This is a genomic window from Methylobacterium sp. C33D (genome assembly GCF_053345825.1).
Genome location: NZ_JBKFAV010000044.1, coordinates 1 through 52510 on the forward strand (window position 1 = coordinate 1; position 52510 = coordinate 52510).

General features: G+C 69.5%; 50 protein-coding genes and 2 pseudogenes. 27 read left to right on the plus strand and 25 right to left on the minus strand.

The window, feature by feature from the left end; translation table 11 throughout:
* Positions 1-110, plus strand: a pseudogene (locus ACLBXO_RS26510) (IS5/IS1182 family transposase); the annotation flags it as partial.
* 63 nt (positions 111-173) lie between these two features.
* Complete coding sequence (locus tag ACLBXO_RS26515; protein WP_447687264.1) at positions 174-1841, plus strand: methyl-accepting chemotaxis protein; 1668 nt, start codon at positions 174-176, stop codon at positions 1839-1841.
* Positions 1842-1851: 10 nt separating this feature from the next.
* Here ACLBXO_RS26515 and asd read toward each other — a convergent pair whose 3' ends face one another.
* Positions 1852-2763 carry an archaetidylserine decarboxylase gene (asd, locus tag ACLBXO_RS26520; protein WP_447687265.1) on the minus strand — a complete coding sequence of 304 codons (912 nt, stop codon included), beginning with the start codon at positions 2761-2763 and terminating at the stop codon, positions 1852-1854.
* A gap of 32 nt (positions 2764-2795) precedes the next feature.
* On the opposite strand from asd, the gene ACLBXO_RS26525 reads away from it, so the two are divergent.
* Complete coding sequence (locus ACLBXO_RS26525) at positions 2796-4487, plus strand: aminotransferase class III-fold pyridoxal phosphate-dependent enzyme (protein ID WP_447687266.1); 1692 nt, start codon at positions 2796-2798, stop codon at positions 4485-4487.
* A 43-nt stretch (positions 4488-4530) separates the two neighbouring features.
* Here the strand turns inward: ACLBXO_RS26525 and ACLBXO_RS26530 are convergent, their stop codons facing one another.
* Together ACLBXO_RS26530 and ACLBXO_RS26535 are read right to left on the minus strand one after the other, a co-directional pair.
* Entirely contained in the window at positions 4531-5142 is a 612-nt protein-coding gene (locus tag ACLBXO_RS26530; protein WP_447687267.1) for a hypothetical protein, read from the minus strand.
* A gap of 50 nt (positions 5143-5192) precedes the next feature.
* Positions 5193-5879 carry a class I SAM-dependent methyltransferase gene (locus ACLBXO_RS26535; RefSeq protein WP_331312325.1) on the minus strand — a complete coding sequence of 229 codons (687 nt, stop codon included), beginning with the start codon at positions 5877-5879 and terminating at the stop codon, positions 5193-5195.
* Between the two features lie 694 nt (positions 5880-6573).
* Here ACLBXO_RS26535 and ACLBXO_RS26540 point away from each other — a divergent pair.
* The 4 genes from ACLBXO_RS26540 (at position 6574) to mqo (ending at position 11717) form a co-directional block, all read left to right on the plus strand.
* A complete protein-coding gene (locus ACLBXO_RS26540; protein ID WP_331312324.1) occupies positions 6574-7368 on the plus strand; it encodes a lytic murein transglycosylase in 795 nt (264 codons plus the stop codon).
* 228 nt (positions 7369-7596) lie between these two features.
* Complete coding sequence (locus ACLBXO_RS26545; protein WP_447687268.1) at positions 7597-8739, plus strand: tlde1 domain-containing protein; 1143 nt, start codon at positions 7597-7599, stop codon at positions 8737-8739.
* 145 nt (positions 8740-8884) lie between these two features.
* Entirely contained in the window at positions 8885-9433 is a 549-nt protein-coding gene (locus ACLBXO_RS26550) for a lipocalin-like domain-containing protein (protein WP_447687269.1), read from the plus strand.
* Between the two features lie 553 nt (positions 9434-9986).
* Positions 9987-11717, plus strand: a complete 1731-nt coding sequence (mqo, locus tag ACLBXO_RS26555; protein WP_447687270.1) for a malate dehydrogenase (quinone) — start codon at positions 9987-9989, stop codon at positions 11715-11717.
* Positions 11718-11808: 91 nt separating this feature from the next.
* On the opposite strand, the gene ACLBXO_RS26560 is transcribed toward mqo, so the two are convergent.
* The 3 genes from ACLBXO_RS26560 to ACLBXO_RS26570 form a co-directional block, all read right to left on the minus strand.
* Positions 11809-12543 (minus strand): DUF3750 domain-containing protein, encoded by a 735-nt coding sequence (locus ACLBXO_RS26560; RefSeq protein WP_447687271.1) that lies wholly within the window; start codon positions 12541-12543, stop codon positions 11809-11811.
* A 95-nt stretch (positions 12544-12638) separates the two neighbouring features.
* Positions 12639-13523, minus strand: coding sequence for a triphosphoribosyl-dephospho-CoA synthase MdcB (gene mdcB, locus ACLBXO_RS26565; RefSeq protein ID WP_447687303.1), 885 nt, complete (start codon positions 13521-13523; stop codon positions 12639-12641).
* A gap of 120 nt (positions 13524-13643) precedes the next feature.
* Positions 13644-14513 (minus strand): glycosyltransferase family 2 protein, encoded by an 870-nt coding sequence (locus ACLBXO_RS26570; protein WP_447687272.1) that lies wholly within the window; start codon positions 14511-14513, stop codon positions 13644-13646.
* A gap of 53 nt (positions 14514-14566) precedes the next feature.
* On the opposite strand from ACLBXO_RS26570, the gene ACLBXO_RS26575 reads away from it, so the two are divergent.
* Positions 14567-15979, plus strand: coding sequence for a class I SAM-dependent methyltransferase (locus ACLBXO_RS26575; RefSeq protein ID WP_447687273.1), 1413 nt, complete (start codon positions 14567-14569; stop codon positions 15977-15979).
* A 64-nt stretch (positions 15980-16043) separates the two neighbouring features.
* Here the strand turns inward: ACLBXO_RS26575 and ACLBXO_RS26580 are convergent, their stop codons facing one another.
* Complete coding sequence (locus ACLBXO_RS26580; RefSeq protein WP_447687274.1) at positions 16044-18026, minus strand: acyl CoA:acetate/3-ketoacid CoA transferase; 1983 nt, start codon at positions 18024-18026, stop codon at positions 16044-16046.
* A 734-nt stretch (positions 18027-18760) separates the two neighbouring features.
* Here ACLBXO_RS26580 and ACLBXO_RS26585 point away from each other — a divergent pair.
* A complete protein-coding gene (locus tag ACLBXO_RS26585) occupies positions 18761-19078 on the plus strand; it encodes a hypothetical protein (RefSeq protein WP_331302552.1) in 318 nt (105 codons plus the stop codon).
* A 49-nt stretch (positions 19079-19127) separates the two neighbouring features.
* Here ACLBXO_RS26585 and arsH read toward each other — a convergent pair whose 3' ends face one another.
* The gene (gene arsH / locus ACLBXO_RS26590) at positions 19128-19895 is read right to left on the minus strand and encodes an arsenical resistance protein ArsH (protein ID WP_331312317.1); all 768 of its coding nucleotides are present in this window, start codon (positions 19893-19895) and stop codon (positions 19128-19130) included.
* A 50-nt stretch (positions 19896-19945) separates the two neighbouring features.
* Here arsH and ACLBXO_RS26595 point away from each other — a divergent pair, with 50 nt between their 5' ends.
* From ACLBXO_RS26595 to ACLBXO_RS26610, 4 genes are read left to right on the plus strand one after another with little or no spacing between them, the layout of a single operon-like run.
* Entirely contained in the window at positions 19946-20305 is a 360-nt protein-coding gene (locus ACLBXO_RS26595; protein WP_331312316.1) for an ArsR/SmtB family transcription factor, read from the plus strand.
* Complete coding sequence (gene arsC / locus ACLBXO_RS26600; protein WP_331312315.1) at positions 20298-20735, plus strand: arsenate reductase (glutaredoxin); 438 nt, start codon at positions 20298-20300, stop codon at positions 20733-20735. Before ACLBXO_RS26595 ends, arsC begins: the two co-directional genes overlap by 8 nt.
* Before the next feature lie 34 nt (positions 20736-20769).
* Positions 20770-22065 (plus strand): arsenic transporter, encoded by a 1296-nt coding sequence (locus ACLBXO_RS26605; RefSeq protein ID WP_447687275.1) that lies wholly within the window; start codon positions 20770-20772, stop codon positions 22063-22065.
* Positions 22066-22099: 34 nt separating this feature from the next.
* Positions 22100-23269, plus strand: a complete 1170-nt coding sequence (locus tag ACLBXO_RS26610) for an MFS transporter (protein WP_447687276.1) — start codon at positions 22100-22102, stop codon at positions 23267-23269.
* 16 nt (positions 23270-23285) lie between these two features.
* Here ACLBXO_RS26610 and ACLBXO_RS26615 read toward each other — a convergent pair whose 3' ends face one another.
* From ACLBXO_RS26615 to ACLBXO_RS26630, 4 genes are read right to left on the minus strand one after another with little or no spacing between them, the layout of a single operon-like run.
* Positions 23286-24575 (minus strand): NAD(P)/FAD-dependent oxidoreductase, encoded by a 1290-nt coding sequence (locus ACLBXO_RS26615; protein ID WP_447687277.1) that lies wholly within the window; start codon positions 24573-24575, stop codon positions 23286-23288.
* Between the two features lie 8 nt (positions 24576-24583).
* Entirely contained in the window at positions 24584-25315 is a 732-nt protein-coding gene (locus ACLBXO_RS26620) for an amino acid ABC transporter ATP-binding protein (RefSeq protein WP_447687278.1), read from the minus strand.
* On the minus strand, positions 25312-25965 hold the full coding sequence (locus ACLBXO_RS26625) for an amino acid ABC transporter permease (protein WP_447687279.1): 654 nt from the start codon (positions 25963-25965) through the stop codon (positions 25312-25314). The genes ACLBXO_RS26620 and ACLBXO_RS26625 overlap by 4 nt, the downstream gene beginning before the upstream one ends.
* 5 nt (positions 25966-25970) lie before the next feature.
* Positions 25971-26744, minus strand: coding sequence for an ABC transporter substrate-binding protein (locus ACLBXO_RS26630; RefSeq protein ID WP_447687280.1), 774 nt, complete (start codon positions 26742-26744; stop codon positions 25971-25973).
* Between the two features lie 140 nt (positions 26745-26884).
* Between ACLBXO_RS26630 and ACLBXO_RS26635 the strand changes: the two genes are divergently transcribed.
* Positions 26885-27505 (plus strand): helix-turn-helix domain-containing protein, encoded by a 621-nt coding sequence (locus ACLBXO_RS26635; RefSeq protein WP_447687281.1) that lies wholly within the window; start codon positions 26885-26887, stop codon positions 27503-27505.
* A gap of 15 nt (positions 27506-27520) precedes the next feature.
* Here ACLBXO_RS26635 and ACLBXO_RS26640 read toward each other — a convergent pair whose 3' ends face one another.
* The 3 genes from ACLBXO_RS26640 to ACLBXO_RS26650 are packed head-to-tail and all read right to left on the minus strand — an operon-like array spanning position 27521 to position 30089.
* On the minus strand, positions 27521-28852 hold the full coding sequence (locus ACLBXO_RS26640) for a TadE/TadG family type IV pilus assembly protein (RefSeq protein WP_447687282.1): 1332 nt from the start codon (positions 28850-28852) through the stop codon (positions 27521-27523).
* On the minus strand, positions 28852-29466 hold the full coding sequence (locus ACLBXO_RS26645; RefSeq protein ID WP_447687283.1) for a TadE/TadG family type IV pilus assembly protein: 615 nt from the start codon (positions 29464-29466) through the stop codon (positions 28852-28854). The genes ACLBXO_RS26640 and ACLBXO_RS26645 overlap by 1 nt, the downstream gene beginning before the upstream one ends.
* Positions 29466-30089, minus strand: coding sequence for a TadE/TadG family type IV pilus assembly protein (locus ACLBXO_RS26650; protein WP_447687284.1), 624 nt, complete (start codon positions 30087-30089; stop codon positions 29466-29468). The genes ACLBXO_RS26645 and ACLBXO_RS26650 overlap by 1 nt, the downstream gene beginning before the upstream one ends.
* A 422-nt stretch (positions 30090-30511) precedes the next feature.
* Between ACLBXO_RS26650 and ACLBXO_RS26655 the strand changes: the two genes are divergently transcribed.
* Both ACLBXO_RS26655 and ACLBXO_RS26660 read left to right on the plus strand, forming a co-directional pair.
* Positions 30512-31063, plus strand: a complete 552-nt coding sequence (locus tag ACLBXO_RS26655; RefSeq protein WP_331312304.1) for a protein phosphatase CheZ — start codon at positions 30512-30514, stop codon at positions 31061-31063.
* A 23-nt stretch (positions 31064-31086) separates the two neighbouring features.
* Complete coding sequence (locus ACLBXO_RS26660; protein WP_331312303.1) at positions 31087-32160, plus strand: HD-GYP domain-containing protein; 1074 nt, start codon at positions 31087-31089, stop codon at positions 32158-32160.
* A 143-nt stretch (positions 32161-32303) separates the two neighbouring features.
* On the opposite strand, the gene ACLBXO_RS26665 is transcribed toward ACLBXO_RS26660, so the two are convergent.
* Positions 32304-33647: a dicarboxylate/amino acid:cation symporter gene (locus ACLBXO_RS26665; RefSeq protein ID WP_447687285.1), complete on the minus strand. Its 1344-nt coding sequence runs from the start codon at positions 33645-33647 to the stop codon at positions 32304-32306.
* 295 nt (positions 33648-33942) lie between these two features.
* Between ACLBXO_RS26665 and ACLBXO_RS26670 the strand changes: the two genes are divergently transcribed.
* From ACLBXO_RS26670 to ACLBXO_RS26680, 3 genes are all read left to right on the plus strand, one after another.
* A complete protein-coding gene (locus ACLBXO_RS26670; protein WP_447687286.1) occupies positions 33943-35805 on the plus strand; it encodes a sensor histidine kinase in 1863 nt (620 codons plus the stop codon).
* The gene (locus tag ACLBXO_RS26675; RefSeq protein ID WP_447687287.1) at positions 35802-37157 is read left to right on the plus strand and encodes a sigma-54-dependent transcriptional regulator; all 1356 of its coding nucleotides are present in this window, start codon (positions 35802-35804) and stop codon (positions 37155-37157) included. Before ACLBXO_RS26670 ends, ACLBXO_RS26675 begins: the two co-directional genes overlap by 4 nt.
* Positions 37158-37299: 142 nt before the next feature.
* Complete coding sequence (locus tag ACLBXO_RS26680; protein WP_331312300.1) at positions 37300-37536, plus strand: DUF6894 family protein; 237 nt, start codon at positions 37300-37302, stop codon at positions 37534-37536.
* 250 nt (positions 37537-37786) lie between these two features.
* Here the strand turns inward: ACLBXO_RS26680 and ACLBXO_RS26685 are convergent, their stop codons facing one another.
* The 6 genes from ACLBXO_RS26685 to ACLBXO_RS26710 all read right to left on the minus strand — a co-directional run bounded on the left by ACLBXO_RS26685 (position 37787) and on the right by ACLBXO_RS26710 (position 39914).
* Positions 37787-38053 carry a hypothetical protein gene (locus tag ACLBXO_RS26685; RefSeq protein ID WP_331312299.1) on the minus strand — a complete coding sequence of 89 codons (267 nt, stop codon included), beginning with the start codon at positions 38051-38053 and terminating at the stop codon, positions 37787-37789.
* A 241-nt stretch (positions 38054-38294) separates the two neighbouring features.
* Positions 38295-38564 carry a hypothetical protein gene (locus tag ACLBXO_RS26690; protein WP_447687288.1) on the minus strand — a complete coding sequence of 90 codons (270 nt, stop codon included), beginning with the start codon at positions 38562-38564 and terminating at the stop codon, positions 38295-38297.
* A gap of 12 nt (positions 38565-38576) precedes the next feature.
* Positions 38577-38852 carry a hypothetical protein gene (locus ACLBXO_RS26695; RefSeq protein WP_447687289.1) on the minus strand — a complete coding sequence of 92 codons (276 nt, stop codon included), beginning with the start codon at positions 38850-38852 and terminating at the stop codon, positions 38577-38579.
* Positions 38853-39102: 250 nt separating this feature from the next.
* Positions 39103-39315: a hypothetical protein gene (locus tag ACLBXO_RS26700; protein ID WP_447687290.1), complete on the minus strand. Its 213-nt coding sequence runs from the start codon at positions 39313-39315 to the stop codon at positions 39103-39105.
* A 71-nt stretch (positions 39316-39386) separates the two neighbouring features.
* Positions 39387-39542 carry a hypothetical protein gene (locus ACLBXO_RS26705; RefSeq protein ID WP_447687291.1) on the minus strand — a complete coding sequence of 52 codons (156 nt, stop codon included), beginning with the start codon at positions 39540-39542 and terminating at the stop codon, positions 39387-39389.
* Between the two features lie 150 nt (positions 39543-39692).
* A complete protein-coding gene (locus ACLBXO_RS26710; protein WP_447687292.1) occupies positions 39693-39914 on the minus strand; it encodes a hypothetical protein in 222 nt (73 codons plus the stop codon).
* Between the two features lie 789 nt (positions 39915-40703).
* Between ACLBXO_RS26710 and ACLBXO_RS26715 the strand changes: the two genes are divergently transcribed.
* The 5 genes from ACLBXO_RS26715 to ACLBXO_RS26735 all read left to right on the plus strand — a co-directional run bounded on the left by ACLBXO_RS26715 (position 40704) and on the right by ACLBXO_RS26735 (position 47018).
* A complete protein-coding gene (locus tag ACLBXO_RS26715; RefSeq protein ID WP_447687293.1) occupies positions 40704-41009 on the plus strand; it encodes a hypothetical protein in 306 nt (101 codons plus the stop codon).
* A gap of 687 nt (positions 41010-41696) precedes the next feature.
* Positions 41697-42344 carry a TetR/AcrR family transcriptional regulator gene (locus ACLBXO_RS26720; protein WP_447687294.1) on the plus strand — a complete coding sequence of 216 codons (648 nt, stop codon included), beginning with the start codon at positions 41697-41699 and terminating at the stop codon, positions 42342-42344.
* Positions 42345-42412: 68 nt separating this feature from the next.
* On the plus strand, positions 42413-43468 hold the full coding sequence (locus ACLBXO_RS26725; RefSeq protein ID WP_447687295.1) for an amidohydrolase family protein: 1056 nt from the start codon (positions 42413-42415) through the stop codon (positions 43466-43468).
* Positions 43469-43503: 35 nt separating this feature from the next.
* A complete protein-coding gene (locus ACLBXO_RS26730; RefSeq protein ID WP_447687296.1) occupies positions 43504-43779 on the plus strand; it encodes a hypothetical protein in 276 nt (91 codons plus the stop codon).
* 62 nt (positions 43780-43841) lie between these two features.
* Positions 43842-47018 (plus strand): bifunctional cytochrome P450/NADPH--P450 reductase, encoded by a 3177-nt coding sequence (locus ACLBXO_RS26735; RefSeq protein ID WP_447687297.1) that lies wholly within the window; start codon positions 43842-43844, stop codon positions 47016-47018.
* 391 nt (positions 47019-47409) lie between these two features.
* Here the strand turns inward: ACLBXO_RS26735 and ACLBXO_RS26740 are convergent.
* Positions 47410-47750 (minus strand): annotated as a pseudogene (locus ACLBXO_RS26740) (IS5/IS1182 family transposase); the annotation flags it as partial.
* A gap of 969 nt (positions 47751-48719) precedes the next feature.
* On the opposite strand from ACLBXO_RS26740, the gene ACLBXO_RS26745 reads away from it, so the two are divergent.
* The 3 genes from ACLBXO_RS26745 to ACLBXO_RS26755 all read left to right on the plus strand — a co-directional run bounded on the left by ACLBXO_RS26745 (position 48720) and on the right by ACLBXO_RS26755 (position 51877).
* Positions 48720-50411, plus strand: coding sequence for a methyl-accepting chemotaxis protein (locus ACLBXO_RS26745; protein ID WP_447687298.1), 1692 nt, complete (start codon positions 48720-48722; stop codon positions 50409-50411).
* Between the two features lie 7 nt (positions 50412-50418).
* Positions 50419-50724 (plus strand): hypothetical protein, encoded by a 306-nt coding sequence (locus ACLBXO_RS26750; protein ID WP_447687299.1) that lies wholly within the window; start codon positions 50419-50421, stop codon positions 50722-50724.
* A 100-nt stretch (positions 50725-50824) separates the two neighbouring features.
* Complete coding sequence (locus ACLBXO_RS26755) at positions 50825-51877, plus strand: HD-GYP domain-containing protein (RefSeq protein WP_447687300.1); 1053 nt, start codon at positions 50825-50827, stop codon at positions 51875-51877.
* An 84-nt stretch (positions 51878-51961) separates the two neighbouring features.
* Here ACLBXO_RS26755 and ACLBXO_RS26760 read toward each other — a convergent pair whose 3' ends face one another.
* Positions 51962-52159, minus strand: coding sequence for a hypothetical protein (locus ACLBXO_RS26760; RefSeq protein WP_447687301.1), 198 nt, complete (start codon positions 52157-52159; stop codon positions 51962-51964).
* Positions 52160-52259: 100 nt separating this feature from the next.
* A partial coding sequence (locus ACLBXO_RS26765) for a flagellin (RefSeq protein WP_447687302.1) occupies positions 52260-52510 on the minus strand: 251 nt, incomplete at its 5' end.

A 52510-nucleotide genomic window follows, 5' to 3' on the forward strand; every position in this document is an offset into this window, starting at 1 on the left:
CCTTCAACCGCCTCAAGGACTTTCGCCGGATCGCCACCCGCTACGACAAGCTCGCACGCAACTACGCCTCGGCCCTCGCTCTGGCCGCCGTCATCGCCTTCTGGTGCTGATCGAGTCCAAACCCTAGACCGCGAACGTTGTTCAAACTTCGGACAACGACACGGTCGCCATCGATGATGATCACGATCAAGGGCAGGCTGCTCGCGCTTCTGGCGGCACTGGGTACACTCCTCATATCCTCAACAGCGTTCAGTAATTACGCTCTCTACAAGAACTACAGGGGCCTCGAATCGATCTATGCCGACAGGGTCATCCCGCTCAGCCAGTTCGGCGCCATGCGCGACGCCTTCGATGGCATCCTGAGCGCGGCGCGGGGATTCGAGTTCCACGCGATCCCGGCAGCCGAAGCGGCAACGATCCTCAAGCGCCAGCTGGCACGGGCGACGAAAAGCTGGGCTGCCTACCTGGCGACCTCTCTCACGCCCGAGGAGGCACGGCTCGTCGCGAATCTGTCGCCGCAGCTCGACCGGGACGTGGCGATCGTCGCCGACGTCGTCCGCGCCTTGAGAAGCGGGGACCGGGCCGACGTGAACGCGGCCCGGAACGACCTGCTCCGGGCGATGGCTCCGACGACGGAGGCCATCGGTCAGCTGTCCGACCTGCAGGTGCGGGAGGCCCGCGCCGAGTTCGAACGCGCGGACGCGATGGCGCAGCGCCTGCGGATCTGGCTCATCGCGACCCTCGTCGGCGGCGCCCTCGCGGTCGGGTACGGCATCCGCGTGATCCTGGTCCAAGTCACCCGTCCGATCGCCCAGACCACGGCGACGATGACCCGCCTCGCCGCGGGCGACCTCGACGCCCGGATCGACGGCGCGCACCGCGGTGACGAGATCGGCGCGATGCTCAAGGCCGTTCAGATCTTCAAGGAAGCGCTGGTCGCGAAGCGCGCGGCGGACGCCGCCACCGCCGCCGAGGCGGCCGCGAAGGAACGCCGCGCCGAGACCATGGACAGCGCGACGCGGACTTTCCGCGCCCGGATGGCGCAGCTGACCGAGGCGCTGTCCCACAGTGCCGTCGCCATGGAAGCCGCCGCCGCGTCCATGGACCGGAATGCCGGACTAACCGCGACGCAGTTGCTCCAGGTTTCCTCGGCGGCCGAGCAGACATCGGTCAACGTGCAGACCGTCGCGGCGGCCAGCGAGGAACTGGCGACGTCGATCGGGTCCATCAACGGCCAGATCACGCGCTCCTCCGACATGGCTCAGCGCGCGGCGGCCGAGGCAACGGAGACCAACACCCTTGTGATGAGCCTCGCCGACGGCGCCGAGCGGATCGGGACCGTAGTCAACCTGATCGCCGGGATCGCCGCGCAGACGAACCTGCTCGCGCTCAATGCCACCATCGAGGCGGCCCGCGCCGGGGAGGCGGGCCGCGGCTTCGCCGTCGTCGCCACCGAGGTGAAGGCGCTGGCGACGCAGACCGTCCGGGCGACCGAGACCATCTCCGATCAGGTCGCGACCATTCAGAAGGAGACGCACCGCGCCGTCGATGTCATCCAGGCGATCACCGCCGCGGTCTTGGACCTTCGAACCATCGCGACGAGCGTCGCGGCCTCGATGGAGGAGCAGGAGGCGGTGACGCAAGAGATCGTGCGGAACGTCAGCCAGGCGGCCGACGGGACGCAGGCGGTCACGGTGACGATCGGGACCATCACGCAGGCCGCGGCGGAGACCGGCCGGACCGCGACCGCGGCCCTGGACGCGGCCAGTACCCTGTCGCGGCAATCGGAGACCCTGAACGCCGCGGTCGCGGAGTTCCTGGCGGCGGTGCAGGCCGCCTGACGCGGCGCGCTCAGCGGCCGGTCGATCCGGGAACCGGCGGCAGCCGCATCAGGGGCTCGCCGACCCGCAGGATCGATCCGACCGCGAGCCCCGGGCAGAGCGTGAAGCCGGGGGGAGCCAGCACCACGATGGTGGACCCGTGCTCGAACCAGCCCATCTCGGCGCCCTTCTCGAGGCGCGCCGCGGTGGGCAGGGTCCGTCCGCCGGTCTCGCGCAGGGCGAGCCCCTCGGGCAGGAAACCGAGGCGCAGCCCGGCAACGAGGATGGCCGCCACCGGAACCAGCGTCACGGCGTGGCCGCCCTCCGCGAGACGCAGGCGCAGGACCGCGCGCTCGTTGCGGCAGAACAGCGCCTCGACGCGCTTCAGGGCGACCGGGTTCACGTTCCAGGTGTCGCCCCAGATGTGCCGCACCGACTCGACGCGCAGGTCGTGCGGGGCGTGGAAGCGATGGTACATCCCGGCGGTCAGGCGCAGGGTGGCGTAGCTTCCCCCCTCGTGGGCGCGCGCGAGCGCGGCGTCCCCGCCCAGCAGGTCCGCGAGCTTGTAGGACAGGCCCTTGATCTGGAAGAGGCGTCCGGCCTCGATGCGCCCATGCGCCCCCAGGATCGCGTCGCTGGGGCTCGTCAGCGCGGCCGGGTCGGCCGCGATCGGCCGGGCGCCGGGGCGCAGGGCCCGCACGAAGGCGGCGTGAAGACTGGGGAAGCGCGTCTCCTGCGCGTCGCGGAGGTCGACGTCGCAGAACAGCCGCCAGGTCGCGATCGAGATATCGCGGATCAGCGGCTGCTCGATCCGGCCGAACCAGCCCATGAACCGGGTCGCGAGGCGGCGCGGCAGGCGGTTCGTCAGCAGGAAGTTGAGATCCTCCTGCGCGCCGACCCGCGCCAGGATCGACCGCAGCCGAGAATTAGAGACCGTCATCATGCCGTGAACCGCCTCCGGTAGGGCGCGGGACGATGTCCGCGCTCCTCGTCGCCCTGTCCGCCACCACCGCTGCCGCGGCCCTCGCCCTGCCACGGGCGGCCGAGCGCCTGCAGCTCTCGCGGGCGAAGCATCGCTCGCTCACCGGCCACGCCCGCATGGCCCGGCGCGTCGCCGGCCTGATCCCGCACTACGCCTACTCGGAGCGGGCCTTCTTCCGGTCGGACGATCCGGACGAGGCGGTGGCGCGCCGGCGGGAGGCCGGTTTCGCGCGGCTCTCCGACCTGTTCCGGACGCGCTTCGCCGGGACACGCGCCGAGACCGAGGCGGTTCGCGACGGACTCTCGGATCTCCAGTTCACCGGGCTCTACCGGGTGCCGTTCCAGTACGCGCGGCACGTGCGCGCGCATCTCGGCACCGGCGCCTTCGCGGCCGCCGCAGCGGGCGTCACCGTCACGGATCTCGACGGCAACGTCTTCTACGACCTCGCCGGCTCGTACGGCGTGAACCTGTTCGGCGTCGACTTCTACCGGGCCTGCCTGGAGGAGGGCGCCGCGCGGGTCTCGGCCCTGGGTCCCGTGCTCGGGCCGCTCCACCCGGTCGTCACCGGAAACGTCGCGCGGCTGAAGGCGCTCTCGGGCCTCGACGAGGTCTCGTTTCACATGTCCGGCACCGAGGCGGTGATGCAGGCGGTGCGGCTCGCCCGCTACCACACCGGTCGCCGCCGGATCGTCCGCCTGTGCGGCGCCTACCATGGCTGGTGGGGCGAGGTGCAGCCGGGCATCGGCAACCCGGTTCCCGCCCGCGACACGCTCACGCTGGCCGACATGTCCGAGCGGACGCTGCGGGTGCTCGCCACCCGCCGAGACGTCGCCTGTGTCCTCGTCAACCCGCTCCAGGCCATGCATCCGAATGCCGGGGCGCCGGCCGATTCCGCGCTGGTCGACAGCGGCCGCAGGGCATCCTTCGACCGCGCGGCCTACACCCGGTGGCTCCACGACTTGCGGGCGGTGTGCAGCGCCCGGGGAATCGTCCTGATCCTGGACGAGGTCTTCCTGGGCTTCCGCCTCGCCCGCGGCGGCGCGCAGGCGTATTTCGGCGTGTGCGCCGACATGGTCACCTACGGCAAGACCCTGGGCGGCGGCCTGCCCGTCGGCGTGCTGTGCGGGCGCGCCGACCTGATGCGCCGTTACAGGGAGGACCGGCCCGTCGACATCTGCTTCGCGCGGGGCACCTTCAACGCGCATCCCTACGTGATGGGCGCGATGGGCGCGTTCCTCGACCGGCTGGACAGCCCGGCGGTGGCCGCGCTCTACGCCGACTTGGACGCGACCTGGGATACCCGCGCGCGGCGCCTGAACGCCCAGCTGGCGGAGGCCGACCTGCCGGTACGGGTCGCCAACATGTCGACAGTGTGGACGGTCCTGTACACCAAGCCGTCGCGCTACAACTGGATGCTGCAATTCTACCTGCGCGCCGAGGGGCTGGCCCTGTCCTGGGTCGGGACCGGCCGGATGATCTTCAGCCTCGCCTACGACGACGCGGCCTTCGAGGCCGTCGCGACGCGCTTCGTGGCGGCGGCGCGGGCCATGCGGGCGGATGGCTGGTGGGAGGGCGGCGCGCCGAGCGACCGGGCGATCCGCCGGTCGATCCTGCGCGAAGTCGCCGCGATCCGGATGGGCAGGCTCGGCGACCGCCTGGGTCTGCGCGCGCCGGACCGGGCCTGAACGAGAGGAGGCCGGCCGCGCGGCCGGCCTCCGAGAACCGTGCTCAGGCACCGCGCTCGTGCGGCTCCCGCTCCTCGACCAGCTCTCCGTGGAGCAGCGCGAGCGGCGCCCTGTGGTAGAGCTTGATGTCGTGGAACGGGTCCGTGAGGATCTTGGTCACCCAGACGAGGCCGGTCTGGACGTCGCGCTGCACGAAGAGCTGGACCATCCGGAACAGCAGGCCGGCGAGCGCCAGCCACAGCCAGATCCAGCCGACGTTGCGGATCAGGTCAGCGGTGCTCTGATGGGGCGCGATCAGGCCGAACAGGCTCGGGTCGAAGTAGAGAGGGAGGGGGGACAGCGCCCAGATCGCCAGGAGCACGACCTTCCGCTGCAGGTTGTAGCCGACCTTGATCTCCTCCTTGTGCTCGTGGGACGCGTCGTTGACGTGGTCGTAGCCCTTGGGCTCGAAGAACAGGTGGCCCGCCTGCCGGGACGTCATCGCCACCAGCCAGCCGATCAGGGCGGCCGCGGCCGGGTCCTTGAACGCCAGGGCGTAGGCCACCAGGAAGCTGATCGCGCTCACCACGTGCAAGCTCTGGTTGACGCGATTGTGGTGGTAGTAGCGGTGGTCGTCCCAGCGCTGGATGCGCAGCGCCTCCAGAAAGCTCGCCATGATGTGCGTCCCCGATCGAAGGTTGTGGGCTGGTCGAAGCTGATGCGCGCTCAGGCGGCGCGCTTGCGCAGGCGGAGCAGCGAGAAGTGGCCGAGCGGCGGGAGCGCGCGGCGCTCGACGATCTCGACCGGCGCGCCGGCGGCCCAGGCCGCGTAGCGCTCCCAGGCGAACTCGGTCCGCCAGCCGAGGCGGCTCGTCACCGGGGCGAGGGTGCGTTCCACCGCGCGCCGCAGGCCGGATTCGGCGCCGATCCGCGTGGTGATCACGATCTCGCCGCCGGGGCGCAGCACCCGGGCGAACTCGTCGAGCGCCGCCTCCGGATTGGGGACCGCCGTGACGACGTACTGCGCCACCACCACGTCGAAGGCGGCGTCCGGGAAGTCGAGTTGCTCGGCGTCCATGACGGCGAGGCGCTCGACGTTGCGCAGGCGATGCCGCGCCACGCGCTGGCGCGCCTTCTCCAGCATCGGCGCCGAGATATCGATGCCGACGATGCTGCGGGCGCGGCGGTAGGCGGGCAGGGACAGGCCGGTGCCGACGCCCACTTCGAGGATCCGGCCGCCGATCCGTTCGGCGGCGGCCGCCGCCAGGGTCCGGCCCTGCGAGAAGACGGGACCGAAGACCAGGTCGTAGACCGGAGCCCAGCGACCGTAGGCCTTGGCGACGCCGTCGCGGTCGAGGTCGGGCCCGAGCGTGCCCGCGCGCGAGGAACCGGTGTCGTGCATTCCGAGGGCCATGGGTGTCCTGTCTCGTTGTCGGCTGGATCGGCGCGGCGGTTTGCACCGACCGCCGGTTGCAAGGGTGGAGCGGGCTTTCCGGGCTCAGCTGACGTCACCGCGCGCGTGAGCGGGTCGGACCGAGAGCCGGCGCGCGGGGGCGCGCCTCACCGGCCGGGGCGTCCCGGAACTCCGCCGGGCGAAGCCGCGCGAAGCCGGGGACCGGTCAGGAGGGGCGGAGGCGCGAGAGCACGGACAGGCGGCATCCCGGTTCACGCCTCGCCGCCCGGACCATTGATGACCCCACGCCGCCTCTCCGCAGAAGTCTTTCCGCCGGCAAAGCTATGTCGCGTGTTTGACAAGCTTGTGACAAGACGGTCAACGTTGCCGACATGCAGTCGGTTCGCTGGCAAAATACAGATCATCCGCGCATCAGATCTGCGCCGGCGTCGAACTATTCGACGCGGCGAGCGGCCTGATCTTGGCCCGTCCCCGGCCGAGCGGCCACGCCCGGGGTGGCCGCTCACGCGGTGTTCACGATGCTCCGAAGACCCGGCCGTGGCGGCCTCGTCCCAGATCCCGAGATGCGCGATGATTTGAGGGCGGGACGTCTCGAGGTCGCGCCTTCGACATCTTCTCGCCCTGATATCGACGAGATGTGACCCGGTATCCCCAGTCTGACAGGGCGCGACGACGCGCCGAAGGAGTGTTTCGCGTGATCGAGAATTTGCGGCGTCAGACCATCGCGGTCGCGGCCATCGCCGGGATCGCTCTCAGCGCCGGGCAGGCGCAGGCCGCGCAGTGCGGCAACACCGCGGCCGGCTTCGATGCGTGGAAGCGGCAATTCGCCGAGGAGGCGCGCGGCCGGGCCAGCGCGGCCAGCCTCGCCGCCTTGCAGAACACCACCTACTCGACCGCCACCATCTCGGCGGACCGGGGGCAGCACAGCTTCAAGCTGTCGCTGGACCAGTTCCTCGCCAAGCGCGGCGGCCCGACCATCGTCAAGCGCGGCCGCGCCCTGAAGCAGCAGAACGCGGCCCTCTTCGACTCGATCGAGCAGCGCTACGGTGTGCCGCCGGGCCCGCTCCTGGCGATCTGGGGCATGGAGACCGGCTTCGGCGCCGTGCGCGGCAACGTCAACACGCTCTCCGCGGTGGCGACGCTCGCCTACGATTGCCGCCGCTCCGAATACTTCACCGACCAGCTGTACGCGGCGCTGACCCTGGTCGATCGCGGCCTCCTGACGCCGAACACCCGCGGCGCGGCGCATGGCGAGGTCGGCCACACCCAGTTCCTGCCGAAGAACGTGTTGGCCTACGGCACCGGCGACCTCAACAACGTCGGTGCGGCCCTGTCGTCAACGGCGAATTTCCTCAAGGCCCATGGCTGGCGGGCCGGCGCGGGCTACCAGCCCGGCGAGCCGAACTTCGCGGCGATCCAGGGCTGGAACGCGGCGCCGGTCTACGAGAAGGCGATCGCCATCCTCGGGCGCCAGATCGACAACGATTAGCAGTATCTCGGCCCGATATAGACCATCTCGAACAGCGAAGACTGCGACGACGCGCCCGAAAATGGTCCCGATCGGGCCAAGATCGACCATCGCGTCGCCGCAGAAAAGCCGGCCCGACCCCGCTGATTCACGCCGAGCGGGGCCGGTCCGCCCGCCGCGAGTCCTCCGCCCGTCGGAGGGCTTCGGTTGGCACGCCCCGCCTCGCGACGAGGAGCATGGGCAACCGCGATGGCTGTGGAATCCGTGCCGCTGGACGGCCCCAAGACTCGGAACGCGCGCCTCCCGTGGCTCGCGCCACTGACCGTGCTCACCGGCGTCGCGACGATGGCCGCCCTCGGGAGCGGCGTCCTGACTCGCGCTCCGGTCCCGGCTTCCGAGATCGCGCGCGCCCGTGCGGAGGCCCCCACTCCGGTACCGGCCAGCGAGGAGAGGGCCGAGACGGCCGCCGCCGAATCGGAGACCGCCGACCCGTCGGCCCCCGGACGCGAGGCCGCCGGCGCCCTCCAGTCACGCTGGGCCTGGAATCAGATCGCCCCGCCGTCCCTGACCCCGGAACCCGCACCGGACAGCGCGGCCGAGCCCGGCATCGTCGCCGGCATCGTGGCCAACGCCCAGCCCGGGACGCAGGTCGGCGAGCCGCCCGCCGCGATGATGGTCCCGCTGCCCATCCCGCGTCCGCCCGAGTTCCGCGCGCCCGCGGGCACCGGGTATGCCCGGCGCCCCGACCGGCGCATGGCGCGCCGCGAGCTGCCGCCGGCCGCGCAGCCCGCGCCGCAGCCCGAGGAGCGCTCGTTCCTCGAGAAGCTGTTCGGCATCGAGCGCGGGCCGGCCCTGGCCTACGCGGCTTTGGAGAGCAGGCCGGCCGCCGTCGCGCCGCCGCCGCAACGCGTCTCGCCGCCGCTGGCCCTGTCCCGGGATCCGGGTCCCACGGCCGGGACCGCGGTCTACAACATCGCCGCCAAGACCGTGACCCTGCCGAACGGCGAGCGCCTGGAAGCCCATTCGGGCCTCGGCGAGGGTCTGGACGATCCGCGCCTCGTGAACGTCCGGATGCGCGGACCGACGCCGCCCGGGACCTACGACCTGACCGAGCGCGAGCGACCCTTCCACGGGGTGCGGGCGATCCGCCTGACGCCGGTGGGCGGCAACGAAGTCGTCTACGGCCGCGTCGGCCTGCTGGCGCACACCTACATGTTGGGCCCGCGCGGCGACTCGAACGGCTGCGTGTCGTTCCGCGACTACGACCGGTTCCTCCAGGCCTTCCTGCGCGGCGAGGTCCAGCGCCTGGTCGTGGTCAGCGGCACGCAGGATCCGCTGCCGAGCCTCGCCGCCGGGACGGTCACGACCCGCATGGCCCGCAACGGCGGCTGAGGGCGGCTCCTCGGCGACGCGGGCTGCAAGCGCGCTGAGGGTCTACCAGCACTGCTCGCGCGGTGCTTGGAACCCGCCGCGCCGACCCGCAGAACGCGGCCGCGGCGCATTTCGGCGCCGCGGCACGCGAATGCCCGATCCGACCATGCCTGCACGACGATCGGCCGCCATGGCCGTGCGCGCCCTGGTGGCGCTGCCCCTTCTCCTGGCCGCCGAGCGGGCCTGGAGCGCGTCCGCACCGGACCATGTCGGTGCGGTGGTGGTCGACGCGCGCTTGGCGGACCGGATCGTCGGCACCTGGGAACTCGTCTCCTACAAGGTCGAGGACAAGGAGACCGGCCGGCTCATCGACGCCATGGGCGGCACGCCGCGCGGCCGCGTCATCTTCACCAAGGATGGCTGGGTCGCCTTCAACCTCGAGGGCAGCGCGCGCGCACCCGCCACCAACGACGCCGAGCGGGCCGCGCTGATGAAGACCCTCGTGGCCTATATCGGCCGCTACCGGATCGAGGGGGACCAGTGGGTCACCAGCGTCCAGACCGCCTGGGCGCCCGAATGGGTCGGCACGGAGCAGCGCCGCACCATCCACATCGACGGCGACTACGCCGATGTCACGACACCCTGGCGGGTGATGCCCAACTGGGATGACGGCCGCCTGTCGCGCAGCATCATCCGCTTCAAGCACATCCCGTAGAGCCGCGCCCGGTCCGAAGCGGCGGCGTCGGGCACGCGGCGGCGGGATGCCGTCGACCGATGGACGCAAGTCTATCGGCGGATCGCCGCGATGGCCGCATGTCGTCGCGGCGGCCTGACAGGATGGCGGTGATTGCAACCCCGACAGCGGTTGTCCTCCCGGGCTTCGTCCTCTATGAGGCCATCCTCAATCTGCTGAGCCAAGCCAGCCAGCATCTTCCCGCCCATCCGGCAATCGCGCCCCCGCGCGTGCGAGATCTTGAACCGGAGAGCCGTGCTCCGGCGTGATCGCGCGCCGCTGCGGCGGGAAGCCTCCGCGTCGCACCCGTGCGTCCCGTCGTCCCGCGATCCGTGCGCGTCGAGGATGGCGGCGGCGGGGCGGACCGGCGCAGGCCCGTCGTGCCGGGTCGAGCGAGACCGCGGCCGTGCCGCGGCGGGAACGGGGAAACGATCCGGAAGGCCGGACGGGCGGGATTCCCGCACGTCGCATCAGGTGTCTTCCGTACGCGGTTCGGCTGTTGGGCCGGTCCGGTACGCAAAAGCGGGATCTGCCCATGCGTGGCGACGACGAGAACCAACACCGGCGCGACCGCCGGGACGCGAACGTGCTGCCCCTGAGCCGGCGGCGGCTCCTCGGCACGGCCGCGACCGGTTTGGCTCTGGCGGCCTTTCCGGGCGCGCTGGCCATGGCCGACGGCGCGGACAGCAAGGTCGACGTGCTGCTCATCGGCGGCGGTATCATGAGCGCGACGCTCGGCGTCTGGCTGAACGAGCTGGAGCCGAGCTGGTCCATCCAGATGGTCGAACGGCTGGATCAAGTCGCCCTGGAGAGCTCGAACGGCTGGAACAATGCCGGCACCGGCCACTCGGCACTGGCGGAGCTGAACTACACGCCCGAGAAGAAGAACGGGCAGATCGAGATCGCCAAGGCGGTGGAGATCAACGAGGCGTTCCAGGTGACCCGCCAGTTCCTGGCCCACCAGGTCAGGACCGGCGTGATGACGGACCCGCGCGCGTTCATCAACTACACGCCCCACATGAGCTTCGTCTGGGGTGACGACAACATCGCCTACCTGAAGAAGCGCTGGGAAGCCCTCAAGGCGAGTCCGCTCTTCGCCGGCATGGCGTACTCAGAGGATCCGGAGCAGCTCCGGAAGTGGGTCCCGCTCATGATGGAGGGCCGTGACCCGAAGCAGAAAGTCGCGGCGACCTGGTCGCCCCTGGGGACAGACTGCGAGTGGGGCGAGGTGACCCGCCAGTACGTCGCCCACCTGCAGAAGCAGCCGAGCTTCCAGCTCCGGCTCTCGACCGAGGTCGAGAGCCTCACCAAGAACGGCGACGGCTCGTGGCGGGTGACCGCCAAGAACCTGAAGGACGGGACGCGCCGGACGGTCGACGCCAAGTTCGTCTTCATCGGCGCGGGCGGGGGCGCCCTGCACCTGCTGCAGAAATCCGGCATCCCCGAGGGCGACGATTACGCCGGCTTCCCGGTGGGCGGCTCGTTCCTGATCAATGACAATCCCGACGTCGCCGCGCTCCACCTCGCCAAGGCGTACGGCAAGGCATCGGTCGGCTCCCCGCCGATGTCGGTGCCGCATCTCGACACCCGCGTGCTCAACGGCAAGCGCGTGATCCTGTTCGGGCCGTTCGCGACCTTCTCGACCAAGTTCCTGAAGGAGGGCTCCTACTTCGACCTTCTCAGCTCGACGACGACCAGCAACATCTGGCCGATGATGAAGGTCGGCGTCGACGAGTTCCCGCTGGTCGAGTACCTCGCCGGGCAGCTGATGCTCTCGGACGACGACCGCATCGCGGCGCTGCGCGAGTATTTCCCGAAGGCCAGGAAGGAGGAGTGGCGTCTGTGGCAGGCGGGGCAGCGCGTGCAGATCATCAAGCGCGACCCGAACAAGGGCGGCGTGCTGAAGCTCGGCACGGAGATCGTCAACGCCAAGGACGGCAGCATCGCGGCGCTGCTCGGGGCCTCGCCCGGCGCCTCCACGGCGGCGCCGATCATGCTCCAGGTCCTGGAGAAGGTCTTCGCCCGGAAGGTCGCCACGCCGGAATGGCAGGCCAAGATCCGTGAGATCGTGCCGAGCTACGGAACGAAGCTCAACGACGATCCCGACCGCGTCGCCCGCGCGTGGGCCGACACGAGCGCGCAGCTCCAGCTCCCGGCCCCGCCGCAGATCGACCGGACCGTCCTGAAGCCGGTCTCGACCGGCAGCACCGTGCTCAACAGCGGCGCCACGCCGGTGAAGGAGCCGGTCCACGACCTCGCGCCGTGAGCGGCGCGGCCTGGGGCGCCGCCCTGCGCGCTCCCGCTTCGCGGTGGCCGGCGTCCGTCGCCGCCGGCCACCGCAATCCTCCCGGCGGCGTTCAGAGCCCGACCCGCCCCAGAGCCGGGACTTTGATCCCGGGGCGTCGCAGGTCGACCCCGATGACGCCGCCGAGCAGGTTCAGCTCCAGGCCCTCGACCCAGCCGAGGGTGAGGCCGGCGTAGCCGCCGAGGTTGAGGCGGATGCCGGTGCGGGAGGGCGTCAGACCGATCCAGCGACCGTCGTAGGGGAAATCCTTGCCGATCGCCGTGGTCGGAAGGCTCTCCCGGATCTCCGGAACCGCCGCCATGATCGCGGCCACGAAGGTGTTCGAGTTCGGGCCGGGCCAGACGACGTAGTCGCCCTGCCGGCTGTAGCGGTACTCGGCCACGGCCTGCCGGATGCGCGGGAGCATCGCCTCGGCCTCGGCCCCGTCGGCCGCGAACACGATGGTCGGCGCGTTTCCGAACCAGCGCCCGTCCGGCACGAACCGGTCCACCCAGATCGGCTGGCCCCAGGCCGTGTAGTCGAACCGGCTGTAGGCCCGGGCGCCGCGCTCCTTCACGACGATCCAGCTGTGCGTCGCCACGATGCCGCGCCAGCTCACGGTCCGCGCCGAGAAGATGCGCAGCACGGCGTCGGGATGCGTGTCCGCGCGCGGCAGCAGGCCGGCGCTGGACCGATCCGCGAGACGCCAGTCGCCGCTGGTCCGCGTCGCGTAGAGCAGGGCGGAGACCGCCACCGGCACCAGGAAGAGGGCGGCGAGCGCGAGGAGGGCGAGCCTGATCAGGGTCACGGGCAGTCCGGCGGAGGAGGGCGGGAAGGATCCGGATGTAAGTACCAACAGCGGCCGCGAAACTGCGACCGACGCGACCCGGGGCTGCTCGCGCGTCAGGACGGGGAGGCGAGGGCGTCCAGCAGCAGCGTCGCGGCGAGGAGATCGGCGCAGCCGCCCGGGCTGAGGCGCGCGGCCACGAAGGTGCGGTGGATCGCCGCCGCGCGCTCGCGCCAAGCGGGACTCGCGACACCGCCGGCGTCGAGAAAGGTCGCGGCGGCCGCGCGCGCGCCGACGAGGCCGTCGGCGCCGCCGCGGTGCAGGAGATTCGTGTCGTCGACCACCGCGAGCAGCGCGAAGAAGCAGTGCACGCGCGCCGCCTCGGGATCGTCGGGCGCGCGGGATCGGCCGAAGCGGAGGGCGGGAAGACCGACGGCGCGGAGGGTCGGGAAGCCCGCGGCGGCCTCGGCGCTGGCGCCGCCGACGCCGAAGCGCCGGGCCGCGCGGCCGCCATGGCTGACGGCCGAGACCGGGGCCCGGGTGATCGCCGGCCCCCAGAGCTGCCCGACCGCCTCGGCCAGCGCCTCGGCGCCCCCCCGCCCCACACGGTGCCTCTCGCCCTGAGCGCCCGCCGCGGCGCAGATCAGGCCCAGCGAGAAGATCGCGCCCCGATGGGCGTTGACGCCCCCCGTCGCCCGCATCATCGCGGTCTCGGCGGTGAGACCGATGCGCCTCAGCTCCGCCATCTCCGCCGCGCGCGCCCCGGCCGCGACCAGCGCCGCGAAGGACGGCCGGATCGCCGCCGCGCTGCGGCGGAGCGTCTCCGCATTCATGTCGTCGTGGCTGCCGGAATCGACCGGGCTCACGAGGCCGGGCTTCGGCCAGGTCTCCAGCTCGCCGATGAGCGCCGCGTGCGCGAGATCGGCGACGCGCTCGGCCCAGGGCGAACCGGCCCGGTCCCGATCGTCAGCCGGCGCGGTGAGGCTCTGATCGTCGCGCAGGGTCCGGCCTCCTCATAGCTCCGCCGGCGCGGCCGAAGCGGCGTCGGGCGGCCCGACCTACACTGGATGACGGCTCCCGTGCACCCGCGACGGCCGCGGCGCGGGAACGGCCGGACGGCCCTAGAAGGCGCCGACGAAACGCTCGGGCAGCTGCCAGAGGTCCGGCGCCTGGATCGCGCTCTTGCGCTCGATCGCGTCGGCGAAGATCCGCTTCGTCGTCTCGAAATGGGCCTCACCCGGCCGCATCTGCACGGATCGGCGCGGGATCCGGCCCACATCCGCCTTCACGAAGGCCAGGAACTCCGTCGGGTCTATGGCGTGGTGGGAATTCGGGATGCCGATCGGCGCGGCCGCGTTCCGCTTCTGCTGACGCCTGAAGAGGATATCGTGGTCCAGATACGCCAGGTGGAACAGGAACAGGTCGCGGAAATCGGGGCGGTGATCCTGGATCAGGCAGTGGAAGCCGACGTGCCAGTCGACCCGCGCCGACACGATGGTGGCCTTGCACAGGGTCGATATCGGCCGGATGAAGCCCCGCTGGCGGGAAATGGGCGCCACGTTGTCAATGGGTGCCTCGCCCTGGACGTGCATGACATCCGCCCCGAACAGATCGAGGATTGGTGGCAGCGACCGTCCGGCGATATACTCGGCGAGGTTGGGCGATACGTCCGGATCGGGAAGGATCAGCTCGTCACTATCCGCATAGAGAACATATTTGAAGCCGATGAACAGGGATGCGCAGAAATCCCGGACGGTGTGGGCGCGCTCCCACTCGTTCAGGGGCAACCGCGGCAACCGGATGACGTTCGCGCGCAGCCCGGTCGTCGAGCCGTCGTCGGAACCGTGGTCGAGTATATAGCAGTTTTCAGCGCCGACCTGCCGCTCGTAGTGCTTCAGCCACAGCGGAAGCATCGTCGTCTCGTTGTAGGCCATGGTCACGGCGGCGAGCGGCCTCTTGTGCAACGGCTTTCCTTCCCGCCAGCGCGGCATTCACCGCGCTCCCGCAGCGTATGCGCGACGCGCTTGTTCGGAGTTTAGATGCAATGGATCGTGCGCAGCAACTCCTGAGGTCGCTGGCGAAGGACGCCCGCATCGTCGAGGTTGGCCCGAGCTTCAGCCCGCTCGCGCCGAAGCGCGACGGCTGGAACACGTTCGTCATCGATCACGCGCCGCGCGCGGAACTCATCGAGAAGTATCGCGGCCAGACCGTTGACCGGATCGAGGAGGTGGATTTCGTCTGGACGGGGGGCTCGATCGCCGACGCGGTCCCGGCGGACCAGCACGGGACGTTCGACGCGTTCATCGCCAGCCACGTCATCGAGCACACCACCGACGTGGTGACCTTCCTGCGCGCCGCCGAGACGCTTCTGAGGCCGGACGGGGTGGTGATCCTGGCCGTGCCCGACAAGCGCAAATGCTTCGATTTCTACCGCTCCCTCACCGGGACGGCGGACGCGGTCGCGGCCTTCCTGGAGAAGCGGAACCGCCACACGGTCCGGACCCACATCGACTACGCCCTGAACATGGCGCTCAAGGACGACGGCACGGTCGGCGCATGGTCGGGCCACGACACGCGACCGGCCATCCCGGCCAACCCGCTGACCAACGCGGCCCAGTGGCTCGGCGCCGCGCAGCTGCCGGACTACGCCGACGCCCATGCCTGGGTGTTCGTGCCGGCGAGCTTCAACCTGATGATCCTGGAGCTGTCGCAGCTCGGTTACATCGATCTGCGCGTCGAGGATTGCCTCGAATTGGACGCCACGGAGTTCTTCGTGTGGCTCCGCAAAGGCCGCCAGCACCTGGCGCCCGACGAGATCCGCGAGCAGCGCACCGCGCTGATGCAGCGCACGATCGTCGAGCTGGCGGAACAGGTGGAGCAGCTGCCCGAGACGGCCTTCGTCCAGATGGCCTCGGCCGGCGTCCTCAGGGACCAGCTGCTGAAGGCCACCTACCGGACCGACGCGCTGCGCACGGTGCTGGCGGCGCTGCGCGTCAGCATCGGCCGTTTCGGGCTGGACCGGGCCAAGTTCAAGCGCCTGATCGGCGCGGCGAGCCGGAAGGTCCCGGCGAATCTCTCGGCGGCGGTCCAGCACAAGATCCTGCTGGGGGAGGCGACCAAGATCCTCGACGGGATCACGGATCCCGCTGGCGAGGCGGACGATCGGGATCCCGCCGTCATCGACGGCGCCGTCCTGGTGGCGCCGCTGGGCGCGGCTCAGTTCGGGGATCCGCTGCTCGCCGCCGAACTGGAGCGCGAGCGCCAGCGCGCCCGGGCCGTCCGGATGGTGCTGGACGCCGTGCTCGCGAGCCTGCGCGGCCGCGCCCTCGACAGGAAGAGGTTCCGGGACCTCGTCACGCAGGCGGCCGCGCAGACCCCGAATGACGGTCCCGAATCCGCCCGCCACGCGGTGCTGTCCGAGGAATCGCGGCGGGTCCTCGGCTTGCCGGTCGCCTGAGGCCGGTCACGCGGCGGCGCGACCGGGACCCGCTGGGCCCGGAGCCCGCAGGCCCGGCCGATGCTCAGGCCGCCGACGCGACCGCCGGCGAGATCCGCTTGCGGGCCTTCTTGTCCTCGGTGCTGCTGACGAAGGCCTGCGCCTCCTCCTTGCGCTCGAAGACGTGCGGGGCGACCCCGCGCTTGTTCAGGGCCTCCTCCATCTTGAGGCGCAGGAAGGCGCTGGTCGCGTACCGGGTCGTGGTGGCGTAGTAGTTCGCCTGCAGGTATTGGACCATGCCGGCGTAGTCATCGACCAGGTTCTCGTTGAGCCGGAAGCCGTCGTGGTTGATCACGGCGTTGACCCGCTGGCCCGCCGTCCGGCAGGCCGCGACGATGGTCATGCGCAGCTCGTCCATGTCGCCCTTCACCCTGCAGTACCAGCCTTCCAGGTTGACGAAGAGGATGTTGCGTTCGCCGTCGTAGCTGACGCGGGACTTGAGATCGAGGTTGAGCAGGTCCGAGATCAGGTCCATCGGCTCGTCGCGGAAGATCCGCGGGTCCATCGGCACCGGGTTGCGCACCACGGGAGCGAAATCCATGTGGGCGAGGATGTCGCGCTCGATGTCGATGCCGGGCGCGACCTCGACCAGCTCCAGCCCCTCCTGCGTCAGCTGGAAGACGCAGCGCTCGGTCACGTAGAGGACCGGCTGCGACCGCTCGACCGCGTAGGGGCCCGAGAAGGTGTTCTGCTGGACCTGGGTGACGAACTTGCGGGCCTTGCCCTCTCGGACGATGCGGACCTGACTGTCGCTCACCGCGATCTCTAGGCCGCCGGCCGTGAACGTCCCGGCGAACACGACGGTGCGGGCGTTCTGCGAGATGTTGATGAAGCCGCCGCAGCCGTTCAGCTTGCCGCCGAACCGCGAGGTGTTGACGTTGCCGGCCGCGTCGCACTCGGCCATGCCCAGGCAGGTCATGTCGAGGCCGCCGCCGTCGTAGAAATCGAACATCTGGTTCTGGTCGATGATGCAGTCGGCGTTGGTGGCGGCACCGAAGCTCGAACCGGAGGCCAGCACGCCGCCGACCGCGCCCGCCTCGGTGGTCAGCGTGATGTAGGGGGTGATCTTCTCCTCGTTGGCGACCGACGAGATGCCCTCGGGCGCGCCGACGCCGAGATTGACCACACCGTTCGGCGGCAGCTCGAAGGCGGCCCGGCGCGCGATGATCTTGCGCTCGTTGAGCGCCATCCGCTTGATGCCGGTGACCGGGACCCGGATCTCGCCGGCGAGCGCCGCGTCGTGCATCACGCCGTAGTTCATCCGGTGCATCTCGGGCTCGGCGACCACCACGCAGTCGACGAGGATGCCGGGGACGCGCACGTCCTTCGGCAGGAGGTAGCCGTCGTCGACGATGCGCTCGACCTGGGCGATGACGATGCCGCCGTTGTTGCGGGCCGCCATGGCCTGGGCGAGGCAGTCCAGCGTCAGCGCCTCCTTCTCGTAGGAGAGGTTGCCCGACGGGTCGGCCGAGGTGGCGCGGATGAAGGCCACGTCGATCTTGGTCGCCGTGTAGAAGAGCCACTCCTCGCCATCGACGTCGACGAGCTTGACGATGTCCTCGGTGGTCAGCTCGTTGACTTTGCCGCCCCCGTGACGCGGGTCGACGTACGTCTTCAGGCCGACCTTCGAGAACAGGCCGGGCTGGCCCGCCGCGCAGGCCCGGTAGAGCTGGGAGATCACGCCCTGGGGCAGGTTGTAGCCGCGGATGAGGTTGTCCTGGGCGGCCTTGGCGACCTTCGGCATGCGGCCGAAATTGGCCGCGATGACCCGCGAGAGGAGGCCGTCGTGGTGCAGGCGGCCGGTGCCGAGCCCTTTGCTGTCGCCGGCGCCCGCCGTCATGATCAGGGTGAGGCCGCGCGGCGACCCGGTCTCGACGAACCGCTTCTCGAGGGCGGCGTGCAGGGCCTCCGGGATGCAGCTCTGGACGAACCCCGTGGTGGTCACGACGTCGTTCTCGCGGATCAGCGCGATCGCCTCTTCCGGCGAGATGACCTTGTTCTTCCTCATGGAGCCCGTGATCCTCCCCGGCACCTTGAGGAGCGGCCGGCGGTGATGCCCGTCGCCTCCGACTGTGCCATGCGCCGCCCCCGTGGTGCCGGAACGTCTCGGTCCGGGAGATCGGCTGAGTTCTGAATACGATCGTTATTGCACCGCATCAATATTTGCGGCACTGCACGAGGGCTTATGCCGGCGCCGCGACAGTACTCTGAAAATGCAGTCCGGCGCTGCTGAAAAACTCTTCGGTCCACGATCAGAAAAATTGCGCCCGCCGGGAGGCCCTCGGCCGCCTGTGCTCCGCCGCACGCGGTTTTCAGGGTCCGCGTGTGCCGTCTCACCGCGGCGTGGCCCGATCCGGTGTCTCTCGGTCTCGACACGACAGGAGGCGATCATGAACCGAGATCCCAGAGCCCGTACGAGGCAGTCCGACGGCAAGGCCCGGCCGGCGGAGTCCAGCCGCGATCCCGACGCCCGCGCACGCGAGGCGGTGGTGGATGCCTGGCGCCGGGCACTCCGCCGGATGCGCGAGCGGCGCGCGGCGCAGGATCGCGCCGATCCGGGCCGCTGAGGCGCGCCCCCGAAGCGGGCAACCCGGTCCGGCGGCCGGCGACCGCGCGGGACCGGAAGGCCGGATCGGCCCCGACGTCGCCCGAATGGTGACGGGGACCGACCCTTTTTCTCTACTTGGCGCGATACGGCGGGAGCGGCACAGCGTGGGCAACGAACGGGGAGTATGTGAGCCGATGGACGACGACGTCGCAGACGGCATGGACGGCGACGCGAGTTCCGCGGCGGCTCAGGAGGCGAACGGGATCGCCTTCCTGTTAGCGAGCGCTGCCTACCTGACGCTCGCGGACGCGCATCTTCGGCGGGAGGGTCCGGAGGGACTCGCCCTGATGGACGAGATCGAGGACCGGATCACGGAGGCGCTGCGAAGCTTCGTCGAGGAGACGTCCTACGAGGACGCGCGGCCGGACATCCTGCAGCACGCGACCCGCAAGGTCCGCGCCCTGCTCGAGGCGGGACGCTCGCTGGCGCCGGAGATGCGGCGATTCCAGTAGGGACCGGTCTCGACCGGGCCGCGCGGCGGCGCGCTCCGGCCGGCCCGGCTCAGGCGCCCGGTCGCGACGGCGTCGCGAAGCCGATATCGGCCGCCACGCCGGCGAGCCGATCGGGATCGCGCTCCTTGCGCTCGCTGTAGCGGTCCACGAGGGCATCGGCGCGCCCGCGGGTCAGCAGCGTGAACTTCACCAGTTCCTCGCACACGTCCACGACCCGATCGTAGAGCGGCCCCGGCCTCATGCGGCCGGCCTCGTCGAACTCCCTGTAGGCCATCGGCACCGAGGACTGGTTGGGGATCGTGATCATCCGCATCCAGCGGCCGAGGACGCGCAGGGCGTTCACGGCGTTGAAGCTCTGCGAACCGCCCGAGACCTGCATCACGGCGAGAGTCCGCCCCTGAGTCGGCCGCAGGCTACCCTCGGACAGCGGCAGCCAGTCGATCTGGCTCTTCATCACGCCGGTCAAGGTGCCGTGCCGCTCGGGCGAGACCCACACCTGACCCTCGGACCAGGCCGAGAGGGCGCGGATCTCCCGCACCTTCGGATGGTCGGCGGTCGCGTCGTCGGGCAGCGGCAGGCCGTCGGCGTGATAGATGCGGACCTCGCCGCCCATGGCTTCCAGGAGGCGCGCGGCCTCGTAGGCGAGGAACCGGCTGAAGGAGCGTTCGCGGAGGGACCCGTACAGGATCAGGAACCGCGGCGCGTGCGCGACCCGGGTCTCCTGTCCGGACAAGTCGGTGGGCACCGCGAAATGCGCCGCGCTGAGATTCGGCAGGCCGTCACGGACCGAGGGGGCAGGGGGCGGAGGCTTGCTCACCGGCACGCTTTCTCATACGTTCAAAATATCATTTGAAGATTGTCGGGGAAATGGACGACGCGCAAGCCCTGTCGGCCTTCGCGGCCCTGGCGCAGGAGCACCGGCTGCGCCTGGTGCGCGCGCTGGTGAGAGCCGGCCCGGAGGGCCTCGCCTCCGGCACGCTGGCGGATACGGTCGGCGTGTCGGCCGCGACGGTCTCGCACCACCTGAAGGAGCTGAACCGTGCCGGACTGGTCGGGTCGCGGCGCGATGGCCGCTCGATCATCTACAGCGCGGCCTACTCGGTTCTGGCCGACCTGATCGCGTTCCTGATGCGCGATTGCTGCCAGGGTCGCGCCGAGATCTGCACGCCTGCGGCGGAGACCCTGGCCGCCTGCCTCTGCCCCACGGGAGACAGCACACATGTCTGAGCCGTTCGACGTCGTGATCTACCACAACCCGGACTGCGGCACGTCGCGCAACACCCTGGCGATGATCCGCAACGCCGGGATCGAGCCCCACGTCGTCGAGTATCTCAAGACGCCGCCGGCCCGCGCGCTGCTGCTGCAGCTCCTCGATCGCGCCGGGTTGTCGGTCCGCGACGTGATCCGCGAGAAGGGCACGCCCTACGCCGCGCTGAACCTCGGCGATCCGGGCCTGACCGACGGGCAGCTGCTCGACGCCGTCGCGGCGCATCCGATCCTGCTGAACCGGCCGCTCGTGGTCACGCCGAAGGGCGTGCGCCTGTGCCGCCCCTCGGAAGCGGTCCTGGATCTCCTGCCGCCGCAGCGCGCCGAGTTCGTCAAGGAGGATGGGGAGCGGGTTGTCGACGAGCGCGGCCGCCGCGTCGGCACGGCCTGAACCGGGCTCCGAACCGCAGGACGACGAGATTCGGATGCTCGCGCTCGCCATCTTCCTGATCACCCTCGCGCTCGTCATCGCGCAGCCGCGCGGGCTGGGGATCGGTTGGAGCGCCCTGGCGGGCGCGGCCGCGGCCCTCGCCACCGGCGTGATCCAGATGGGCGATATCCCGGCGGTCTGGCACATCGTGTGGGACGCGACCTTCACCTTCGTCGCCCTCATCATCATCTCGCTGCTCCTCGACGAGGCGGGGTTCTTCCACTGGGCCGCGCTTCACGTCGCGCGCTGGGGTGGGGGCCGCGGCCGGCGCCTCTTCCCCCTGGTGGTGCTTCTCGGCGCGGCGATCGCGGCATTGTTCGCCAACGACGGCGCCGCCCTCCTGCTGACCCCGATCGTGCTGGCGATCCTGCAGCGGCTCGAATTCCCACCGCCGGCGGCCCTGGCCTTCATCATCGCCTGCGGGTTCGTGGCCGACAGCACCTCCCTGCCGCTGATCATCTCCAACTTGGTCAACATCGTCTCGGCCAACTACTTCGCCGTGACGTTCGATCGATACGCGGCGGTCATGGTTCCGGTGAACCTCGTCTCCCTCGCGGCGACGCTGGCGGTGCTCGGCGCCTATTTCCGGCGCAGCGTCCCCGCGAGCTACCCGGTGGCCGCCCTGGAGAGTCCGGCCCGCGCCGTCCGTGATCGACTGGTCTTCCGCGCGGCGTTCCCGCTGCTGCTGGTCCTGCTGCTCGCCTACTTCATCACGGCGCCCCTGGGCGTGCCGGTGTCTGTCGTGACCTGTGCCGGTGCGGCATTCCTCCTGCTCGTGGCGCACCGGGGCGGCGTCATCGGCATCCGCCGGGTGCTCGTCGGCGCTCCCTGGCAGATCGTCCTGTTCAGCCTCGGCATGTACCTCGTGGTCTACGGCCTGCGGAACGCCGGCCTGACCCGGGAGCTGGCGCAGGGCCTGACCTGGCTCGCGGGCCGAGGACCCTGGATCGCCACCCTCGGGACCGGTTTCGCGGCCGCCATCCTGTCGTCGGTCATGAACAACATGCCGAGCGTGCTGATCGGCGCCCTCGCCATCCAGCAGGCTCCGGACCTGTCGCCCCTCATCCGGGAGCTGATGATCTACGCCAACGTCATCGGCTGCGATCTCGGCCCCAAATTCACGCCGATCGGCAGCCTCGCGACCCTGCTCTGGCTGCACGTCCTCGCCTCCAAGGGGCAGACCATCACCTGGGGCCAGTACGTGAAGGTGGGCCTGATCATCACGCCGCCGGTGCTCCTGATCACCCTGCTGGCGCTGGCGACCTGGCTGCCGCTGCTCGGCCCGCTCTAGGTCGGGCATGGCCTCCGGAGGTCGGACCGAGACCATGGCCGCGGCCGCCACCCGCCGCTGGCCGGTGATCGCCGCCCTCGGCGTCGTCGAGATCCTGGCCTGGGGATCGTCGTTCTACCTGCCGGCAGTGATGGCCGCCCCCATCGCGGAGAGTACCGGATGGCCGCTCGCCTGGGTGGTCGGAGGGCTGGCCTTCGGCCTGCTCGTCGCCGCGCTCGCCTCGCCGCATGTCGGAGCCGCGATCCACCGGCGCGGCGGTCGCCCGGTCCTCGCCCTCGCGGCGCTGCTCCTCGCCGCCGGGCTGACCGTGGTGGCGGCGGCGCCGGTCCTGCCGGTCTACCTCGCCGGCTGGCTGATCCTCGGCGCCGGCATGGGGTGCGGCCTGTACGACCCGGCCTTCGCGACCCTCGGCCGGCTGTACGGCGCGACCGCGCGGCCGGCCATCACCACCCTGACCCTCTGGGGCGGCTTCGCCAGCACCGTGTGCTGGCCCCTCTCGGCCTTCCTGGTGGCCCATGTCGGCTGGCGGGGCGCCTGCCTCACCTATGCCGGCCTGCACCTCGCGGTGACGCTGCCGCTGATCCTCGCGATGATCCCGCACGCGCCGGCGCTCGCCGTCGCCGACGGTCCGCAGGAATCGGGCCCCGCCCCCCTGTCGGCCCGGGAGCGCCGGGCCTTCCTGCTATTCGCGGGGGTGCTGGTCCTCGGCGGCGCGATCATGTCCCAGGTGTCGGTCCACCTGCTCACCCTGCTCCAGGCGCGCGGCGTGCCGCTCGCCGCCGCCGTCGCGTACGGGGCGCTGATCGGGCCCGCGCAGGTGAGCGCCCGCGTCGCCGAGATCTCCCTGAAGGGCCGGCACCACCCGCTCTGGACCTTGACGGCCGCCTTCGGCCTGATCGCCCTCGGGCTGTGGCTGCTGGCGGCCGGGCTGCCGGGGGTGGCGCTCTGGCTGGTGCTCTACGCGGGCGGCAACGGGATCTACTCCATCGCCCGCGGGACGGTGCCGCTCGCCCTGTTCGGCCCGGTGCGCTACCCGCTCGTGGTCGGCCGGCTCGCCCGTCCGGCGCTGGCCGCCCAGGCCATCGCGCCGCCGGCGGGCGCCCTGGTGTTCACCCATGCCGGGCTGGGTGCCCTGTGGTGGCTGCTCCTCGCCCTGGCGCTCGCCGCCCTGGGCCTCATCGGGGCTCTGTGGCACGCGCGGTGACGGCGCGCAGGCCCCGTCAGCGGATGCCGCCGTCGCGCAGGCGGTACCACGCGACGATCGCCGAGACGTACAGCCGGTTCAGCCCGTGGAGCGGCAGCGGCTCGATCGGCGTCAGCGGCAGGGGCAGGCTGTCGGCATCGCCCGTGGCGATGTAGGCCGCCATCGCCCGGCCCATGGCCGACTGGAGGCCGACGCCGCGTCCCTGGCAGCCGATATCGATGAGGAGCCCGGGCGCCGGCTCGTGGAGGTGGGGCAGGTAGTCCCGGGTGATCGCGACCCGGCCGCACCAGCGATGGTCGAAGGCGATCCCGTCGAGCTGGGGGAAGAGCTTGGCGACGATCCGCTCGAGATGGGCCCAGTCGGCGGGACTGCGCGGCTCCCGGAACGGCCCGCGGCCGCCCATCAAAAGGCGCCCGGTATGGTCGAGGCGGAAGTAGAGCAGGAGCTTGCGCGTGTCCGACGAGACGTGGCCTTCGGGCAGGATCGACCGCCGCAGGTTGTCGGTGAGCGGCACCGTGGCGACCTGGAAGGAGTTCGCCGCGATCACCGTCCGGGCGAGGTCGGGCCAGAGCGGGCCCGTGTAGCCGTTGGTGCACAGCACGACCCGGCCGGTCGTCACCCGCTCGCCCTGGGCCGTGGTGACGGTCCAGCCCGATCCGGTCCGTTCGAGGGCGGTGACCGGCGATCCGCCGTGGATCACGGCGCCGGCCTTCAGGGCGGCCCGGGCGAGGCCGCGGGCGTAGCTCAGGGGCTGGATCGCCCCGCCGCGGCCGTCGAGCCAGCCGCCCAGATAGCGGTCGGTCCCGAGGAGCTGCTCGGTCTCGGCCCGGTCGAGGACGCGGGTCGGGGCGCCGAGATCCGCCCACTGGGCCGCCCGCTTGGCGACCTCGGCGAGCCCGGCCTCGGTGTGGGCGCCCTGGATCCAGCCGGCGCGGGAATGCGGCACGTCCATCCCGTGCCGGGCGATGAGGTCGAACACGACGTCGGCGGTCCCGCCGGCGAAGCGCGCGAGCCGCTCGCCGCGCTCCCGGCCGAACCGGGCGACGAGGTCGGCGGGATCGTATTTCAGGCCCGGGATGACCTGGCCGCCGTTGCGGCCGGACCCGCCGTAGCCGACCTCCTGCGCCTCGAGCACGACGGGCCGGATGCCGCGCTCGGCGAGGTGCAGGGCGGTGGACAGGCCGCAGAACCCGCCGCCGACGATCACCACCTCGGCCAGGCCGGAGCGGGCGAGGGGCGGCGTCTCCGGCGCGGGCGCCGCCGTCGTGGCCCAGAGCGAGGGTGCGAGCGGGAACGGTTCAGCCACGGCGTGTCCTAGAGCGGGTGCAGCACGCGCTGCAGGAAGTCCCGGGTACGCGGATTCTGCGGCCGGTTGAGGACCTCGGCGGCGGGCCCCTGCTCGACGAGTCGGCCGCCGTCGAGGAACAGGACCCGGTCGGCGACCTCGCGGGCGAAGCCGATCTCGTGGGTGACCACGATCATCGTCATGCCCTCGTCGGCGAGGGCGCGCATGACCTTCAGCACGTCGCCGACCAGTTCGGGATCGAGGGCCGAGGTCGGCTCGTCGAACAGGATCGCCTCCGGCCGCATGGCGAGCGCCCGGGCGATCGCGACGCGCTGCTGCTGCCCGCCGGAGAGCTCGTTCGGCCGGGCGTGCTCCTTGCCGGAGAGCCCGACCCGGGCGAGCAGGGCGCGCGCCCGCTCCTCGGCCTCGCGCCGGGGCTCGCCCTTCACGTGGATCGGCCCCTCGACGACGTTCTCCAGGGCGGTCCGGTTGGCGAACAGGTTGAAGCGCTGGAAGACCATGGAGACCCGGGTGCGGATCGCCTTGATGCCGCGCTTGTCCCGGTCGACCCGCTGCCCGTCGACCCGGATCTCGCCGCCGTCGTAGGCCTCGAGCCCGTTGATGCAGCGCAGGAGGGTCGACTTGCCGGAACCCGAGGGTCCGATGATGCAGACGACCTCGCCCTTGGTGACCTCGGCCGAGACGCCCTTGATCACCTCCAGCGCGCCGTAATGCTTGCGGACGTCCTCCAGCACGATCATCGGTGCCGCGCCTTCGCCTCGAAGTGGCGGACCAGCAGGATCAGCGGCAGGCTGAGCGCGAGGTACATCAGCGCCACCAGCGTGTAGACGCTGGTGTTCTTGAAGGTCGACGACGCGATCAATTTCCCCTGGAGCGCCAGCTCGGCGACCGTGATGGTCGAGGCCTGCGACGAATCCTTGAGCATCATGATCATGATGTTGCCGTAGGGCGGCAGCGCGATCCGGATCGCCTGCGGCAGGATCACCCGCCGCATGGTCATGCCCCAGCCCATGCCGATCGACAGCGCCGCCTCGACCTGTCCGCGATCCACGGCCTCGATGCCGGCGCGGAAGTTCTCGGCCTGATAGGCCGAGTAGGCGATGCCGAGCCCGATGATCGCCGCCTGGACCGCGGTGAGCGACAGGCCGAAATCGGGCATCACGAAGTAGATGTAGAACAGCTGCACGATGATCGGGATGCCGCGCAGGATGTTGATCATCACCGCGCTGAAGCCCGCCAGGACCGCGATGCCGGAGACCCGCATCACCGCCCAGACCAGCCCGAGGAGCGTCGAGACCACCAGGGACGCGACGGTGATCAGGATGGTGAGCTGCACCCCCTGAAGCAGGATCGGCAGGTAGTCCTGGGCGTCGGCGAGGAACTCGCGCATGAAGGTCAGGACCGGTCGGCCGACGGCGGCAGGCCCCACTTCGTCAGGATCGCCTGGAGCGTCCCGTCGGCCTTCAGCTTGGCGAGCGCCGTGTCGATCTTGGCCAGCAGCTCGGTGTCGGTCTTGCGGACGCTGAGGCCCACCGAGGCGACAACGGTCGGCTTGAAGGTCTCGACCAGGCGGACACCGGGAAACAGCCCCTGCTTCACGTAGTAGGCGAGGATCGGCGCGTCGGCGAAGCCGGCCTTCAGGCGTCCGGAATTCACGTCGCGGATGATATCGGGGATCGCGTCGTAGATCTTCACCTCGTTGAACAGGCCCGACTTCTTCAGGGGCTCGACGAAGGCGGTGCCGACCTGGGCCCCCACGGTCTCACCCTTCAGGTCGGCGAAGGACGTGTAATCCTTCGTGTCGGTCTTCGGGACGATCAGGCCCTCGCCGTAGCTGTAGACCGGCGCCGAGAACGACACGACCTCCTTGCGCTGCGGCGTGATGAACATCGCCGCCGCGATGATGTCGATCTTCGAGGCCGTGAGCGCCGGGATCAGCGTCGAGAATTGCAGCGGCTCGACCGCGACCGTGAAGCCCGCCTCCTTGCTGACCGCGTTGACGAGGTCGACCATCACGCCCTGAATGGTGTTCGTCTTGGTATCGAGGAAGGTGAAGGGCAGACCGGTCGGCGTCGAGCCCACCCTCAGGGGCTGCGCGCCGACGGCGGTGCCGAGGACGCCGAGGAGCAGCGCCGACGACAGACACAGCTTGGCCAACCGTCTTCTCATGGTGCCGCTCCCGCGCAGTGGCCGGGTCACACGGCGGCAGCCGGCGCCCGTTTTCACTCTCGTGAAGAATACCGCATGTTTTTGCTATCGACGCAAGCGACCTTCACGTGCATGAAGAGGCGCACGAGAGGCAGGCTGGCGTGACGGTGAGCATCCCCCGAGGCGAGGCAACGGGTCCGGAACCGGTCGACCGGGCCGTGGGTCAGCGCCTGCGCGGCCTGCGGCGCGCGCGCGGGCTCTCGCTGGAGGCGGTGGCGTCGAGCACGGGTCTGTCGATCGGCTTCATCAGCCAGGTCGAGAGGGGCCTGTCGTCGCCGTCCCTGCGGGTCCTCGCGCTGCTCGCCGACACGCTGCAGATCGGGATCGGCGGCCTCTTCGAATCCGGGCCGGACGCGCCCGAGCCCGACCCGATCGTGGTGTTCCGGAAGGACCGGCCGGAACTCCAGCTCTGGCGGGCCGGCATCACCAAGCAGCTCCTGACCCCGCCCGGCGGCACGCAGGGGATGAGCCTGTTCCACATGGTGCTGAAGGCCGGGGCGAGCACCGGCGACGAGCTGTTCAGCCACGACGGGGAGGAGGCCGGCCTCGTCCTCGCGGGACGGCTCACGCTGGTGGTCGAGACGCGCACCCTTCAGCTCGCGGAGGGCGACAGCTTCCGCTTCGAGAGCCGGCGGCCGCACCGGTTCAGCAATCCCGATCCACGCGGCCAGACCGTCGTCCTGTGGGTCAACGTCCTCGGGTCGCCGCCGCCGACGACCTGAGACCGGGGCAGCGTCTCAGTTGCTCAGCCGCACGCTCGCGAGCGTGGTGCTGAAAAGCTTCAGCATGGCGGCGGTGATGTCGCCGTTCGTGGAGACCGGGAAATACATGCCGTCGGACGCGCAGGCCTGCAGCGCCGGCCCGATCTGCGACTCGTAGGGCCTCACGTATCGATTGTAGAAATCATTGTCGTAGATCGGCAGGTACTGCGTGTAGATAATGCCGATCTTCACGTTCTTATTCTTGAGATTCGTGCATGTCGACGGGCTCAGTGGACCGATGAAGCGGTCACTCTGGTACTGGAAACCCGCGCTCTGATTGGTGACGCTGCCCGCGGTATCCTCGACGCCGTCCGTGACGAGGAACAGGAAGCGGATCGGCTTGTCCGGGGTCAGCCCATCGCCGCTGGCCGGGATGGTCGTGTTCATCTTCGCGATGGCCCGCTCGAAATCCGTCTGATTGTCGGACTGATTGTAGTAGGCGTAGGCGATATCGATGTTCGGGGTAGCATTCTTGATGTTGTTCAGCGTCGGCGTCATCGCCTGAAGCTTCGTCTGCGTCGCCGAGTCGTTGAAGGTCCACATCTCCATCTGGAATTGCTGAGGCAGCAGCATGCTGACGTTGGCCTGATCGACGAGCGCGGAGACAGCATCCCGCAAGACCTGAATGCGCAACTTGATGTTGTACCGCAGGGCGATGTGATAATTGTCATTCTGGTTGTCGCCCGTGATGTTACCCCTGCTGTCGAACGTGTGCTGGTGGCAGGCGAACGCGCACCCGTTGGTCGCGCGCTTCATGTTGCTCACGTCGGCATCGGTCGCCGCGAGCCCCATGGACGGCGAATTGTCGAGCAGCAGATAATAGTTGATGTACTGCGAGGTATTGCGGGTGGCCGACGACGTGCCGCTGACGGGCATGGCAGGGATCTGCATCATCGACGCCAGGCTCGTCTTGACCGTCGCCGTGTAGCTCGCCGTCAGGCTCAGCGTCTTCGAGGTGTTGACCGGCGCCCCGGGCGTGAACGAGGTCACCGTGACCCCCGGGACCTTGGCGGCCTCCGCGCGGAACTGGGTCTCCATGTTCTGCAAGGTCGTCGTCGGGATCGTGTTGGTCTTCTGCGACATCACGGCGAGCACGGCGCCGTCGAGGGCGGTGTCGAGCTGGGTCTTCGCGGCGTTGCGGCGTCCGTAATCGACCGCCGCCGCCGTGGCGAACATGACCGGGAGCGTCACGAGCGCGAACGTCACCGCGACCTGACCGGAGCGCGCGCGCGGGAACGCCGTCGCGGTCAGCTCGAGGACGCGCTTCCACCGGATACGGAACACCGACACGGGCCTTCCCTCGCGCATCAGTTGTAGACCGGGCAGGCGACGCCGCCCGGCATGACGATTTCGTTGGGTGTGCGTTCCGACCACGGGACCTGCCGCGTGAAGGTCAATCCGCGGCCGCCGAAGATCCAGCGGTACAGGGCGCTCCCGATGATCGGGGTGTAGGGCATCGTGACTTCCGCCAGGATGTAGCGGGCGCCGTCGAACTGATAGGCCGCCGGCGTCGCGGGCAGTCCGTTGCTCCCGTTCGCCTGGTTGGCCGGGCGCTGCATCGCGTTCTTGGGCCAGCTGGAACAGACGAAGCCTTTGAGCGTCCCGTTGACCGATTCCACGCCCATCGCGTTGACGACGATCTGGAGGCCGGACGCGTCCAGCGGGCGCAGGATCGCGGTCGCCGCGCCGGCGATCTTCGTCATCCCGTCCTGCGTGGCCAGAGCATTGTCCATACGCCCGGACAGATCGCCCAGCGTGCGCGCGAACAAGGTCAGCTTGCGGGTCGCGTCGACGACGCGCGTCAGCTCGGCCGTCCCGAAATACAGGACGATGAGCAGAGGCAGGACGAGCGCGAACTCGACGGCCGCGATCCCGCGCTCGTCGCGGCGATAGCGGCGCAGGCGGAGCAGCAGGCCGCTCATCAGGAGCACCCCGACGGGGCGGTGTACGGCTCCACCTTGAACACCGTCGCGGCCTGGAGCACCCGCCGACTGTTCGGCAGGTTGGCCACGGCCGCACCGAGCAGCGGGAAGAAGACCGGAATGTCCACCGCGGCCTGCACGACCACGATGGCGGAGGTGCCGGCGCAGGAATAGCCGGCGAAATTCGGGTTCCAGTCGCTCGCGCCGCTGGCGTTGGTGGCGACCGGCGAGATCGGGTTGGCAGAACCGTAATCCGCGACCTTCGTGACGCTGACCCGGACGTTGGCGCAGGTGAAGATGGTGACCCTGGGGGCACCGTTCGGTTGTGTGCAGATCGCCGTCCGGAAGCGGCTCATCAGCGTGGCGGTGTCGGTCGTGCCCGCGTTCGTCGTCTGGAAGGCGCCCGTGTAGATCTGCCGGCTGGCATCGGACACCGCCTGCTGGAGGATCTCCTGCTCCCAGAAGACGATCCCGTTCTCGAGGCAGGCCCCGACCAGGGCGAAGAACGGCAGGGCCACCAAGGCGAACTCGACGGCCGTCGCCCCCCCGCGCGCGGACGCGAACCGCGCGGCCCGCCCCCGCAGGTCGAGCCAGCGCGATGCCGCTCGGATTGCCGTACTCACATCCCAGCTCGAAATTGGAACCACCGAGCTTGAGAGACCATCAAAAGCTTACTTTTCTCCGCGCATCACTGCTCAAAGTCGACCGGTCCAGCCACCAGACCTGTCGAGGAATCGTGATCTAGTCTGATAGCGTCAACCAACAGTTGAAAATGCGGCAGAGCCACTCTTCCGGAGGTCGTCTACCGCGATCCGGCGGGCCGCCGAGAAACGAAGCGCCCCGCGACTCGTCGACGGTGCGGCCGCCAAGACCACGCCATCGCACGGCGCGCTTTGGTCATGGATTAACGTAGATATAGCGCATTCTACAATCTTTACCGTACGGACCGACGCAGATCCGCACCGGGATAAGTCGCATTAAGCGCGGCTTAAGAGATCGTCGATATTTTCGCCGGTCAATATGAACCGCGTGGCGATCCCCGCTCATGGCCCGTGCTCTACCGGACGTTGTCTCCATCGAAGAGGGTGTCGGGCTCCTGCGGACCCAGCTCCTGTCGATCTCCGATTCGATCGCGCGGACGCGCCAGGAGATCGCCGATCTCCGGCAGGAACAGGAGACGAGTCGCGCCTGCGACGAGCTCCACGCCGTCGTGCAGGGTACCGAAGACGCCACCAACGCGATCCTGACCGCTTCGGAGAAGGTCGACACGCTCGCGCGGGGCATCGTGCGACGCTCGGGCGACGACGCCAATCGGGCCGACGCCCGGGCCATTCAGATTGAGATGCAGACCATCTTCGAGGCCTGCAATTTCCAGGACCTGACCGGCCAGCGGATCTCGAAGGTCGTGCGCACGATCGTCCTCGTCGAGGAGCGGATCGGCGAGATGCTGCGCGTCTGGTCGGGGACCGGCGAGGCGCCGACGCGGCCGGACCCGCAGCCCGACCGGCGCAGCGGGGAGGCGGCGCTGCTCAACGGTCCGGTTCTGCCCGGTGACGCCTCGGTCTCGCAGGACACGGTCGACGCGATGTTCCCGTAACGCACGGTCCGGAAGGCGTGCCGATGGGCCAGATCCTCCTCATCACGGACGATCCCGCACGCAGCCAGGGTCTGGCGCAGGATCTGTCCGATGGCCTGTCCTGCGAAGTCCACGACCTGCGCGACGCGGAGGCGCCCCTCGGCAACGCCACCGCGATCGTCACCGACGTCCACGACCTGGGATCGGCATCCGTCGAGCGCCTGCGCCGCCGTCTGGCGGAGGTCCGGCACGGCGTCCCGCTGACCGTCCTGCTCCACACCGACAGCCCGCGGACCCGGCTGGTCGGCGTCGCCCTCGGCGCGACGCACACGCTCTGCGCGCCCTTCGACACGGACCGCCTGCGGGAGACGCTCGGGGCGCCGCGCGCCCCCGCGCTCGCCCTCTTCGACGACGAGCCCCTGCCGGCCTGCGCCGTGCGGACGGCCGCGGCGGTCCGCGGCTTCTACGCCTCCGTCTTCGTACCCGATCAGCCGATCACGCCCGGCGTCATCGACAACGGGACCCAGGCCATCGATCTCGCGATCCGGGATACCGGGATCCGCGACTGGGTCCGGGCGGTGCGCCAGTTCGACGACGCCACGCACCAGCACTGCCTCCTCGTCGCCGGGTTGGCGGCGGCCTTCGCGGCCAGCCTCGGCCTCGGCGAGCAGGAGCGCCACCGCGTGACCAAGGCGGCCCTGCTGCACGACGTCGGCAAGATCCACATCCCGGCCGCGATCCTCAACAAGCCGGGGCGGCTCGACGACGCCGAACTGGCCGTGATGCGGTTGCATCCGGAGAAGGGCTACACGATGCTCGTCGATCAGGGCTTCGAGCAGCAGATGCTGCACGTCGTCCGGTCCCACCACGAGATGCTGGACGGGTCGGGCTATCCCGACCGCCTCAAGGGCGACGAGATCCCCGACCTCGTCCGCTTGGTCACCGTCTGCGACATCCACGCGGCGCTGATCGAGCAGAGGCCCTACAAGCCGCCCATGGCGAGCGCGGCGGCCTACGCGATCCTGGAGGGCATGGCGGGGCGGCTCGACCCGGCGATCGTCGGCGCCTTCCGGCCGGTCGTCGCCGCCTTCGCGCCCCACGCCCTCGACGCCGCCTGAGGGCGTCGAGCCGGTCTCGCCGCGCCGCCGGATCTCCTGTCACACGCGCGCGCCGCGCCGCGGAGGGATCCGCGGCGCGGCGCACAGGCGGTCCGCCGGGGCATCGCGGGCTGTGCCGAGGCGCGGCCCGCGACGCCGATCGCTCACTCGGCCGGCTGGAGAGCCGGCGCGGACGCGAGCGGCGCCATGGTCCGGCCGGACAGGGCCGCGGCGAGCTTGGCCTCGTCGACCTCGTTCTCCCAGCGCGCCACCACGATGCAGGCCACCGCGTTGCCGATGAAGTTGGTCAGCGCGCGGCACTCGGACATGAAGCGGTCGACGCCGAGGATCAGCGCCATGCCAACCACCGGCACGGAGGGCACCACGGCGAGCGTCGCCGCCAGGGTGATGAAGCCCGAGCCGGTCACGCCCGCGGCGCCCTTGGACGACAGCATGGCGACGAGGAGCAGCAGCGCCTGCTCGCCGAGGCTCAGCGGCGTGTCGGTCGCCTGCGCGATGAACAGCGCCGCCATCGTCATGTAGATGTTGGTGCCGTCGAGGTTGAACGAGTAGCCCGTGGGCACCACGAGGCCGACCACCGGCTTCGAGCAGCCGGCCCGCTCCATCTTCTCCAGCAGCGACGGCAGCGCCGACTCGGACGACGACGTGCCGAGCACGAGGAGCAGCTCCTCCTTGATGTAGCGGATGAGCTTGATGATCGAGAAGCCGTTGTAGCGCGCGACCGCGCCGAGCACGACCAGCACGAAGATCGCCGAGGTCAGGTAGAAGGCGGCGACGAGGTAGGCGAGGTTCGCGAGGGAGCTGATCCCGTACTTGCCGATCGTGAAGGCCATCGCGCCGAAGGCGCCGATCGGGGCGACCTTCATGATGATGTTCACGACGCCGAAGATCGCCTCGGACAGGACCTTGATGATGTCGAGCACCGGCTTGCCGCGGTCGCCCAGGAAGGCGAGGCCGAAGCCGAACAGCACCGAGAAGAACAGCACCTGCAGGATCTCGCCGCCCGCGAAGGCGCCGACCGCCGTGGTGGGGATGATGTTCATCAGGAAGTCGACGATGCTCTGCTCCTTCGCCTTGCCGGCGTAGGAGGCGACCGCTTTCGGATCCAGGGACTTCGGGTCGATGTGCAGGCCGTTGCCCGGCTGGAGCACGTTGGCGACGACGAGGCCGACGATCAGCGCCAGCGTCGAGAACGTCAGGAAGTAGATCAGCGCCTTGCCGCCGACCCGGCCGACCTTCTCGAGGTTGGTCATGCCGGCGATGCCGGACACGACGGTCAGGAAGATCACCGGGGCGATGATCATCTTCACGAGCTTGATGAAGGCGTCGCCCAGCGGCTTCAATTCGGCGCCGAGCTGCGGGTAGAAGTGACCGAGCAGGATGCCGATCGCGACGGCGACCAGGACCTGGAAATACAGCGTCCGGTAGAGCGGCTTCGGCTTGGCGGGCGGATGCGGGGCGGTGAGTGGTGACGGCACGGCGGCCATGGGGCGTTCTCCCTGTCGCGGGCTTCGGGTGGGGCGGCTCGCGCCGGGATGTCCCGGCGGTGTCCGCGCTTGCTGTTGGCCTTCCGGCGCGCAGCCGTTCTCTGACGACATGGCTGCGTTTCGTGCCGGGAATGGCAACCGGCATGCCACTTGGCCCGCGATCGCGACGTTTCTTTAACCAACTGATCAGGAAAGCATTTTTCGCGGAGCTCGCCGCCCGGGGGCCGCGCGCGAGTGCGGATTCCCGCACGCGGCCGTCCGCGACGGTCCGGATCTCCGCACAGGTCGGCCGCCCTTGAGCGAACTGGCGCCGTCCGGCCACCGCACGCCCTCGCGCCGGAGCCTCGCCGCCGTGATCGGGCTCTGCGCAATCCTCGCGGCGGCGTGGCTGGCCGGCCGCGCCGCGGAGCGCTGGGCCCTGTCGGACCTGCGGCGCGCGGCCCGCTCGGCGATCGGCCTCCAGGTCGGCGTCCTGCTGGCGGAGATGCAGAAACAGGCGTCCCTGCCGCTGGCGCTGGCGGCCGATCCCGAGGTCGCCGCCGCGGTCGGCCCGGATCCCGGGCGCGACCTGCTGGATCGTGTCGACCGGCGGCTCGCCGAAATCGCGGCGGCCACCGGGTCGGCGGTCATCTACGTCATCGGCGCCGACGGGCTCACGGTCGCGGCGAGCAACGCGGGCGAGGACCGCAGCTTCGTCGGCCGGGACTACGGTTTCCGACCCTACTTCAGGCAGGCCCTCGCCGGCGGCGCCGGTTCCCAGTTCGCCCTCGGCACGGTCAGCGGTCGGCCCGGCCTGTATCTCGCGCGCCGGATCGGGGCCGGAACCGGGGTCGTGGTCGTGAAGGTCGAGTTCGACGCCGTCGAGGCGGCGTGGCGGGCCGCCCGCGAGGTCACGTTCGTGACGGATGCCCGGGGCATCGTCCTCGTCACCAGCGAGCCGGGCTGGCGCTTCGACACCCTCAACGCCGTCGATGCGGCCGAACGTGCCCGGATCGCGGCGGGCCAGGAATTCGGCGGCGCCCGCATCGAGCGCCTGCCGCTCCATCCGGTCGCGGGCGAACCGGACGTGGTGCGGGTCGGGCGCGGCTCGCTCCCGGCCTGGACCGCGGTCCTGTCGCAGGCGCCCGTTCCGGGTACGGACTGGCAGCTGCGGACCCTGACGCCGGTCGGCACGGCCGTCGAGCGGGAACGCCTGCAGGCCTGGATCATCGCGGCCCTCGTCACGGCGCTCGCCGGCTACGGGATCTTCGCCCTGGCCGATCGCGGCCGCCGCACGCGGGCGCGTCTCGCCGAGGCCGCGGCGCGCCGGGCGGAACTGGAATCCAGTGTCGAGGCGCGCACGCGGGCGCTGCGGGAGACCAACGCCCAGCTGCGCGCCGAGATCGCGGAGCGGCAGCGCGCCGAGGCCGAGCGCGAGCGCCTCGGCCGCGAGCTGGCGCAGGCCGGCCGGCTCGCGGCCCTCGGCCAGTTCGCGGCCAGCATGGCCCACGAGATCAACCAGCCGCTGGCGGCGATCCGGTCCTACGCGGACAATGCCGCGATCCTCATCCGGCGCGGGCGGGGCGAGGACGCGGCCGAGAACGCCGCCGCGATCGGGCGGCTGACCGACCGCATCGCCGGCCTCACCCGGCAGCTCAAGGGCTTCGCCCGGCGCGCCTCGCCGCGCAGGGAGCCGGTTCCGCTGCACGAGGTGGTGACGAACGCGCTGGAACTGGTGGCGGCCCGCGCCGCCGCGCTGCGCGTCCCGCTGGAGGCGGACCGCCCCGGCCCGGATCTCCGCGTCCTCGGGGACGGCCCCCGGCTGGAGCAAGTCCTGGTCAACCTGCTCCAGAACGCCGTCGACGCCGTGGCCGGCCGCGCGGAGGCCCGCGTCAGCCTGCGGCTCGTCGAGGGCGGCGAGCGCGTCGCCGTGGAGGTGGCCGATACCGGGCCCGGGATCCCCGCGGACGTCCGCGGCCAGATCTTCGACGCGTTCTTCACCACCAAGGCGGACGGCCTGGGCCTGGGCCTCGCCATCGCCCGCGGGATCGTGGAGGATTGCGGCGGGAACCTGATCCTGGCCGGCGGCGACGGCGCCGGGACGGTCTTCCGGATGGAGATGATCCGGGCGACGGTGGCGGTCCCGAGCGTGGGCAAGCCCGTGGGAGCGACACCGTGAGCGAACCGGCGGACGCGCAGGCGGGGACCGAGCGCGTCGTGTTCATCGACGACGAGGCGGACGTGCGCCGGGCCAACAGCCAGAGCCTGGAGCTGGAAGGTTTCTCCGTCGAGGCCTTCGCGGCCGCCGAGCCGGCGCTGGCGGCGATCCTGGCCGCGCCGCCCGGCGTCGTCGTCACCGACGTGCGGCTGCCCGGCCTCGACGGCGTCGCCCTCCTGGCGCGGCTGCGCCGGGTCGACCCCGACCTGCCGGTCATCCTCATCACCGGCCACGGCGACATCCGCATGGCGGTGGCGGCCATGCGGGAGGGTGCCTACGACTTCCTGGCCAAGCCCTATCCCGCCGAGGCGCTCGTGGGATCCGTGCGCCGGGCGCTGGAGCGGCGGCGGCTCGTGATGGAGAACCGGGCGCTGCGGGCCCGGCTCGACGCGGCGATCGAGGAGGATCCGGCCTTTCTCGGGACTTCGCCGGAGATCGTCGGCCTGCGCGCCCTCGTGCGCGAGGTGGCGCAGGCCGACGTCGACGTGCTGGTCTTCGGCGAGACCGGATCCGGCAAGGAGGTCGTGGCGGGCGCCCTGCACCGGTGGAGCCGCCGCGCCGAGCGCAACCTCGTGGCGATGAATTGCGGGGCACTGCCCGACAGCGTCGTCGAGAGCGAGCTGTTCGGGCACGAGGCCGGGGCGTTCACCGGGGCGCTCAAGCGCCGGGTGGGCCGCATCGAGCACGCGCAGGGCGGCACGCTCTTCCTCGACGAGATCGAGAGCATGCCGCTGCCGCTGCAGGTGAAGCTCCTGCGGGTGCTCCAGGAGCGCACCGTGGAGCCGCTCGGCACCAACGAGGTGCGGCCGGTCGACATGCGGGTGGTGGCCGCCACGAAGGTCGATCTCGGGCAGGCGGCGGCGCAGGGCACATTCCGCGACGACCTCTATCACCGGCTCAACGTCATCACGGTCACGATCCCGCCCCTGCGCGACCGGGGGGACGACGTGCTGCTGCTCTTCCAGCACTTCCTGCGCCGCGCCGCGGAGAAGTTCGGGCGGCCTCTGCCGCCGGTCACGCCGGCGATCCGCGATCACCTGCGCCGCCACGCGTGGCCCGGCAACGTCCGCGAGCTCGGCCATTTCGCCGAGCGGTGCGCGCTGGGCCTCGCCGTGGCGGGTCGGGCCGCGGCTGAGACAACGACCGGGAGCCTCACCGATCAGGTCGACCGCTTCGAGCGGCAGCTGATCCGCGACGAGCTGATCATGGCCGGCGGCGATGTCCGCGCCGCCGCGGAGGCGCTCGGTCTGCCGCGCAAGACCCTGTACGACAAGATGGCCCGGCACGGTCTGACGCCGGGCGACTACCGCTAGGATCGCGGCCGGACCTTTCCGAGACGCCGACGACCCCGGCCGCGTCGCGGTATCGCCGCGACGGCGACATGCCGAAAAGGGGTAGGTGGACCGGTGCGGAAACTGCTTAGCGTGGCCGACGGATCCCCCCGCTGAGCCGCCCATGCCCCGCTTCTTCATCGATCTGCACGACGGAACCGAACTCGTCCGCGACAAGGACGGCTACGACCTGCCCAGTCTCGAGGCCGCCCGATCGCAGGCCGTGAAGATCATGACGCGGATCGCGCAGGGGCTCTCCGACCAGCCCGGACGGCAGGATTACGTCGCGGCGGTCCGCGACGATGCGGGGGTGGTGCGGATGCGCTTCCGCGTCTCGCTCGATGCCGGTCCGATCGGCTGACCTGCCCGAACGTGGCGCTGCGCGAGCGCCACTGCGCGTCCGCCAGGTCAGAGACTGCGTAGGACCGCGTCGCGCCCCGCGCTCCTGCCGCGGAACCGCGCGTCGCGGACATGTCCCTCGCTGGGCGAGGGCGCCGACACCGCGGCGCGGATCACGACACTGGCGAAGATTCGGGAGGCGTTCCATCCCGGCTCTCGCGCCGGATGCGGAGAGGCCCGCCGAGATGGAGCCTCTCGACCTGACGAGCGCTTCAGTTTTCCTGGGCCTCGCGGAGCACCGCGCGGACCTGTCCGGCCGCCAGAGCCAGGGCGGTTTCCCGCACGGACCCGTCCGGAGCGTCTTCAGCCGAAGATCCGAGCCTGTAGACGATCCGATTCTCGATCGTCCGCAGCAATTCGCGAGCGGTCTCGTCTTCGAGACCGCGCAATGTGCGCGCGAGATCGAGATAAGCAGACCGCATCAGGCCGAAGGCCAGGCGCGCCGCGGCTTCATCCGCGATCGGCGACATTTCCGTCATGGCGTGTTCCTCACCCAACACGCTCCCCAGACGACGGAGTCTATATATCGACAAATTAGGATTGTAAATACAGCATTCGACTAGACTCCGCACCCGATAACGGGCTCACCCCGCAGATGGGACTCTGACATAGGACAGTCGTCGCCGGGCTTGGCTACTCCGGCCAACTTGAGGGCGTCGTCGCGCCGCTGCCACGGTTCGTGGACGGTTCCCGCGAGGGTCGCGTGCCGAGCACGCGCGCTCACCAGCGACCGGCCGCCGGCTCGTGCAGGGCGGGCCTGTCGTCCGGGACGAGGCGCCCCAGCGGAGCATCGGACCAGTTCTGGCCCGGCTGGGGCACGGCCCAGGCCAAGACTGCGATGGCGGCGAGGCTGAAGCCCGCGCAGAGGATCGCCGCGACGATATGATGGCCCGGGCCGCGCTGACGCCACGCGCGCTCCACCAGAACGTAGCCGGCGCTCCAGGTGAGAATGATCAGCAGCGGGACGAGGCCGAGCAGCATCGCGTTCATCGGCCGCCCTTCCTAGCGACCGGCGATCGCGGCGAAGGTACCGAGATCGATCTGGCCATGTGCCGGCTGAGCGAGATGACGTCCGCCGTTCGGGCCTTCATCATCGACGGATGCGTGGCGCGTGGGCGGGGTCTCCCACGCCCTGACCGTGCTCGCTGTGCCGAGGAAGGCCAGCCCGAGGCAGCCGATCCCGAGAAGTCTCACGCGGCGCCGAGGCGTCCGAACCGCGCGTTCATGGGCCAGACTGACGTGCGTCGCGGCCGGTGTATCGGCGAAGTCGTCGAGCATGATGTCCTCCGTTCTGCAGGCAGTCTTGCCGGCTCGGAGGGTGATATGCGGCGTGACTTACAGGGCGATGTCCCGTTTGTTGCAGGAGACATCTCGGCCTCTCGAAGTCCAGGCCGTCCCGCTCGGATGCGCGAGCGCCGGCCTGACGCTCATCGCACGCGCCCGGCAGAGGCAGGCGATCGGGCCGGCCCTGCGCGGCTTGACCCTGGTGTCGGAGCTGCGGGATCGATGCGGTGTGGGTGGACCCGCTTCAGACGGTGATATCCACCACGCGCTCCTGCGAGGCGGGGAGAAGACGATCGTCCTGCCGCGCTGCGATGCCCGGATCGTCGGCCTTCGGCACCGGCATCGTGACGGTATGCAGGCCTGCCCGGTGCTCGAGGGCGGCTTCGGCTCTCGCCGACTGGATCATCTGCGTCGCCGCGACAGGTCCGACGACGTTGATAGAGGTGGTGATGGGCATGGGGCGACCCTCCTCCTCGACGAGCAGAGCACACAACCAGTGATCGAATTCTTTCGGCGTTGCCTTCAACTCTACGCTTCGCCGGCGGTCCGCATCACGCGAACCTCGCCCGTCGGCGATGTCGCCCTGAAATTGATCGGCAGCGCCATGTCGACCGTGCGGTTGTCCTCACCCTTCACCGAGCCGGTGCCTCGAACCTGCGGGACAGGACAGTGGCCATCGATCATGAGATCCTCGAGCTTCTCGCCATCAGTCTCGGCGAATGTGAGGCTTCTCCTCGGCGAACCCCGCGGACAGATGGGGATCTCAGCGACCCGGGTACGGCCGCGCCGTGCCAGGCGCCCAGCAGCGTCCCGGCCGGTTCGAGCCCTCCGGGATCAAGCCGAAACGGTGCCGGCTCTCACATCCAGGATGTCGTTCGTGGCGCGATTCGGGCGGAGGGACATCAACCCTATGGTGGCCGATACGACGGCGAGCATGAACAGCAAGAGCAGGGCTTCCCGCAACTCGGACGCGTGCCCTTCGGCGCGACGGAGCGCGAACGCGCCGACGGCGAGAACCGCGACTAGGGCGACCGGAACGGCGAGAGCGACGGGCATCGGTGGCTCCTGGCGAACTTCTAACGCGCGTAAAAACCACAAGTTGCCGGCGTGATGGCGAACCCGCCGGAGGGCGGGTTCGGTCGAACGAGCAGAATCAGGGACGTGGGTGCGAGCGAGGGAGGACTTTGCACCCCCGACACAAGGATCATGACCTGCAGGCGAGCCAGGCTGAATCATTGACAAGCCAGGGGAGGACTGAGCGGTGTGCTAGACCTGCGATAGACCTCCGATGGCATCGGCGTCGGGCCGACACTTCGGGCCCACAACTGCATCGAGCAGCACTATCCCGCTAAAATATTATATGCATAACCGAATTCATAATTATCGATCGTTGATGAATAAGAATTCACATTTATACACATCTTGAATAACGCGAATGCACCTAGAAAAGTTTTCAGTGCCGATCTATCCATCAACAGCGATCTGGATATCAGCAGAATTATGTTTTTGTGCATGCACGTTGCCAGTGCTCGGATTAATATTGCTAAAGATCCAGCTTCAGGCGCGAATCGTGATAGCGCCACGTCTGAAGCATCCGGCTTTGGCTCTAAAACTTCGAACGCCTTCTGCGCACCGTCGCCGCCGCGATCGCGGCGTATCGCTAATCAGGTGAAAGCGGAATCATTGCTCGTTAATGCTGTCGGGCACAACCGCGTTTTTCGTAAAATCCGACTTACAATTATGACGCCAGGCAAAGCTGGGAAGACTTAGGGATGATTTGTTGCAGTTGCCCCGGTGTTTCCGGGGTCGCTGACCGAAGCCTCTCAGCCGCCAGAAGCCCCCACCATGCGCAAACTCCTCCTCGTCGCCATGACTGCGCTGCCGCTCGTCGGCATCCAGAGCACCGCCCGAGCGGGCGACGGCGGCGCCATCGCCGCGGGCATCATCGGCGGTCTCGCTCTCGGCGGCCTCGCGGCGGCCGCCGCGAGCCAGCCGCGCTACGCGCCCTATCCCGCCTACGGATATGGATACGGATACGGATACGGTTATCGCCGGGTCTATTACGCCCCGCGCGACTGCTGGATCCAGCGCCGCCGTGCTCGTGATGACTTCGGTAACGTCTATTACCGCCGGGTCCGTGTATGCGGCTGAGCCTTCGAGGCGTGCGGGTCTTCTGATCCCGCATTCCTCGTCCTGTCATCACTGGAATACCGAATGCTGTGCCCGTGATGGACTCGGACGAGGAGAGGTCGACACCCGTCGAAGCGTGTCAGCTCCGGATCCACGCGAGTTGTCAAGCTGACGACATCGGACCGAAGCCGACGCGCCTTCTGGCCAGCACGGGATGTACGCAGAACTCGGGCGCGAGCTGAAGGCTTGCCACCGACGTATCCGTGAGGTCTGCTGCGCGAGGATCGAACCGACCGCGAAAAGAGATGGTCCGGTCCGTCCCCGCTCCACCGGCGGGATCGTTCCCCATGGATGATGCTCAGCCCACCGGATCGCAGCACCGGCGTTTCGACGGGGAGGAACGGGCACTCGTAACCTTCCGGATCATGGGCGAAGGTCTGTCCGCCCCCGACCCGACCCACACGTCAGGGGCCGCCAGCATACCTCTCCCAAGCGGGCGTTCGAACCGCACCAGGTCCGTTCAGCCCCGGGCCTCCGGCGTCATCCGACCGATCCGGCTGAGAGCGCGGTCCCGGGCCACTCGGCCTTCGGCCGAACGCTGACATCCCAAGGGCATTTTTCGTCCGAACAGGTCTTGTCGCCACCCGCCATCTCTTTATATGTTCATCTGTACATAAAACCAGGCCCTCCGATGACACCCGAACGAACGTGAGCGACCACACCGGAAACCGGCCGCGTGGCCGTCGCACCAAAGACATGCCGGACGGTCGGCAGGCGCTGCTGTGCGCGGCGACGCAGGCCTTCGCCAGAAACGGCTTCGACGGGGCCGACGTCCGAACGATCTCGGCCGTCGCGGGTGTGAGCCCCAACCTCGTGCGCGTCCATTTCGGCGGCAAGGCAGAGCTTTGGGAAGCCTGCCTCGACGGGATCGTATCGGCGGCGCTGCCTGTAATGGCCGAGGTCGCGAGGTCCGCTGCCCATCCCGGGCGACCGCTCTATGACCGGCTTCGCGACGTCATCGTCCGGGTCGCTGCCTTCTACTCGGCCCATCCCGAGGTCCGGGACTTCGTCACGCGGCACGGTTCGGACACGCCAGAACGCGCCGCTCTGGTGACAGATCGCCTCCTCCGTCCGGCTTACGAGACGACCCGGTCGCTGTTCGAACAGGGCATCGCCGCCGGTGTCATCCGCAGCTCCCACCCGGCCCTGTTCTTCGCCCTGCTGAACGGGGCGCTGAACCAGCCGCCGACCTTTCCGACCCTCCTGAACCGACTGGCTCCGGAGATCGACATGCGCGATGCCCGCGCTCGGATGATCGAGACCGTCATCGCCACGCTGCTGCACCCGCCGGACTGAGTTCGCCGCCAACCTCGACCGTGATCCCCGCCGCGAATGCGGTCTCCAGTCCTGCCCGAAGGTATCCGATGACCGCGAAACCGAACCGCATCGATGTCCACCACCACCTGATCCCGCCGACTTTCGCGGAGGCCGTGAAGGAGAAGGGTCTTTCCGAGGTGGCCGGTGCATCTCTGCCGCACTGGACGCCGGAGGCGTCCATCGAGACCATGGACGTGCACGGCATCGCCACCGCGATCCTCTCGCTTTCCACCCCGGGCACGTTCCTCACGGGCGGCAGCGAGTGGGAAGCGTGCGACCTCGCCCGGTCCTGCAACGAGTACGCCGCCGATCTCGTCAGCCGCCATCCCGGGCGGTTCGGTTCGTTCGCGGTCCTGCCGATGCCGTTCACCGAGCAGGCCTGCAAGGAAGCCGAATACGCCCTCGACGTCCTCAAGGCCGACGGCATCGTGCTGCTCGGGAGCACTGACGGCCACTTCCTGGGCGATCCGCGCTTCGGCGAGCTGATGGCCGAACTCGATCGGCGCGCGGCGGTGGTGTTCGTGCACCCCAACCTGCACGAGACGAGCACCCAACTTGGGCTGCAAGCCCCCGGCTTCCTGGTCGAGTTCCTGTGCGACACCACCCGGGCTGCGACCAATCTGATCCTGTCGGGCACGGTCGAGCGGTATCCGCGCATCCGTTGGATACTCGCGCATGCCGGCGGTTTCCTGCCGTACGTCGCGTGGCGGCTGTCGCTGGCCAACGAGATCCCGCACTTCGCGCTCAAGGCTCCGAAGGGGGTCCTGCACTACGTCCGGAGCTTCTACTACGATACGGCGCTGTCGCCCTCGCCCTACGCCATGGCCGCGCTCCGGGAATTGGTCCCGGCCGAGCATATTCTCTTCGGCAGCGACTATCCGTTCGCCCCCGCGATCGTCACCGACATGCAGACGCAAGCTCTCGAAGGGCTGAGCGTCCTCGACGAGGCCACCAAGCGCGGCATCGATCGCGCCCACGCGCTCGCCCTGTTCCCGCGTCTCGCCTCGATCCCGCAGGGCGATGACTCCTCGCTCGCCGCCCGCGTGAAGCACGCCCTCGCCAAGCCCGTCGAGGCGCTGGCCGAGCGCATCCGCGACCGCTGAACCCTCCGTCTCCCCCCGATCCAGAGAGCACCACCATGACATCCAGGACCCTTTTCCGCGTCAGCCTCGCCGCCGCCTGCGCCGTCGTCGCCACCTTCGGCGGCGAGGCGTTCGCCCAAAATGCCGACGAGATGGCCAGGATGCGGGCCAATTGCGGGACGGACTACATGCGCTTCTGTGCCGGCATGAGCCCGGGGGGGCCCGAGGTACGGGCCTGCTTCAGGCGCAACCGCGCCAAGTTGTCCGACGGTTGTTCGCAGGCGATCAACGATTTCGAGGCGCACCAAGCCGCGACCCCGGCCGCCCACTGAACGCCGCCCGTCGCACGATCCCCGATGACCCGGGCCCCGGACGAGACCGCGAAGAGCGTCCCATGACCAGCACCGCGACCATTCCGCAGCCCCGCCCGCTGCCCGTCATCGGCAATCTGCCTGATCTCGACGCCAAAGCGCCGGTTCAGAGCATGATGCGACTGGCGCAAGGCTACGGACCGATCTTCCGCCTGTCGCTGGGAGGCCGGATCGCGACCATCGTCAGTTCGCAGGAGTTGGTGGACGAAGTCTGCGACGAGACCCGATTCGCGAAGAAGCTCCACCGCCCACTGGAGATGGTCCGCGATTTCGGCGGGGACGGCTTGTTCACCGCCCGCAACGACGAGCCGAACTGGGCCAAGGCCCACCGCCTGCTGATGCCTGCCTTCGGGCCGCTCGGCATCCGCTCGATGTTCGACAAGATGGAGGACATCGCCGACCAGATGCTGCTGCGCTGGGAGCGGTTCGGGCCCGGGGCCGACATCGACGTCGCCGACGCCATGACGCGGCTGACGCTCGACACCATCGCGCTGTGCGCCTTCGATTACCGCTTCAACAGCTTCTACCAGACCGAAATGCACCCTTTCGTCGCCGCCATGGTCGGCGCGCTCGACGAGGCGGGCAGCCGGGCGCGGCGGCCCGGCGTGGCGACGAACCTGCTGCTGCGGACCAAGCGCCGCTACGAGGCCGACGTCGCGCTGATGGAACGGGTGGCCGATACGCTGATCGCCGAGCGGAAGCGGGATCCTGACGCGGCCTCCCGGCACGACCTCTTGCAAGTCATGTTGGAGGGCCGTGATCCGGAGACCGGCGAGGGGCTCTCGGACGAGAACATCCGCTATCAGATGGTGACTTTCCTGATCGCGGGTCACGAGACCACGAGCGGCCTCCTTTCCTTCGCCCTCTACCTTCTTCTCAGGAACCCACAGGTGCTGGAGAAGGCGCGCGGTCTCGTCGACGAAGTGCTGGGCAGTGAGCGTCCTCAGGTCGAGGATCTGTCGAAGCTGCGCTACATCGAGCAGATCCTGCAGGAGGCTCTGCGGTTGTGGCCGACCGCCCCCGCCTTCGCCGTCGCCCCGAAGGAGCCGACCACTCTCGCAGGCCGATATCCGGTGACGCCCGAGGACGTGATCCTCGTCCTCTCGCCGACCCTGCATCGCGACCCGAAGGTCTGGGACGAGCCAGAGGCGTTCCGACCCGAGCGCTTCGCCCCTGCAGTCGCGCAGACGCTGCCGCCGAACGCCTGGAAGCCGTTCGGCAACGGGATGCGTGCCTGCATCGGTCGCGGCTTCGCGCTCCAGGAAGCGCAGCTGGTGCTCGCGATGGTCCTGCAGCGCTTCGACCTGACCATGGCCGACCCGGGCTATCGGCTTGAGGTCGCCGAGACCCTGACGCTGAAGCCGCACGGATTCCGCATCCACGCCCGTCGCCGCAGCGAGATCGCCGCCCACCCGCACAGCGCCGTGCCGACGGCCCCCCAGCGGACCCTCGCCCCCGGGGCCTGGACCGGCCGGGCACAGGCGGCGACGATCCCGCTCCTCGTGCTTTATGGGAGCAACACCGGCTCCTGCGAGGCTTTTGCCGGGCGCATCGCCGGTGATGCAGCCGGCCAGGGCTACGCCGCGAAGGCCGCGCCGATGGACGACTACGTCGACCGGCTGCCGACAGAGGGCGCGGTCGTCGTCGTCACCGCCTCCTACGAGGGCCACCCGCCCGACAACGCCCGGCAGTTCCTCACGTGGATCGAGGGGCTCGGTCCCGAAACGCTGAAGGGCGTGCGCTTCGCGGTGTTCGGCTGCGGCAACCGGCAGTGGGCGCGGACCTATCAGGCCGTTCCGAAGCGCACGGACGCAGCCTTGGAGAAGGCCGGTGCGACCCGTTTTTGCGATCGAGGCGAGACCGATGCTGGGGGGGACTTCTTCGGCGGCTTCGACGAGTGGTACGCCGGGCTTTGGCAGGATCTCGGCCGCGCGCTCGGCAGGGAAGCCGTCGAGCCGTCTGCGGCGGGCCTCGACGTCGAAATCGTCCGATCAGGTCGCGAGACGGCACTGCGCCTCTCCGATCTCGACCGAGGCCGCGTGTTGGAGAACCGCGAGCTCGTCGCTCTGAGTTCGCCGCTCGGCCGCTCGAAGCGCCACATCGCAATCGCCCTTCCCGAGGGCATGACCTACCGCACGGGTGACTATCTCGCTGTCCTGCCGCGCAACCCGCGCCCGGACGTCGAGCGGGCCCTGCGCCGGTTCGGCCTGGCCGGGGACACGCAGATCGTCATCCACAAGAGCGCCGGGACCGCCTCGGTCTTGCCGGACAACCATCCGGTCTCCGCCGCTGGCGTACTGGAGGACTACGTCGAGCTCGGCCAGCCGGCGACCAGGGCTCAGGTCGATCAACTCGCCGAGGCCACGCGCTGCCCTCCGGATCGCAAGGCTATGGTAGCCCTCGCACAACCGGAACTCTATGCCGCCGAGGTGCTGACCAAGCGCGTCAGCGTTCTCGACCTTCTGGAGCGGTTTCCCGCCTGCGAACTCACGCTCGGGGCGTTCCTCGCGATGCTGCCGCCCATGCGGGCCCGGCAGTACTCGATCTCATCCTCACCCCTGTACGACCCCCGGCAGTGCTCGCTCACAGTGTCGGTCCTCGACGTGCCGGCGCTGGCGGGCGGACACCGCCACCTCGGTGTCGCCTCGACTTACCTCGCCGGGTTGCAGGAGGGGGCGCGGCTGTCGGTGGCGGTGCGGCCCTCGCAAGCCGCCTTCCATCCGCCGCAGGATCCTTCGCTGCCGCTGGTGATGATCTGCGCGGGCAGCGGCATCGCCCCGTTCCGTGGGTTCCTGCAGGAGCGCGCGATCCAGAAGGTCAATGGCCGCGAGGTCGGGTCGGCGCTGCTCTTCCTCGGCGTCACCCACCCGGAGGTCGATTTCCTGTACCACGACGAACTCGCCGCCTGGGAAAGGGACGGCGTCGTCTCGGTCCGCCCGGCCTTCTCCAAGGCCCCGCACGGCGCGGTCACTTTCGTCCAGCACCGCGTCTGGCAGGACCGGGCCGACGTCGCCGATCTGTTCCGGAAGGGGGCGACGGTGTTCGTCTGCGGCGACGGTGAGCGGATGGCTCCGGCCGTGCGGGACACCTGCGTGCGGATCTACCGCGAGGCCAAGGGTGTCACACCCGAGGACGCCGAAGCCTGGGCGGACAAGGTCGAGCGCGAGACCGGCCGCTACGTCGCCGACGTCTTCGGCTGAACGCTCCGAACGCCAGGATCTCGCTTTCCGCCCCCTCGGCGAGTTTCTGGCCGGCGGGCCGTGCCGATCAGACGTGGTCCGCCTCTCTAATCAGACGGAGACATCGAGGATACCGCGACCGTCGCGGACAGAGGCCGTCGTTCTGGGTTTAACCCGATCGTCCAGAACGGCTGCAGGCGGACCGCATCGGTTCTTCACCGAGAGCGATGCGGTCCGCCGCCGACAGAGTCCGAGGATCCTTTCTATTGGTGTCGGTGAAAGTCACGCTCGCGTCGCCGATTCAATCTGGATGAGGGTGACGTCTCTCTTTCGGTCCGCGCCCAAGACGGAATGCCGCAGAACCGGCCATCGCAGAGATAGCGGCGAAACTCGGCGACGCGTCTCTGAGCACCTAACAGAACCGTCTTGATTTGGTTTGATTGCGACGAGGCTGACCGCGAGGCCGGTGAAGGCCTCGCAGATGTCGGCGCGTCGCTCGTAGCGGACCGGCAAGCGCCGGAAGCAATCGAACCGAGCGTGCGTGCGCTCCACCACCCATCGGTGGCGGCCCGGTCTCTCGCTGCTCGCGATGCCGCGGCGTGCGATGCGCGGTATAATCCCACGCGCGCGGCGCTCGCGTCGGTTGGCCCCACTCAGGCAGACGCCAAGCGGCGCACCCGGCGCATATGTAACGAAGTTGCGCTTCGTGCCCGCCTTGCCCCGGTCCGCCGGGTCTGGCGGGTGGCAAGGCCCCTGATTCAGCAGAGAGCACGGCAAACAAGAAGCCCCGCTCAATGCTTGGCGGGGCTTCGAAAAACTGTGGTAGCGAGGGAGGAATTTGAACCCCCGACACAAGGATTATGATGCCCCGCTTTTGCGCTTTGACTCAAGCATTTAGCTACTGAACCGGCAGCAAACCGCACCGCTAACATCAACGGCTTAGGTGTCGGATTGTCAAACCACCCGACAGCACCAAGACCTCCAACAGTCTCCGGCTTCCCCTCGAGGCGAACGGCCTAGAGGTCAGCAAGACGCATCAGAACTGGACACGGTGGCGAGCGTCACGATGAGATGCGTTGGCCTCCGGCAGCAAACGACCCACAAAAGACTTTCGAGAGGCCATCTCCCGTTACCGGTAGCGGACACCGGATAGACACTGATCGCAGCGCTGCCTCGGTCGCGCGACGACGTCAGCGGAACGAGCACTCTGGTCCGAACCACTTATCAAACCGACGAATGATGCCGTTCTGCAGCACCGCCGTCGATCTGGCGCTTCTGGTGGAAAGTTATTTGGCCTCAAGGCGTTCGCTGGCACATGAATGCCGTCGAGCCCGCCCCAGCTCTGTCCTGGGTAGACGTCGTCCTTGCGCTCTGCGTCGGCGCCTCCTGCGGGCTCGTCCTCCTCCCACTGCTCTAGCGCGACGTCTCCGCCAGTGAGGGGCGGTGCAAGTCAGGGACAGCCGCAAGATCAAATCCATTGTCGCCTAGAGTGCCCCGATGAAATGGCCAATCACCTTTAGTTGACTGCAGACGAAGTCACCTAAAGCGGATTTGGAAATATATATTAAGACTTTCCGGGCGAGGATTAGGCTGCTTGGTGGGCTGCCTGTGAGGGCGGGAAGCCGGTCCAGGCTCCTCATCTAGCCCGTGCGGCCCCGTCACCGCCTGCCCTCCGGCAGGCGCCGTTGCGGACGTGCGGGATGCTTCGTCCAGGACCGGATCATGCGCCTTCACCTAACCGTCAAAGCGTCGCTCCTCGCCGCCTTCAGCCTTCTTGCACTCCTCTGCGCCGGTCAGGCCGTTCTCATGACCCTCACGCTCTCGGGCATCCGAGCCGACGTCGCAGGCGTCGCCACGAACTGGCTCCCCTCCGTCGTGGCGATCACCAACATCCGCGCCGCGGCCTCGGAGGTGCGCATCAAGCAATTGCGCACGCTGACCCTGTCCGGCAGTCCCGAACAGCAGGTCGAGAACGCGCGGCAGATCGACCAGGCCAGCGTGGCACTCACCACTGCCCGGAAGGCCTACGAGCCGCTGATCTCGTCGGCCGAAGAGCGGGCCCTCTACGACGCGTTCGGCGCCGCCTGGGAGCGCTACCAGACCGTCGGCCGCGAGGCGGCGCGCCTAGCGGAGGCAGGTCAGAGCGCCGACGGCATCCGGCTCATGGCCGAACCGGCCAACATCGATCTCTACAATGCGGCCCGCGACACGCTGGCCCAGGACGTCGCCCTGAACGAGCGTGGCGCGCACGGGGATGCCGACAGCGCCATGGCGGCGACCGAGTCGGCGACCCTGACGGCCTATCTCTTCATCGCGCTGAGCGTGCTGGCGGCCTGCGGCGCGGCCGCGTTCGTGCTGCTGCGCGTGTCGCGCCCGATCCAGGCGATGACGGGCGCGATGACCGCCCTGGCCGCGGGCGACACGAGCGGCGAGGTGCCCCACCGCGCGCGCCGCGACGAGGTCGGCGCGATGGCGGCGGCCGTCCAGGTGTTCAAGGACAACATGATCCGCACCCGCCGTCTCGAGGAGGAGACCGCTCAGGCGCGTCGCGCCGCCGAGGAGCAGCGCAAGGCCGGCATGCGGCAGATGGCCGACGGGTTCGAGGCCGCGGTCGGTGGGATCATCGGCACGGTGTCGTCCTCCGCGACAGAGCTGCAGGCGACCGCGCAGGCGATGACCGCCACAGCCACCGAGACCGCGACCCAGTCGACGACCGTGGCGGCGGCGGCCGAGGAGGCCGCCTCCAACGTCAGCACGGTGGCGGCGGCGGCGGAGGAGCTCGGCTCGTCTGTGCAGGAGATCGGCCGACAGGTGCAGGGATCGGCCAGCCTCGCCCAGGCCGCAGTGAGCGATGCCGATCAGACCGCCCACCTCGTCCAGGCGCTCAGCCAGAGCGCGGCGCGGATCGGCGACATGGTCGGGATGATCTCCGGTATCGCCGCCCAGACCAACCTGCTGGCCTTGAACGCCACGATCGAGGCGGCGCGGGCGGGCGCCGCGGGTCGGGGTTTCGCGGTGGTCGCCTCCGAGGTGAAGGCGCTGGCCGAGCAGACCGCCAAGGCGACCGAGGAGATCGCGCGGCAGATCGGCGAGGTTCAGGGTGTGACCGCGCAGGCGGTGACGGCGATCGGCGGGATCACGGGTCGGATCCGGGAGATCGACAACGTGGCGACCTCGATCGCGGCGGCCGTCGAGCAGCAGGGCGCGGCCACACAAGAGATCGTGCGCAACGTGGCTCAGGCCTCGGCGGGCACCAACGAGGTGACGGGCAACATCGCGGGCGTGGCCCAGGCCTCGGAGGAGACGGGGGCGGCGGCCGGTCAGGTCCTGTCGGCGGCCTCGGAGCTGTCGCGGCAATCCGAACATCTCGGCGCCGAGGTCGCCCGCTTCCTCGCCACCGTCCGCGCCGCCTGAGGTACCTATGACTGAGATCGTTCTCCTCCCGACCCAGCCGCACCGCTCGGAGCAATCCGACCGGCTGCACGCGGATCTCGCTGCCGCGCACCAGCTTGGCACGGACCTCGGTCTCCGCGCCCCACACATCCAGGCCACTGGCGACAGGCTACTCGAACTGACCCGTGCTCTCGAGCGCGCGCTCGGAGAGCTGGACCTGTCGCTGATCGAGCTCGGCCTCCAGGATCCGGACGCGCGTGAAGCCCTGCGAGGCTTCGTCATCAAGGCCGAGAGCCTCGCCGCGACCGCACAGAGCTTCTCGAACACCGCGTAGGGCCTCACCCACGTGGCGCAGCGATATCCCGCCGCCCTCTGATGGGACCTGCGACTCCGGGCGGGACATAGGACCAGCCCGTCACCTGAAGGAGGCCGGCTTGGGCAGGCTGTTGTTGATCTCTGACGACCGGCCCCGAACCGAACGCTTGGCCCGTTGCCTCGGTCCCGACCGCTGCTACGCCGTCCACGAGCTGTCTGACGAGGCCATGCCGTTCGGGCAGCCGGACCTGATCGTCAGCGACGTCGCCCATCTCACCTCCGAGGCAGTGATGCGGCTGCGGCGGGTACTGGAGCCGCTGCGTGCGACTGGCGCACCTTTCCTGTTCCTGACCCACGGCCAAGCCGCCCGCGCCGAGGTCCAAGCCCGACTCCTGGCCCCGACCGATATTCTCCCGGCTCTGACCATCCTCGATCGGCTGATGGCTCGAATCGACAGGCTTCAGGAGGTCGGAGGCTCCGCCGTCGTCGCTCGGATGGCGGAAGAGGCTCGGCAGTTCTTTGATCGGACCTTCTTCTCCGACCAGATCGTGACACCTGAGCTGGCAAGCACGGGCACCGGCCTGATCGCCCGCGCCGTGCAGCACTGTGGCATCCGCGAGTGGCTCCGGGCGGTCCAGCGCTTCGATGAGGCCACGCACCGGCACTGTCTGATCGTCACTGGCTTGGCCGCCGCGTTCGCGACCAAGCTCGGCTTAGCCGAACTCGACAGCTACCGCCTGACCAAGGCTGCGCTGCTGCACGACGTCGGCAAGACCCGCATCTCGGCCGAGATCCTGAACAAACCCGGTCGGCTCACCGACGAGGAGATGGCGGTGATGCGCACCCACGCGGCGCTCGGCTATGACATGCTAGTCGGCAGCGGCTTCTCACCGGAGATGCTGCAGGTCGTGCGCTCGCACCACGAGATGCTCGACGGTTCGGGCTACCCCGACGGGCTGCAGGCCCCCGAGATCCCCGATCTGGTGCGATTGGTGACGATCTGCGACATCTACGGCGCGCTCATCGAACGCAGGCCCTATCGGGCACCGATGCCGGGCAGAGACGCCTACGAAATCGTGCAGTCTATGACTGGACGGCTCGACGCCGATCTGATTGCAGCCTTCCGCCCGGTGATGACTGCCTTCGAACCGGCTGAAGCGCCCACGATCTGAGCGGGCGGGCTGCTTGCGACCCAACCCAGTCATGCCCCTGCCTTGACGGCGACCTGGGAGCGGACCTTGCCCGCGGGGTGTCGCTCAGGTGTCGGATCCCAAAGTCACCCCGAGAAAATCCGCATTCTCTTTACAGCGGTCGATCAGCGACTTTGTTCGATTTGCATCGGCTAGTATTGCGGCACGAAGCTCTGCCAGCCTGCGCTTGGCGATCATCGAGCGGGTTGGATTAGGTAAGGCCAGCTCCTGACGAAGCCTTGTGATCGTGCGGCAGTCGGTCATGGCACTTTCTTCGGAAACTCGCGCACTTCCAGAATGCGCGCCGCAAACGCGAACGGCCGGAGCATCGCCCCGGCCGCCGTTTCTATCTCAGGGCCGAGACTCAGCGCAGGAGCTGGAGGACGCCCTGCTGAGCGGAGTTGGCCAGCGACAGGGCCGAGATGCCCATCGACTGGCGGGTCGACAGCGCCTGCGAGTTCGCCGCCTCCTGGTTCAGGTCGGCGTTGGTCAGGTTGGCCGAGCCGGTCTGCAGCACGTTGATCAGCTGCTTGGAGAAGTCCTGGCGGTTCTGAACCACCGACAGGTTCGAGCCCAGCGTGCTCGCCGCGGAGTTGAGCGAGTTGCCGGCGCTGG

What these genes read in the sequence shown, in the direction of transcription:
- ACLBXO_RS26515 (WP_447687264.1), top strand. Translation starts at nt 174, where the DNA reads ATGATGATCACGATCAAGGGCAGGCTGCTCGCGCTTCTGGCGGCACTG.
- asd (WP_447687265.1), bottom strand. Translation starts at nt 2,763, where the DNA reads ATGATGACGGTCTCTAATTCTCGGCTGCGGTCGATCCTGGCGCGGGTC.
- ACLBXO_RS26525 (WP_447687266.1), top strand. Translation starts at nt 2,796, where the DNA reads ATGTCCGCGCTCCTCGTCGCCCTGTCCGCCACCACCGCTGCCGCGGCC.
- ACLBXO_RS26530 (WP_447687267.1), bottom strand. Translation starts at nt 5,142, where the DNA reads ATGGCGAGCTTTCTGGAGGCGCTGCGCATCCAGCGCTGGGACGACCAC.
- ACLBXO_RS26535 (WP_331312325.1), bottom strand. Translation starts at nt 5,879, where the DNA reads ATGGCCCTCGGAATGCACGACACCGGTTCCTCGCGCGCGGGCACGCTC.
- ACLBXO_RS26545 (WP_447687268.1), top strand. Translation starts at nt 7,597, where the DNA reads ATGGCTGTGGAATCCGTGCCGCTGGACGGCCCCAAGACTCGGAACGCG.
- ACLBXO_RS26550 (WP_447687269.1), top strand. Translation starts at nt 8,885, where the DNA reads ATGCCTGCACGACGATCGGCCGCCATGGCCGTGCGCGCCCTGGTGGCG.
- mqo (WP_447687270.1), top strand. Translation starts at nt 9,987, where the DNA reads ATGCGTGGCGACGACGAGAACCAACACCGGCGCGACCGCCGGGACGCG.
- ACLBXO_RS26570 (WP_447687272.1), bottom strand. Translation starts at nt 14,513, where the DNA reads ATGCCGCGCTGGCGGGAAGGAAAGCCGTTGCACAAGAGGCCGCTCGCC.
- ACLBXO_RS26575 (WP_447687273.1), top strand. Translation starts at nt 14,567, where the DNA reads ATGGATCGTGCGCAGCAACTCCTGAGGTCGCTGGCGAAGGACGCCCGC.
- ACLBXO_RS26580 (WP_447687274.1), bottom strand. Translation starts at nt 18,026, where the DNA reads ATGAGGAAGAACAAGGTCATCTCGCCGGAAGAGGCGATCGCGCTGATC.
- ACLBXO_RS26585 (WP_331302552.1), top strand. Translation starts at nt 18,761, where the DNA reads ATGGACGACGACGTCGCAGACGGCATGGACGGCGACGCGAGTTCCGCG.
- ACLBXO_RS26595 (WP_331312316.1), top strand. Translation starts at nt 19,946, where the DNA reads ATGGACGACGCGCAAGCCCTGTCGGCCTTCGCGGCCCTGGCGCAGGAG.
- arsC (WP_331312315.1), top strand. Translation starts at nt 20,298, where the DNA reads ATGTCTGAGCCGTTCGACGTCGTGATCTACCACAACCCGGACTGCGGC.
- ACLBXO_RS26605 (WP_447687275.1), top strand. Translation starts at nt 20,770, where the DNA reads ATGCTCGCGCTCGCCATCTTCCTGATCACCCTCGCGCTCGTCATCGCG.
- ACLBXO_RS26610 (WP_447687276.1), top strand. Translation starts at nt 22,100, where the DNA reads ATGGCCGCGGCCGCCACCCGCCGCTGGCCGGTGATCGCCGCCCTCGGC.
- ACLBXO_RS26620 (WP_447687278.1), bottom strand. Translation starts at nt 25,315, where the DNA reads ATGATCGTGCTGGAGGACGTCCGCAAGCATTACGGCGCGCTGGAGGTG.
- ACLBXO_RS26625 (WP_447687279.1), bottom strand. Translation starts at nt 25,965, where the DNA reads ATGCGCGAGTTCCTCGCCGACGCCCAGGACTACCTGCCGATCCTGCTT.
- ACLBXO_RS26630 (WP_447687280.1), bottom strand. Translation starts at nt 26,744, where the DNA reads ATGAGAAGACGGTTGGCCAAGCTGTGTCTGTCGTCGGCGCTGCTCCTC.
- ACLBXO_RS26640 (WP_447687282.1), bottom strand. Translation starts at nt 28,852, where the DNA reads ATGCGCGAGGGAAGGCCCGTGTCGGTGTTCCGTATCCGGTGGAAGCGC.
- ACLBXO_RS26645 (WP_447687283.1), bottom strand. Translation starts at nt 29,466, where the DNA reads ATGAGCGGCCTGCTGCTCCGCCTGCGCCGCTATCGCCGCGACGAGCGC.
- ACLBXO_RS26655 (WP_331312304.1), top strand. Translation starts at nt 30,512, where the DNA reads ATGGCCCGTGCTCTACCGGACGTTGTCTCCATCGAAGAGGGTGTCGGG.
- ACLBXO_RS26660 (WP_331312303.1), top strand. Translation starts at nt 31,087, where the DNA reads ATGGGCCAGATCCTCCTCATCACGGACGATCCCGCACGCAGCCAGGGT.
- ACLBXO_RS26665 (WP_447687285.1), bottom strand. Translation starts at nt 33,647, where the DNA reads ATGGCCGCCGTGCCGTCACCACTCACCGCCCCGCATCCGCCCGCCAAG.
- ACLBXO_RS26680 (WP_331312300.1), top strand. Translation starts at nt 37,300, where the DNA reads ATGCCCCGCTTCTTCATCGATCTGCACGACGGAACCGAACTCGTCCGC.
- ACLBXO_RS26685 (WP_331312299.1), bottom strand. Translation starts at nt 38,053, where the DNA reads ATGACGGAAATGTCGCCGATCGCGGATGAAGCCGCGGCGCGCCTGGCC.
- ACLBXO_RS26690 (WP_447687288.1), bottom strand. Translation starts at nt 38,564, where the DNA reads ATGAACGCGATGCTGCTCGGCCTCGTCCCGCTGCTGATCATTCTCACC.
- ACLBXO_RS26695 (WP_447687289.1), bottom strand. Translation starts at nt 38,852, where the DNA reads ATGCTCGACGACTTCGCCGATACACCGGCCGCGACGCACGTCAGTCTG.
- ACLBXO_RS26700 (WP_447687290.1), bottom strand. Translation starts at nt 39,315, where the DNA reads ATGCCCATCACCACCTCTATCAACGTCGTCGGACCTGTCGCGGCGACG.
- ACLBXO_RS26705 (WP_447687291.1), bottom strand. Translation starts at nt 39,542, where the DNA reads ATGATCGATGGCCACTGTCCTGTCCCGCAGGTTCGAGGCACCGGCTCG.
- ACLBXO_RS26710 (WP_447687292.1), bottom strand. Translation starts at nt 39,914, where the DNA reads ATGCCCGTCGCTCTCGCCGTTCCGGTCGCCCTAGTCGCGGTTCTCGCC.
- ACLBXO_RS26715 (WP_447687293.1), top strand. Translation starts at nt 40,704, where the DNA reads ATGCGCAAACTCCTCCTCGTCGCCATGACTGCGCTGCCGCTCGTCGGC.
- ACLBXO_RS26725 (WP_447687295.1), top strand. Translation starts at nt 42,413, where the DNA reads ATGACCGCGAAACCGAACCGCATCGATGTCCACCACCACCTGATCCCG.
- ACLBXO_RS26730 (WP_447687296.1), top strand. Translation starts at nt 43,504, where the DNA reads ATGACATCCAGGACCCTTTTCCGCGTCAGCCTCGCCGCCGCCTGCGCC.
- ACLBXO_RS26735 (WP_447687297.1), top strand. Translation starts at nt 43,842, where the DNA reads ATGACCAGCACCGCGACCATTCCGCAGCCCCGCCCGCTGCCCGTCATC.
- ACLBXO_RS26745 (WP_447687298.1), top strand. Translation starts at nt 48,720, where the DNA reads ATGCGCCTTCACCTAACCGTCAAAGCGTCGCTCCTCGCCGCCTTCAGC.
- ACLBXO_RS26750 (WP_447687299.1), top strand. Translation starts at nt 50,419, where the DNA reads ATGACTGAGATCGTTCTCCTCCCGACCCAGCCGCACCGCTCGGAGCAA.
- ACLBXO_RS26760 (WP_447687301.1), bottom strand. Translation starts at nt 52,159, where the DNA reads ATGACCGACTGCCGCACGATCACAAGGCTTCGTCAGGAGCTGGCCTTA.